This window comes from Leucobacter faecis (assembly GCF_054456695.2).
On record NZ_JBTJER020000004.1, the window covers coordinates 115,344 to 172,462 of the forward strand.

A 57,119-nucleotide genomic window follows, 5' to 3' on the forward strand; every position below is an offset into this window, starting at 1 on the left:
CATTCGATTTTCTCACCCTGGTCGGTAGACTCCGCATCCGCCACCACGATGGCGTACTGCGCAGTCTTTACACCGTCTTTGTCTGCGAGCGAGATGCTGTTCAGCGTCAGCTCGGTAAATCCAGTGGCGTTATCGACCGTGTACAGAGCTGGTTCGCCTGCCACGCCTGTGTAGAAGTTCTTAGTACCCAGCACAGCTTGGGGCCAAGTTGGAAACCCGTGCGAGGTAATCGCCTTGGACATGTTGTTCGCCGAGCCTGACGATGAGATCGTCGCAGAGAGTTTGTAGCCTCCGGGAAGTTCAACTTCAATGGGCCAGTTCGAAACCTCGCCATAGAACGGGCCCGTGTCGTTATTTGTGCCCGCACCTGATTTGAAGATTGATGCGTTTCGGCTATTTCGCATCGCTTCGACGCTGTTGTTATTTGCGGAGTTGCTGGTAGACCCGCGCCCGCAGCCAACAAATGTGATCTGACCATATGCTGCGCCGAGCAGACTGCGGTAGGTAGCGGTGGTCCGAGCATACGCCACGGAGCCAGACCCTACGCGCGTCGGGCAGGTAGCCGTGTTATTAAACTGGGTCGAGTTGATCGAAGTTGTAACCGGAGCAACGTCTTGCACCCACTCGGTGGTAAAACCGGTGAGGTCAAGCCAGCAAAGCGATTCCGCATATGCCCCCGTTCCTGCGTTGGCATAGTGGCACCCGTTTGTCCCCGCGAGCGGCATCACGCCGTCCGCGGCGAGCGGCGCCATCAGCAGGCGCATGAACGAGCTTGGGCCTGCGGCCGCAGCACCGCTCTGCTCACTCTTGGACAGCTCAGGAACCCGTACTTCTGCAGAATCATCGATCTCAGCCGCTGGCTGCTCGGCGGCCGGCATTCCGTCTACTTCCTCGACGTCGGGGGCCTGCTCATCGGCAGTACCATCGCCTTCAGCAGCGCCGCCACTTTCGACAGCAGCAGCGTCATCGGCAATCTCAACGCGCTGCCCGTACACCGTGCTGCCCGCCAGCGCGTAGACGCTGCCAGCACCGGCCGCCACGGCCGTGGCACCTGCGGTGTCGATGCCGTCAATCGCAACAATCTGCGGTGCGACGCCCGCGGCAAAGGTCGACACCGAAGTGCCCACACCGTCGCCAGACAGTGCCAGAGTGAACCCAGCACCGGCGGCGAGCGCGCGCACGCCGGTCAGCCCCTCAACTGGTACCAACGCCGAGCCAGCCACAGACATAAACACAGACCCGGCATCGGTGAGCACCGTCACCGTGGCGCTCGTCGCCTGCACCGCAACCGGTGCGCGCTGCAATAGAGAAGTATCGATAGGCGCGAGCGTCACGCCCGACGAGGCGATCTGGCCGCTTAGAACAGAGCCATCTTGCAGCAGTACGGCGAGCGATCCGCTCGGCGAAACCGCAATGTCAAGCGCAGCGACGTCAAGCGCCGAAGGCCCAGCAGCAATCAATGAAGGAGTAAGCCCGACGCCCCACGCGTAGACAGTACCCGCATCGGTGCGCACGGCGGCCACGTCACCCGCGGCCACAACCTGTTCCACGCGCGCACCGTCAAAAATTCCAGCGTCAACAGTGGCAGGCACCAATGCTCCAGCAGCGCCGTCAAGCGCCCCAACGCTCGCTGACCCAACAGCAGGCCCGTCACCAACCGCTTCATTGCCGTTCCACGCGAGCAGCGCCCCGTCGTTCGTGACGGCGTACGCCGACTGGCCACCGGCTGCCACCTGCACGAGTTCTACGCCCGCACCGGCATCAGAGCGCCACGCAGCCAGAGCATCATCGGCAGCCGTGCTGCCCGTGCTCGGCGCACCGGGAGCACTCTCGCTCCACCGCACCAGCGCACCTCCCGCAAGCCCCAGCGCGAATCCGTCACCCACGGCTACGTCGCCAAACTCGCGCCCGTCCTCCAGCGTGACGGTAGAAAACGACCCATCATCAGCGGCGCCAAACGTAAGCTCTTCGGCAGCTTTAGCAGTCTCGGCGAGCGCGGGTGCGAGGCCGCCCGCGGGCGCCAGCAGCCCCACTGCCACCGCAAACGCGCACCACAGCGCGATCGCGCGTCGCGACCTACCCCTGAATGATCGGCTAATCGTTCTCCCCTAACTCGCCAGACGCATCACGCGGCCCCAGCCCCGCAATACACCACTACGTGAGAATAAGCCGTATGCTTGCGCTACACCCCACCCGAAACCCCACATTCTCCCCTTTCTTCACCCACTGAGTAACCTTGGGCTCACCCACACAAAACCCAAACTAGGCACATAGGATCCGCTATGACCCCACTCACTTTGCAGCGCTCTCGCGCAATCGCGCCCAGCGGGCGAGGCTGCTCATGCTGAACCCCACCCCAGACGCCCACTACGCCGATCACGACGGAGCCCCCGACGCAGATCCGAGCGCCGCAGCATACCCCGGCGGACCCGCCCTCACACGCGCCGTCGTCGTCGGCTCGCTCAAGCGTCTTGTGCAGCCCATGTCAGACGCGGTTGCCCAGCACGCGCTGCTGCTCGTGTGCGCCCCCGAAGGCTACGACAAGCGCGCCCTCGTGCACGCCTGGCTCTCGGGAGCCGCCGCCCGGCCCGCCGCCTGGCTGCGCGTCACCCCCTGCAATCGCGGCGACCTGTGGTCGCTGATCGCGCGCGAGCTCGCGGGTACCGGCGCCGATCCGGCCCCCGATCTTGCTGCGCACGCACGTGGAGACGCCAGCTCCGGATCCCCCGATGCCGCCGCCCTCGCGGCCGCTCAGGCCGCGGCGTCTCGGCTGGCCGCGGCACTCACCGAGCCGGTGACGCTCGTGATCGAGGGGTACCACCACGTGACGGGCGCCGACACCGATCTGGCGCTCGCGCAGCTGCATCAGCAGGCGCCACAGCTCACACTCATTGTGATCGCGCACCGCGTGCAGCTGCTCGACGGACCGTTCATGGCGAGCCGAGCGCGCATTGTGACGCTTGGGCCGGGGCAGTTGGCGCTGCCGCTGCCCCAGATACGCGAGACCGCGAACGCATTTGGGGTGTCACAGCGGGTGCTCTCCGAGCAGCTGCTGGCGTATACCCGCGGGTGGCCGGCAGCCGTGCGCACAGTGATCGCGGGTGACCCGCGCAGCGCGCTGCAGCAGTTTGCGCTCGAGAACCTCGAGGTGCTCAGTGATTCGGCGCAGCGCATCGTGCTTGCGACCGCGCTCGTTGAGTCACTCAGCGTGCCGCTCGCCGCCGAGTTCAACGGAAGTGACCTCGAGATTGCACAGCAGGCGATGCGCGAGCTGCTCGAACAGGGGCTCATCGAGGCCTGCACGGCCGAGCGCACGGAGTTTCGATGCCACCCCGCGGTAGCAGACGCGCTGCGCGCGCGTGCAGAACGCACCTATGCTGTGTCCGAGCAGCGCGCGTTGTTGCGCGGTCGCGCCGACATGTACGCAGACACCGCGCCCGTCACAGCGTTCTTCAGTTACTGCGCGGCGGGTGACTTCGGGGCCGCCGAGCGGCTCCTCGTCACGCAGTTCACCAAGATCACCGACGAGGGCGAGAAGACGGCCAGGCTCGTGCGCAAGCTGCCCGATTCGGTGTTGCTAGCGCACCCTGCTTTTGCGACCGCACGGTTGTTTTTCGATTCGGGCGACCCGTCGGTGCCCTTCTCGTCGATCGAGCACACGACTGCATTGTTTGTCAGGTCGCTCAGCCAACCCGAGCAGTCGCCAGTACCAGGCACCGCGATGTACCTACCGCTCGTCGCCCAGCACATGGGGGCTGCCCGTTTGCAGCAGAACTATGCGCGCGCCGACGAGTACGCGCGCGTACTCGAGGCTCAGCTAACACCGGTGCTTTCAATCGCGCACGAGCAGGCTGGCGTTGCCCTGGCCGATGCCGCTGCGGCAGCCTTCGAACACCCGTCGCCCCGTGACCTCAACGATGCCGCACTCGGCGTTCTTGTTACCGATGAGCCACACGGCGCGCTTCTTATTGTGTGCCGCGAGCTGGCGCTCACGGTCATCGCCGCCGGCCACACTTCGCGCGCCCGCAGTGCTTGGCTTGCGCTTCACAGCTATGCGTGTGCCCTCGAAGAGCAGGAATGGCGCGGCTTTGCGTCGGGCTCCATTCGCACCGTTACCGACCCCGAGTCGGGCCTCAAGTGGCAGCAGGCTGCCCTCAGTGGCCTCGCCTTCACCGAACTGCTCGACGGCAACATGCTGGAGTGCGCACGCTACCTCGAACGCGCCGACGCCATCGCGTTCCAAGGCATCACCGCGCCGGGGTCGACATGGGTACTCGGAGAGATCGCGCGCGCGCACCTGAGCGTCGAACTGCAGCGTCCTGACCAGCTCACGGCCGCCCAAGCCAGACTTGAACCGCTCCAGGATCGCGTCGAGCCGTGGCCCGCACTGCTCATCGCTGAGGCTGAAGCGACCCGCCTGCAGCGCGGCGTGGATTGGGCTTCAGCCCAGCTCGAGGCAAACATCACCCACGCGCGTCTATCTATGAACGGCGCCGCGAGCTGGGACGGGTGGCTAGCGGCCTACCGGGTGCAACTCAACACGGTCGCGGGGCAGCTAGCGCACGCCAAGTCTTTGCTCGCGCAGCTTGACAACACCTGCGTGTCATCTCAACTCGGGCACGCGCGCTTCGCGCTGTTTAGCGGCGACAACATGCGCGTGCTGTTAATTGCGCAGGGCATTAGCAATGCCGGATCAACCGTGCGTGAACGACTCGTGCGCTGCCTGATGATCACGTGTGCGGCGTGGGCCGTGGGCCGACATGCAGAGGCCGCTGCGTCGGCTGCATCAGCCGCCGGGATCTTTGCGTCGGCCGGACTGTCATCGCCGCTGTGGAGCGTGCCGCACGACATGCTCAGCGATGCACTCGAGGGGGTCATTGCGGCGGGCGAAGCACGCGAAAACGACGATCTCGAGCGGCTCCTCGAAGCAGTCGCTGCGGTGCCGCCTGCGGCACGGGCCATTCGCTACGAGCGTCTCACCGAGATGGAGCTGCGCACACTCACCGAGACGGCCGTGCACGCGAGCATCAATCAGACCGCCGAGGCGATGTTCGTGACCCCCGCCACGGTCAAGAAACACCTCAACTCGGTGTACCGCAAGCTGCACGCGAAGGGCCGCGACGAGGCCATCTTGCGGGCCAAGAAAATGGGGCTACTGCCCGTCGACGACTAACGTCAACCGGCAGCACTCAGACACTGTTGCCAGGTAGCACTTGAGTTGACCGGCTTGCAGAAGCTTCAGAGATTTTGTTATGAAGTTTGTCTCGTCTACGCGGCTCTTAATTCATAGTCGTGGTCGCTGATTCGGTCAATCAGGTGGATTCTGTGAAATCCATGGCTCCAACCCCGTACCCAAAAATATGCGCGACTACTTCCGCTTAAGCCAGCCCCAAAAGCGGAACTTGTCGCGCATATTTTTCCTCCGCAGTGCGCGTGAGCCAACCGGCACATAAGGGACTCGTAGATTTACTATGAGGGTTGGTTGTTTACACCGCCCTTGTTCTGAGTGGTGGTCACTAGATCGGTCAGTTCAAGGGCCGCGATGATGCCATCTTGCGGACCAAGAAGATGGGGCTGCTGCCTGTCGACGCCTAGCGTCAACCGGCAGCAGCCCCACCCAGTGGCCGAGCTAAGCGGTTGCCCGCTCAGCCATCTCCACCACGTTCTTGAGCAGCAGTGCACGGGTCATGGGACCCACGCCGCCCGGGTTCGGTGACATCCAGCCGGCGACGTCTGCCACCGCCGGAGCAATATCGCCCACCACGCGGCTCTTGCCCGTGACGGGGTCGGTCTTGCGCGAGACACCTACGTCGAGCACGATCGCTCCCGGCTTCACATGCTCGGGCTGCACGATGCCCTCGACGCCGGCGGCGGCGACGATCACGTCGGCCCGGCGCAGCTCGGCGCCCAGGTCGGTCGTACCCGTGTGCGTAAGCGTCACGGTCGCGTTGTACTCGCGACGCGTGAGCAGCGGCCCGATCGGGCGCCCCACTGTCACACCGCGGCCCACGACGACCACGTGCTTGCCCGCCCACGACAGGCCGTTGCGCTCGACGAGCTCGATCACACCGCGCGGCGTGCACGGCAGCGGCGAGGTGATCTCGGTGTTTGCGTTGAGCACGAGCCGGCCGAGGTTCGTCGGGTGCAGCCCGTCGGCATCTTTCGCCGGGTCGATGCACTCGAGAATACGGTCGGTGTCGATGTGCTTCGGCAGCGGCAGCTGCACGATGTAGCCGGTGCACTCGGGGTTCGCATTGAGCTCGGCAATAACCGCCTCGAGCTCCTCCTGTGTCACCGTCTCGGGCAGCTCGCGCTTAATCGACGCGATACCGACCTCGGCACAGTCACGGTGCTTGCCCGCGACGTACCACTGAGATCCCGGATCGCTGCCCACCAGCACTGTCGCGAGCCCGGGAACGACGCCCCGTGCCGCGAGTGCCGCTACGCGCTCGGTGAGCTCTTGCTTGATTGCTTTAGCTGCGGCGGTGCCGTCGAGCTTTTGCGCGGTCTGTGTTTCGTCTGCCATGCGAATTACCAGGTCTCAAGGCCCGGGTAGAGCGGGAACGCCTCGGCCAGAGCGGTAACGCGAGCCTTGAGCGCTTCGATGTCGCCAGTCTGCTGCAGCGTCAGCGCGATGATGTCAGACACCTCAGCGAACTCTGCGTCGCCAAACCCGCGAGTTGCGAGAGCGGGCGTGCCGATCCGGAGCCCCGAGGTGACCATCGGCGGGCGGGGGTCGAACGGAACCGAGTTGCGGTTCACCGTGATGCCCACGTTGTGGAGCGCGTCTTCGGCCTGCTGGCCGTCGAGCGGCGAGTGGCGCAGGTCAGCGAGCACCAGGTGCACATCGGTGCCGCCGGTGAGCACGTCGACGCCCGCAGCCTTCGATGCGTCGGTGGTGAGGGCCTGCGCGAGCAGCTTCGCGCCTGAGAGGGTGCGTACCTGGCGCTCCTTGAACTCGTCGGTCGCGGCGAGCTTGAACGCGGTTGCCTTGGCAGCGATCACGTGCATCAGCGGGCCGCCCTGCTGGCCGGGGAACACGTTCGAGTTGAGCTTCTTGTAGAGGTCAAGGTCGTTCGTGAGGATGAAGCCCGAGCGGGGGCCACCGATCGTCTTGTGCACGGTCGATGAGACGACATGCGCGTGGGGCACCGGGTTGGGGTAGAGACCCGCAGCAACGAGACCAGCGAAGTGCGCCATGTCGACCCACAGGGTCGCGCCCACCTCGTCGGCGATCGCACGGAACGCCGCGAAGTCGAGCGTGCGGGGGTACGCCGACCAGCCGGCGATGATCACCTTGGGCTTGTGCTCGAGCGCCTTTTCGCGCACCACGTCCATGTCGACGAGCATCGTCTCGGGGTCGACGCCGTAGTGCACGACGTTGTAGAGCTTGCCCGAGAAGTTGAGCTTCATGCCGTGGGTGAGGTGGCCGCCGTGCGACAGCTCGAGGCCCAGGATCGTGTCGCCGGGCTCGGCGATCGAGCTGAGTACTGCGGCGTTCGCGCTCGCGCCCGAGTGGGGCTGCACGTTCGCGTACTTCGCGCCAAAGAGGCTCTTGGCGCGGTCGCGGGCCAGGTCTTCTGCGACGTCGACGTACTCGCAGCCGCCGTAGTAGCGGCGGCCGGGGTAGCCCTCGGCGTACTTGTTGGTGAGCACCGAGCCCTGCGACTCGAGCACTGCGCGCGGCACGAAGTTCTCGCTCGCGATCATCTCGAGCGTGCCACGCTGGCGGCCGAGCTCGTTCTTGAGCACCTCTGCGATCTCGGGGTCGACGACCTCGAGCGGCTCATTAAAGAATGCTGACTGGGTTGACATGTGTGCTCCTCGTAGCTCAACTTCACGCTTTGGGCGCGCGAAAATGGATTCGGATTCGGCCCAGGCGAGCGGCCATTCCATCAGTGGAAAGGGTTAAAGTCGTCGTTCCCCGATGGTGTCCCATCTGCACGCCAGTCACGACGCTCGCAAGTTTAGCAAGTCTCGCCTCGATGCACGTGGCATGTTTCGCAGCGTGTAGCGGGGGTATCGCTCAGCGCGCATCGACTACCCTAAAGCCGTGACCAGTAACGACGCGACTAGCTCAAACTCCCAGTGGGTGCTCACCCTGTCTTGCATCGATGGGCCGGGCATCGTGCACGCCATCAGCGGCGCAATCGTCGCCGCGGGCGGCAACATCGAAGAGAGCCAGCAGTTTGCGTCTGCCGATACCGGTCGTTTTTTCATGCGGCTGCAGGTGAGCGCGGTCGCGCAGCCTGACACGTTTGAGGCTCGCTTTGCGGGGGCGCTCGCGCCCGTGACCGAGCGCTACCACATGTCGTGGCGGCTCGACGAGGTGGGGCGGCCCGTGCGCACCCTGCTGCTCGCTTCGACCGCGACGCACTGCGTCAACGACCTGCTCTACCGCCGCCGTGGCGGCCAGCTTCCCATCGAAGTGCCGCTGATCCTCTCGAATCACGAGACAGTGCGCGACATCGCCGAGTTCTACGACGTGCCGTTTGAGCACCGCGCGATTGCTGGCAAGGAAGACAAGGCCGCGTTTGAGGCGCGCGTGCTCGAGGTCGTCGAAGAGCAAAACATCGAGCTCGTCGTGCTCGCCCGCTACATGCAGATCCTGTCGCCCGAGTTGTGCGAGGCGCTGGCCGGCAAGGCGATCAACATTCACCACTCATTTTTGCCCGGGTTCAAGGGCGCAAACCCCTACAAGCAGGCGCACGAGCGCGGCGTGAAGCTGATCGGCGCGACCGCGCACTTCGTCACGACCGATCTTGACGAGGGCCCCATTATTGAGCAAGACACAGTGCGGGTGGACCACTCATACTCGGTGCGCGAGCTCACGCAGCTCGGCCAGGACGTCGAGGCGCGGGCGCTGCGCCACGCTGTCGCCTGGTTCGCTGAAAACCGCGTGCTGCACGACGGCGACCGCACGATCATCTTCAAGTAGGGATCGCGCGGCGCGGGTTCGAGTTGAGGTTCCAGAAATATGCGCGACTAGTTCCGCTTATGCCTGTGTGATAGACGGAAGAAGTCGCGCACATTTTGCGGGACCCGTAACTTTCTAGGCAGCGCCCGCAGGAGTCACTACCGCGCGGCGTCGAATTCGGCCTTGAACCCCGCGACGAGCGCGCGCAGCCCGAGTTCGAACGAGGCATCGGCAGGGCGCTGCCCCACCGCGCCAAGCGCCCGCTCACGCGCCGCATATGCCGACGTGAACGCTGGCGCCGCCGCGCCCGCGTCTGGTTTCATCATGTCGTCGGGCGCCGACGAGTCGAGCGCCGACCCCAGTATGAATGACTCGAGCGCGACGATCGCGACGAGCACTTTGCGCTCGTCCCACCCCGCGCGCACCATCGCTTCCACCACCCGGTCATACATGAGAATTGTCGCGCCTGCCCCCTCAAGCGGAATCACCGCGAGCAGCGCAATCGTCGACGGGTGCGCCGCAAAGGCTACCCGGTAGTCGCGCGCCCACTGTTCGAGCGCTTCGTCCCACGGCAGCGTGTCAAAGGCCGCGGTCGATATGCGGTCACTCACGAGCTCCCGCATACCCGCGATCAGCTCGGCCTGCCCGCTGACGTGGTTGTACAGTGCCGACGGCCGCACGCCGAGCCGCTTCGCGATCGCACGCATGCCAGCGCCCTCTGCCCCGTGTTCGTCGATCAGCGCCAGCCCGGCCTCAAGAATTAACCGCCGCGACAGCACGCTCTGCTTTGGTCGCCCAACCCGACGCTTCGGCGCGGTCGCGGTCGCGGGCGCGGTCGCGGTCGCGGTCGCGGGCGCGGTCGCGGTCGCGGGCGCGGGCGCGGGCGCGGGCGCGATCTCACCAGCAGAAGCACCAGCACCGGGCTCCGTTTCAGCCGACACGCCCGCCCCACCTTTGCTCGTCATCGTCGACCCTCCCAGTGTGTCTGCGCGGGCACCGCGCGCTTGATCCGGCGCCTTTACAGTACCCCGCTTTCGCAGCGACCCGACGCCACGCGCACGCCACCCGCACGCAGCACGCACGCGAAACACCACCCGCAGGGTAGTTCGACATCGAGCAAACACTCTCTCGACATCGAACAAATTGCGCACCGCGCCAGATTGAGTTAGTGTCATCACGAACTTAAAAGAACATTGTTCATTTAAGTGAGTTTGACCCAGCATCAAAGGAGATACGCGTGAGCACCACCCCGGGCAAAGCCCACCTGAAACGAGAGCTCGGCCTCGGCGGCCTCGTGCTCTTTGGCCTCGCATACATGGCGATCGCGACGGTCTTCACGACGTACGGCATCGTCAACCAGATCACCGATGGCAAGCTGCCGCTCGCGTACGTCGTGGCACTGCTCACTATGCTCTTCACCGCCAACAGCTACGCGTCGATGGTGCGCCGCTACCCCGTCGCAGGGTCGGCGTACACCTACACACAGCAGGCGTTCGGCGGCGGCGCCGGGTTCTTGACCGGCTGGGTACTGCTGCTCGACTACCTATTCATCCCGATGATCAACTTCATCATCTTGGGTCTCTACGTCAGCACCCAGTTCCCCTCGATCCCCGCGAAGCTCGTCTCGTTCATCACGCTCGTGGCTGTGTTTGCGTTCAACGTGTTGGGCATCAACCTCGTCGCGAAGCTCAACATTGCGATCGTGAGCATCTCGGCCGCCGTCATCGCCGTCTTCGCCATCTTCGCGTTCAAGATGGCAGTCGCAGACCCCTCCGCTCCCAGCATGATCGAGCCGTTCATTCCCGGCGCCGAGGGATTCAGCCCCATCTTCACGGGCGCCGCCGTGCTCGCCCTGTCGTTTCTCGGTTTCGACGCGGTCTCGACGCTGTCTGAAGAGGCGAAGCACCCGCGTCGCGACATTCCCCGCGCCATCATTCTCACCGCCCTCATCGGCGGCGGCCTGTTCATCGCCGTCTCGTGGGTGGGCGCTATCGCATACCGCCCCACCGACTGGGCTCTCATTCCCCGCGAGATGATCGACGCCGCCGGCATCGTGCTCGCGCACCACGTCGCTGGTGAGTGGCTCGGCATGCTGTTCGTGCTGTTCTCGGTGGCGGGCTGCTTCGGATCGGGCCTCGCTGGCCAAGTGTCTGTCGCCCGCATTCTCTACTCGATGGGTCGCGACGGCACCCTCCCCAAGCCGCTCGGCACCCTGTGGTCACGGTTTGGCACCCCCGTCGTCGCCGCAAGCACCGTGTCGGTGTTCGCGCTCGCAAGCCTGTTCCTCACGCTCGAGCAGGCGGCCTACATGATCAGCTTCGGAGCGCTCGCGGCGTTCGCTATGGTCAACCTCTCGGTGATTCGCGTGTACCTGTTTCCGCGAGCTGGCGGGGCCGCTGGCGAAGCTACCGGCGGGACCGCGCCCCGCGATGCCCGTTCGTTCAAAAACATCGTTCTGCACGGCATTTTCCCCGCGATCGGCCTCGCGCTGACCCTGTGGCTGTGGACCTCACTCGAGACCATGACCTGGGTAGTGGGCGGCATCTGGTTCGCCATCGGCCTCGTGATTCTCATCGTCAAGACCCGCGGATTCAAGAAGCCTGTGCCACGCATGGACTTTGCTGAAGGCCCCGAAACCACCGCCATCGACGCGATGGTCGAAACCGCCAGCGCCAAGTAAGCAGCACGCAGTAACCTCACCCCAAGACCGTTTCGCGTTAGGAGCACACCATGACCCTCACCGTATTCACCGGCGGCACGATCATCACGGCCGCACGTCTCGACGGCAGCCACGCCACGACCGATGCCCTCGCAATCGAGGCGGGTCGGGTCGTCGCCCACGGCGACGAGGCGCGTGCGCTCGCGACGCCCACCGCGAGCACGCATGATGATCCGGATCATGCCGCGCCCCAGTCGCCCGTGGTGATCGACCTCGCAGGCGACACGGTCGCGCCCGCCTTCGGTGAGGGGCACGCGCACCCCGTGCTCGGCGGGCTCGAGGCGCAGGGGCCTGCGGTGCGCGAGGCGGCAGACCTCGCGGGGATCCTCGCGGCGGTCGCGCGGTGGAAGGCTGAGCATCCCGAGGCAGCGTGGATCGTCGGCGCGAGCTACGACGCTACGTTCGCGCCGGGCGGCCGGTTTGACGCGCGCTGGCTCGACGAGGTGACGGGCGACACCCCCACCGTGCTGCGCGCCTGGGACTACCACACCGCGTGGGTCAACACGGCAGCGCTTGAGGCCGCGGGCATCACGGCAGACACCCCCGACCCCGAGCTCGGCCGCATCTTGCGCCGCGAAGACGGCAGCCCGCTCGGCACACTGCAGGAGGCAGCTGCGAACGACCTGCTCGCACACGTCGTGCCCGCGTTTGCGCTCGAAGACCGCGTGCGCGCGCTCGAAGATGCGACGCGCATGTACGCCGAGCAGGGCACCACCTGGGTGCAAGACGCGTGGGTCGACGCCGCCGACATCGACGTGTACCGGGCTGCCGCGGCCGAAAACCGGTTGCACACCCGCGTAAACCTTGCCCTGCGCGCCGACCCCGCATCGTGGCGCGAGCAGCTCACCGAGTTTGCGTCGGTGCGTGAAGAGTTTCGCGCCCTCGATCACCCCCGGGTGAGCGCCGAGACGATCAAGTTCTTCGTCGACGGCGTGATCGAAAACCACACGGCAGCGCTCACCGAACCGTACGCAGACACCCCGGGCGACCGCGGCCTGCCCAACTGGAGCGAAGACGAACTCGTCGCCGCCGTCACCGCGCTCGATGCGGCCGGGTTTCAGCTGCACCTGCACGCGATCGGCGACCGCGCGGTGCGCATCGCCCTCGACGCGCTCGAAGCCGCGCAGGATGCCGAGCCGGGCCGCAGCCGCGCCCACGTCGTCGCACACGTCGCGATGCTCGCCCCCGAAGACGTGTCGCGGTTTGCAAAGCTCGGCATCATCGCTAACTTCGAACCGTACTGGGCGCAGTGCGACGCCGTGATGCGGGCGCTCACGATTCCGCACATCGGGCACGACCGCGAGTCGTGGCAGTACCTGATCGGCTCGGTCGTAGGCTCGGGCGCGACCGTCTCGTTCGGCAGCGACTGGCCCGTCACCACGAAGGACTGGCGGCCCGCTCTCGCCACGGCGATCGCGCGCCGCGACGTCTTTGACCCCGCCGACGCGTCATGGCTGCCCGAGGAGTGCGTGACCCCGGCGACCGGCCTCGCTGCCTACACGACCGGCATCGCGCGGCAGGCCCTCGCGCCGGATCGCGGCACCCTTGCGATGGGCTACATCGCCGACCTGGTGCAGTTGTCGGCGAACCCGCTCGAGGTCACGCCCGAGGAGATTCCCGCCATCGAGGTGCGGGGCACCTGGCTCGCAGGCGAGCGCACGTTCTAGGAGGCGAGTGAACGTTGTTCATTTAGGCCAGATTCGCGCTATGATTCTGGGCGCGGGGAGCTTACACTTCGAGTGACCGCCCCGCACCAGCATCAAAGGAGATACTGTGAGCGAATCAGCCAGCCCCCACCTGAAACGAACCCTCGGGCTCGTCGGCCTGACCCTGTTCGGCGTGACCTACATGACCGTGATCACGGTCTTCACGACCTACGGCATCGTGAACCAGGTCACCGACGGAAAGTTGCCCGCCGCGTACGTGATCGCCGTCGTCGCGATGCTGTTCACCGCGGCCTCGTACGGTGCGATGGTGCGCCGCTACCCCGTCGCAGGCTCGGCCTACACCTACACGCAGCAGTCGTTTGGCGGCGCGGCCGGATTCTTGACCGGCTGGGTGATGCTGCTCGACTACCTGTTCATTCCAATGATCAACTTCATGCTCATTGGCATTTACTTGAACACGCAGTTTCCGGCCGTACCGGTGTGGGCGTTTACGCTCGCCGCGCTGCTGCTCGTGCTGCTATTCAACATCTTGGGCATCAACCTGGTGAACAAGGTGAACTTCGCGATCATCGCCCTATCGGTGGTGCTCGTCGTGATGTTTATGGTGCTCGCATTCAAGAGCGCCTTTGGCGGCGACGCCTCGGTGAGCCTCATCGAACCGTTCACGTTTGGTGAGGGCGGCATCGGTGCGGTCGCGTCTGGTGCCGCGATTCTCGCGCTGTCGTTTCTCGGGTTCGACGCTGTCTCGACGCTGTCAGAAGAGGCAAAGCACCCGCGCCGCGACATTCCCCGCGCGATCATTCTGTCGACGCTCGTCGGCGGCCTGTTCTTCATTCTCGTCTCGTGGGCGGGCGCGGCAGCGTTCTCGCCCGACTGGTCGACACTGTCAGACACCGAAATCGACGCGGCCGGCGTCACCGTGATGAACAACATTGGCGGCGAAGCGTTCACCGCGTTCTTCGTGGCCGTGTACGTGGTCGGCGCGTTTGGCTCGGGCATGACCGGGCAGGTGTCGGTGTCGCGCATCCTCTACGCGATGGGCCGTGACGGCATGCTGCCCCGCCCCCTCGCACACCTACACCACCGCTTCGGCACCCCGATCATCGCGGCTTGCGTCGTGTCGTTCTTTGCGCTGTCGGCGCTGTTTCTGTCGCTCGACGTGGTCGCGTTTATGATCAGCTTCGGTGCGCTGGCGGCGTTTGCGATGGTCAACCTGTCGGTGGTTCGCACCTACATCTTTACGCGCGGCGGGCGGCGCGAGGCGTTGACAGTTCGTCTGGTGCTGACAAAGCTCGTCGCGCCGCTCATCGGGTTTGGCCTGACGATCTGGCTGTGGACCTCGCTGCAGCCCACCACCTGGATCGTGGGCGGAATCTGGATCGCGATTGGTGTGGTGATCATCGCGATCGTGACGGGCGGCTTCAAGCGCCCCGTGCCGAAGATGGACTTCTCGGAGGCCGACCCCACCACCGAGCAGATCGACGCGATGGGGGCAGAGTACCCGCTGCACGGCGAGCGGGGGTAGGTACGCGTTGCGGGTGCGGGCTGCGTTGGCCTAGCGGTCTGGCGGAGCGTCTAGCCTGCGCGTCTAGCCTGCGCGTCTAGCGCAGGTGCTCAACGTCGCCCGCACTCACTGTGAGCTCACCGCCCGTCGGCAGATCGACAACGAGGGAGCCGTCTGCGGCGAGCGCACGGGCGCGGCCGTCGACGAGTTCACCACCGGGCAAGTGCACACGCACCTCGGTGCCGAGCGTGAGTGAGCTGCGCAGCACCCGGTTACGCACCGCGTCGGGGTGGGTGCCGGCGAGCTCTGCCAGCTTCAACAGTTCGTGAGCGATCGTGGCGAGCAGGTGGTCGGCGAGCGCGGCGCCCGCATGATCCGCGAAACTCTCGGCACCGCCCACCGCGGCGCCCGCGGCCAGCAGTGAAGTGGCGCGGCCAGTGGGCAGTTCCCACTCGGGAATCAGCACGTTGAGCCCCATGCCCACGATCGCACTGCCGTCGGGCAACAGCTCACACAAAATGCCGCACAGCTTCTTGCCCGGGCGGCCAGCGATCGCGTCGTCTTCGTCACGTACGTGCACGTCGTTGGGCCACTTCACCCCCACGCGCAGCACTTCGCGCTGCTCAAAGCCGACGAGGTCGTCTGTGTAGCCGTCGGTCTCGCCGTCGCACGCGGCGGTGAAGAGGGGTTGCAGGGCCGCCTGCACCGCCGACCCGGCAATGAGTGGCAGCCAGGCGGGGCCGAACTCGCCCCACTGCGCGAACGCCACGTTCGGCGCGACGGAGCCGCTGCCTTGCTCGTGCTGGTGCTCGTGCTGGTGGTGGTGCTGCTCGTGTTCCCTGTGACCGTGTTGCGGGTGCAGCCCAAACCCGCGCACGAGCACCGACATCGCGAGCGCCGAGCCGGGCGGCGTCACCCAGCCGCGATCGAGCCTGCCTCTACCGGCGGTCTGGTTATCGGTCGCGAGCAGGGCGCCGTGCGGCAGCGGGGCGCCAGCGCGGGCGCGATCCTGCGCGAGATCACGCAGCTCGGCGTTCGTCGAGGCAGACGCCTCGCGCCACAGCACCTCGGGCAGCAGTTCGCGCGTTCGCTTCAATTCCATAGTTCACGAGCGTAGCCCTGTTGCCCGCGGCGTGGGGGCTGCGTGCCGGTTATGGGCGCCAGCCGCGCATGATCATGCGGGCTTTGACACGCTCGATGAGCTCGTAGCGTCGGCGATACTGCAGGTCAGCCGTGATGCGTAGCATGAACCACCCTCCCTCTTCATAGTCACTCCCTTTGTCGACATCACGGCTCCACTGTTTACTCTCGGTACGATGGTGGTCGCCTTCGTACTCGAGCGCAAACTTGATATCGGGGTACGCGCACTCACTCGTGCCGAGATATCGACCCGCAGTATTGTAGACGTCGACATCGAGGCTGGGTTCTGGCAACCCGGCTTCGACAAGCAGTAGCCGCAGGTGGCTCTCGGGCGCCGAGGCGCTGCCCGTGCGCAGAAGCGGCAGTGCCTCGCGCAGAAGCGGGCGGCCGCGCCGTTCGCGCTGCTGGGTCTCGGCCATGAGACGTGCCAGCGTTGCGTGGGCCAACCTAGGCCGTGGACCTAGGTTGCCCCCGACGCGCGGGGTATGAATAATGCCGTCACCCAGTGCGACGCGATCTGGCAACCGGAGGGCGGGGGCGTATGTGACCCAAATGCTCGACGGGTCAAGAGTGGGCAGTAGATCCTTTCGCACGACCGAGATAAGGCGTGCTACGAATCGTCTGCCCTTGACTCCCCGCCGACGAGGGAACGGCTGCCCCTCACAAACGCCCACCTCGACTAATTGTGGTGCTCGTGTATTGATAGGCACCGGCAGCTTCCAGATGATCGCGGCAGTGATGCCCGCGAAGAATTCACCAGGTTTCATCACTTTGGTGTACGCCAGTGCGCGCTGAATGTGTTCTTCACGCCATTGCTTCGCGGGGTGGGTGGGTTGTGGGCGCTGAGCTTCTTGTGTTGGGCTCCGGTCCACGGGGAATGTTCTGACACCATGAAACGGCCGCGCGAGGTTCGGGCTGCGCCACTGCCAATCGGTGAGGCCCTCGGCACGCGCACCCGCCCGGCTCAAGCTTGGGGCCTTGGGGGTATTGGGCTCTTCGTAGTATCGGTCACGCATGCTTCTACTATCGAGAGCGGTCGGGGCCATGTGTAGGGTCAGTTCACGGTTGTGCATAACTCTCGAATTTGCGTCTAATACGCGACCTGTGGACAACATGTCACGCTGTTGCCCCGCGCCGCAGGTCCCCGTCACGCTCCGCTGTGCCCTCGCATCGAATTTTGGTACAGAAGTGGTTGGTGAACAGGCCGCATCGCCGCAACATTTGCACCAAAGTTTCCACACCGCAGGAACGACTAGTTTGTTGGTACAAAAGTGGTCGGTAGACGGGCCAATTCACCACAACATTTGCACCAAGGTTATTGCGCTCCAAGCACAACCAATTTGTGAGCGAAAAGGAAGCTCGCACTCTCGCGTGCAGTTAGCTTAGGAGCCCGCCAACAACCCCACCCGTAGGGTTTCAACGAAGGAATCGCGATTCCATTGGAGCTTATATAAGGGATACGGGCAGCAGCCCGCGCTAGGCTGGCATGCGTGACTGGAGACATCAACGACCTCGCTACGACCGCAGGTCGCATCGCCGACCACCGCCAGAAGTACCAAGAGGCGGTGGGTGACCGCGACGCGGCCGCCGCCGCCAAGCAGCACGCCCGCGGCAAGATGACCGCGCGCGAGCGCATCACGGCACTGCTCGACCCCGGCTCGTTCGTCGAGTTCGACAAGTACGTGAAGCACCGCACACACGGCTTCGGCATGGAAAACTCACGCCCCTTCGGTGACTCGGTCGTCACCGGCGCCGGCACCATTCACGGCCGCCAGGTTGTCGTGTACTCGCAGGACTTCACCACGTTTGGCGGCTCGCTCGGCGAGGTCGCCGGCGAGAAAATCGTTAAGGCCATGGAGTTCGCGCTCAAGACGGGCGCCCCCTGCCTCGGCATCCTCGACTCGGGCGGAGCCCGCATCCAGGAGGGCGTCGTCGCCCTGTCAAAGTACGCCAACATCTTCAAGCTCAACACGATGTGCTCGGGCGTGATCCCCCAGATCTCCATCATCATGGGGCCCTCGGCTGGCGGCGCGGTCTACTCCCCCGCCCTCACCGACTTCGTGATCATGGTCGACCAGACGAGCCACATGTTCGTCACCGGCCCCGACGTGATCAAGACCGTCACCGGCGAAGACGTCGGCTTCGAGGAGCTCGGCGGCGCGCTCACCCACAACCAGAAGAGCGGCGTGAGCCACTACCTCGCGAGCGACGAGCACGACGCCCTCGACTACGCGCGCACCCTCATCGGCTACCTGCCCGACAACAACCTGGCAGAGGCGCCCGTCTACGACACCGACACGGCACTCGAGATCACCGATCTCGACCGCAAGCTCAACCAGGTGATCCCCGACAGCCCTAACCAGCCCTACGACATGAAGACGGTCATCGAGGCGATCCTCGACGGCGGCGACTTCCTCGAGGTGCAGCCGCTGTTCGCCCCCAACATGCTCATCGGCTTCGGCCGCGTCGAGGGCCGCACCGTCGGTATCGTCGCGAACCAGCCCAACCAGATGGCGGGCACGCTCAACATCGACGCGAGCGAAAAGGCGGCACGCTTCGTGCGCTTCTGCGACGCGTTCTCGATTCCCATCCTCACCCTCGTCGACGTGCCCGGCTACCTGCCCGGCACCGACCAGGAGCTGCAGGGCGTCATTCGCCGCGGCGCGAAGCTGCTCTACGCCTACGCTGAGGCGACCGTGCCGCTCGTGACGATCATCACGCGCAAGGCGTACGGCGGGGCCTACATCGTCATGGGATCGAAGCAGATGGGCGCCGACTTCAACATTGCGTGGCCCACCGCCGAAATCGCCGTGATGGGCGGATCCGGCGCCGTAAACATTCTCTACCGCAAGGAGCTGGCTGCCGCGGCCGCTGCGGGCGAGGACGTCGAGGCGCTGCGTGCCGAGCTCACCGCGAAGTACACGGCCGACGTGACGAGCCCGTTCCTCGCTGCCGAGCGCGGCGAGCTCGACAACGTGCTCGAGCCCGCGGGCACCCGCCTCGCGGTCATCAAGGCGCTGCGTGGCCTGCGCGGCAAGCGCGCCGAGATGCCGGCGCGCAAGCACGGCAACATTCCGCTCTAGGCGCGCACGATGACTGAGCAAAATCTAGTTCCGGATCACGGCACCGCCGACCTCCTTCCCCCCGACGCGTCGGCACGCGATGCGGCGCGGCGGGAGGAAATGGGTGACGCCGATGCGCACCTGACGGGTGACGATGTGCGCTTCATCACGAAGCAGGTGTCGGACGCTGAGCGTGCCGCGGTGATCGCGGTGCTCACGCAGGTGCGCGCCGAAGAGACCGAGCGTGTGAAGCGGGTGGAGCGCCGCGAGCGTGAGCCGTGGGCGCGGTCACAGCGTGTGCCCGAGGGCATCAGCGACCTGCTGATCGAGGGCAGCTAGCGCGCTAGGCTGGGCGTATGACCCCGAGTCCAGCTGATGCGCTGCGCGACCTGCGCGGGCTGATGCGGCGCGGGGTGAGCCTCGACTTTGACCCGCAAGGTCCGCTCGCTTCGCGCCCCATGCGGCGTTCAGCCGTGCTCATTCTGTTTGGGGCGCTCGACAGTGTGCCCGCGCGCGGTAGCGCGATGCCCGTGGCGGCTGAACTTGACGTGCTACTCACCAGGCGCGCCACGGGCATGCGGCATCACGCCGGTCAGATCGCGTTCCCCGGTGGCGGAGCGGACCCCGAAGACGCAGACTCCGTCGCAACCGCGCTACGCGAAGCGCACGAAGAGACCGGGCTCGACCCTGCAGGCGTCGAAGTACTCGGTGAGCTCCCCGAGATCCACCTGCCGGTGAGCAACAACCTCGTCACCCCTGTGATCGGGTGGTGGCACAACCCCAGTGAGGTCGCGGCAGATCACACCGAGTCGGTCGACGTGTTTCGGGCGCCGGTCGCCGAGCTGCTCGAACCGGCCGCCCGCGGCACGTCGGTGCTCACCCGCGCCACACAGGCTGGAACCACCATCACCCACCGCGGTGCCGCGTTCAAGTTAGCCCCGCGCCTCGGCGAGCACATCGTGTGGGGCTTCACCGGAATCGTGCTCGCGACCCTGTTCGACGAACTGGGTTGGGCGGCCCCGTGGGACGCGACGCAGGAGTTTGCGGTGCACCCCTGATCCGGAGCGAGAGCGAGCCGCGGTTACGCGTGCGTCGCGTCGCCCGCAGGGAACACCGTGTCGGTGTCGCCGAGCTGCAACGCGAGCGCGGTCGCCTGGGCCGCGTCTTCGAGGTTGAGCGCGCGACGGTACGCCATGTCGACCGAGTCGGCGACGACCGAGCAGCCGTGGTGCTGCATGATCACGCAGTTGTGCTCGCGTAGCGCCTCGGCCGCGGTGTCAGCGAGCTCGTCGGTGCCGTTGTGGAAGAAGGGCGTCACGCCGATCGAGCCGACGTAGTACGCGTGGTCGAGCGTGAGCAGCCGCACCGGCTTCTCGAGGCTCGCCATCACGACCGCGGTGCGCGGGTGCAGGTGCAGTACGCACGCGATGTCGGGGCGGGCGAGGTAGGCGCGGTGGTGCAGCTTCCACTCGCTTGAGGGTTTCGCGCCGCCCTCGCGCGCGGCCCCGGTTTCGCTCGGGTCCAGGGTGAGCGTCGCGAAGTCGGCGGGGGTGAGGCGGTCGAGCCAGGTTCCGCTGCCCGAGACGACAAACTCGGTGTCGCTCACGCGCGCAGACAGGTTGCCAGCGCTCGCCAGCACGAGCCCGCGTGCGACCGCGTCGCGGCCCACCTCAATGAGTTGCTCGATGAGGTGGGCGGCGTTTCGTTCGTTCTTCACCACACCAGGGTACCGCGCTGCCTGCGCGAGCAGCCTGCGTGAGCAGCCTGCATCCCCCGGCCTACCCGGTGAGTTCGCCGCCCATCAAACTGCGGTGCGTCGTGACCGCCTGCTGGTCGCTGAGAGATGCGACGTAGTCGAGAATCGCCCGCGCGCGGCCCTGCCGCCACAGCCCCGCGTCACTCGTGTCGCCGAGCAGCAGTTCGGGGCGGTTATCGCGCAGCGCGAACGTCGCCTCCGTCGACTCAGCCACCCACTCGAGCAGTCGCCTCGGGGCCCGCCCCGCGTCATCGGGATCGGTGAGCCAATCATCAAACCCGAGGGTCAGCTGCTCAACAATACGCGCCATGCCTCGCTGCGGGCCCGCGAGCTCGGGGCGTTCAAGCACAAAGTGGGCGTGCACAAACTTGAGCACCGCGACCTCGTGCCAAGCCTGCTGGCCCAGGCGCACCGGGCCGCTGCGTACATTCGGGTTTTCCTCGACCACGATCGAGGTGCGTAGGTGCTCGATCCAGCGTCGCGTGAACCCCGAGACGGCCCGCTCCGAGTCGATGCCGCCGTCATAGGGTACGGCGAGCAGGCCGTCACCGAGTTCTTCGCTGACCCTGCGCACCGCCGCCGCAAACGCCTCACGGTCGGCGATCCAGCCGTCTTTGTCGTGCAGCCGCAGCCACAGCAGTTCGAGCGAGTGGCCCGGAGTGCGCCAGCTCGCGGCCAGCTCGCCTCGGTGCATGGCGTCGAGCGCGGTTGATCCGGCCAGCCAGGCCCGCAGCTCCCCCGACACAGCCGCGTGCTGCAGTACCCCGGCCCGCGTGAAGTCGTCGAGGTCGTGCACGGCGTAAGCGATGTCGTCGGCGAGATCCATGACCGCGCATTCGACGGTCTGCATGCCCCGTTTGATGCGGGGAAAGGCGGCGAGCGCCGCATCCATCTCGTCGGCTTCGAGCGCGTAGGCCGAAAACTTTTCGGCGCCGTTCAGCGGGTCATCGCCGACGCCGCGGGGGCGCCCCGCAGCTGGCATTGCTGTGGCGGTGTCACCGAGCCAGGCGCCCCGCGTCCAGGGGTACTTGAGGGTTGCCGCCCGCGTCGCCGCGGTGAGATTGAGGCCGGGAAACTGGCGTCCCAGGGTGTCGAGCTTCGTCAGAATCCGCAGCGTTTGCGCGTTCCCTTCAAACCCCTCCGCCAGCCCAAACCGCTCACGGGCGACGCGATCGAGCACGCGTTCGCCCAGGTGGCCAAACGGCGGGTGCCCGAGGTCGTGCGCGTGCGCGGCGGCTTGCGCGACGATGGTGTCGCAGCCACCCAGCCGCGACAGCACTCGGCCTGTCTCGTCATCGAGCGGTGACTCGCCGCGGGTGTAGGCCTCGTGTCGCGCAACCTTGCCCGCCAGCTGCGAGGCGATGACTCGCGCAACCGCGCTCACCTTGAGCGAGTGGGTGAGCCGGTTGTGCATGACGGGGCCAACGCCCGACTGCGGCATCACCTGCGTCACGTCAGAAAGCCTGGCGAAGTACGACGAAAAGCGCACGCGTTCGAGGTCGATCCGATATTCGAGGGGGTCCTGGCGCGCTGTGCGAGCCCCGGTCTGCGCGTCGAGCCTCGGTTCGTCCTCGTACTCACTGGGCGCGCGATGCTGCGAGGTCTCATGCTCGACGTAGCGGCGTGCCTCACGCGCCGGGGCCGCCCCGGCACCGCCAGCGTGCTCGCGTTCGCTCGTCGCTTGCGCACGCGTTCGATCCGGATCATGGCCTTCGGCGCGCCTCTGCGCGGGGTCCTGCGTCAGCATGACCCCATTCAAGCATGTCAGAGGTGCGGGTTATGATGACCGGCATAACCGAAGGAGCTGATATGAGCACAGATGCGGCCGCCAACACCGGCACGCGCGCCACGAGCGTGCCGTCCATTGAGCGCGCGACGGGGCGCACTTGGGCTAGCTGGCTCGAGCTATTCGCCGCACAGGGCGCCGAGAAACTGGGTCACGCCGCGATCGCCAAGATCGCGCGGGCGGCGCTCCCCGACGACCTGCAGAGCGTGGATTGGTGGGCGCAGGGGGTCGCGATCGCCTTCGAACAACATACGGGGTTGCGGGTGCCCGGGCAGGGCTCAGACGGGTTGTTTCGTGTGAGCGCAAGTCGCACGCTTGTTCTCGACCGCGACGCTGCGATCGACGCCTGGGTAGCAGTGCATGGAGGCGCCGCCGAGCACCGCGGCTTCGCGGTGCAGAAGCCGCGCAGGTCGCGCACCGAGAAACGATCGTTCTGGCGATTCGACCTCGACGGGATGGGCCGTGTTGAGGTGTCAGCCACGCCCAAGGGTGATGATCGTGTCACGCTGAGCGTCAACCACGACGGCATGCCGAGCGGTGAAGAGGTCGAGCAGTGGCGTGTGTACTGGAAGGGGTTGCTCGCGGCGATCTGACAGTGCCACCCGGCTTTTCCCAGTCGCATCTCAAGTTTCTCGCGTGTCATGGGTGATGTACGACCCCATTCATTTTGCAGGCCCGTTTCAGCCAAGGGACCCCATGAAGAACGCAATCGGAATCGTTTGGAACCCGTCTAAGACCAGCAAAGAAGTGCTGAGCACCGCCCTCGACGAAGCCTTCACGCGCACGGCTGCCCGCGAGGTACTGTGGTTTGAGACCGCAGAAGATGACCCCGGGCGCGAGGCCGCGCGTGCCGCGGTCGCGCAGGGCTGTAGCTTGGTCATCGCGGCGGGCGGTGACGGTACTGTGCGCGCGGTCGCCGATTTTTTGGGCGAGTCCGGATCGCCGAAGGCTGCGCTCGGCATCGTGCCTATGGGCACGGGCAACCTACTGGCACGCAACCTGGGTATTACGCTGGGCAACCCCCGTGCAGCGCTTGAGCGCGCTTTGCAGAGTGACGGTGCACCGCTCGATCTGGGGCGGGTAACAGTCACTACGGCTGACGGAACTACCGTGAAGCTCGGCTTTGTTGTCATGGTGGGCTTCGGTCTCGACGCACAGATGATTGTTGAAACTGACGATGAGTTGAAGGCCAAGGCTGGCTGGCTCGCCTACGTCGAGTCGCTGGGGCGCGCGGCCACAGGCACCGAGATCGTCGAATTCGCGCTCGCACAAGACAGTGGAGAAGCCGTGCAAGAGCAGGCGCATACCCTCCTCGTCGCTAACTGCGGCAGCATCCAGGGCGGCATCACGCTACTCCCCGATGCGCAGCCCGATGACGGCGAACTCGATCTCCTTCTGCTGCGTGCCGACGGCGTCGCAGCCTGGCTGGACACCATGCGCAATCTTGTCTGGGACAACGGGCTCAAACAACTGTTCTCGGGAGCGACTGGGGCCGAGAGTTCTGACTCGACGGCGCACCTTCGCGCGCGCCGGGTGCATGTGTCATTGCCGGTACCGCTCGCGTTTGAGGTCGACGGTGACGATGTTGGAAAGGTGACATCGTTCGAGGTCACACTGCTACCGGGCGCATTGCAGGTGTGCGCGTAGACGAAGCCCCAGCCGCGGTCGTTAGCCCTCGGCGAGTTCTTGCGCGCCGGGCGGCAGCTTACGCACACGCGCGCGGCGGCGTTTCTTCTCGGGGATCATGCCGCGCATTTCGTCGAGTTTGCCGAAGCACAGCAGCCGATCTTCGGCCTCGAGCACCACGTGTTTGCGCGGATTGGGGATCACCTGCACGCCTCGGTGCAGGGTGAGCACCGTTACGTCCCGATCCCACAACCCCAGGTCGCCGAGGGTCTTACCGACGTGTTCTGAGCCGTGCATGGTGAGCTCGGCAACGCCGTAACCCGTCGAGACCGACAGCCGCTGGCGCACGTCGATCTCAGGGAAGTTCACCTGGCCTGCGATGTAGTCGATGATCGCGCCCGCAACGTCGAGCCCCGTCGCCGCTTCAATGCCCTGCAGCCCGGGCGACGAGTTGACTTCCATCACGAGCGGGCCTTCGTCGCCCTCGAGCATGTCGACGCCCGCGACGCGCAACCCCATGATCTGCGCGGCGCGCACGGCCGCCTGCTCATACTCAGCATCGAGCGTGACGGCCTCAACCGAGCCGCCGCGATGCACGTTCGAGCGAAACTCATCGCCCGCCGCGGTGCGGCGCATCGCTGCGACAACCCGGTCGCCCACCACGAGGGCGCGCACGTCGCGGCCGCGACTCTCTTTCACAAAACGTTGAATGAGCACGTTTTGGCGGGTCGAATGCAGTGTCTCGATGATCGCTTCGGCGACCTTCACTTCGGGGGCCAGAATCACGCCGATGCCCTGGGTGCCCTCGAGCAACTTAATGACGACGGGGGCGCCGCCGACGCTCTCGATCGCGGGGCGCACGTCGGCGCGGTTGCGCACAAACGCGGTCGCGGGCATCTCGATGTTGTGCCGCGACAGGATCTGAATGGCGCGCAGCTTGTCGCGCGAGTTCGAGATACCGTTCGCGGTGTTGGGCGTGTACACGTCCATCTGCTCGAACTGTCGCACGACCGCCGTGCCAAAGTAGGTGATCGAGTTGCCGATGCGCGGCAGAATCGCGTCGTAATCGCTCAACTGCTTGCCGCGGTATGCGAGGTCTGGCTCGTCGCCCGCGAGGTCAATCGAAAAGCGCAGCGTGTTGAGCACGCGTACCCTGTGCCCCCGTTCTTCGGCGGCCGCCACGAGGCGCTGCGTCGAATATGCCTGCGGGGCGCGCGAAAGAATCGCAAGTTTCACCGTGAATACCTGCCAAGATAGAAGCGTGAACGGACTCCCCTATTCAAGCACTCTTACGGGGTGGCGTGAATGGGTGCGCCTCGACGGAATCGGCGTGCCCTGGATAAAGGCCAAGATCGACACCGGCGCACAAACCTCTGCGCTACACGCGACCGAGATTGTTGAGTTTGAGCGCGACGGCGCGCCGTGGGTGCGGTTTCAGGTGCAGCCCTGGCAGGTCGACGATCGCGACGCCGTATCGGTTGAGCTGCCGGTGCACGATCACCGCATCGTGCGCAGCTCGTCGGGTCACGCCGAGTCGCGGCCCGTGGTGCTCACCACCCTCGGTCTCGTGGGTCGCGAGGTCGAGGTGCAGCTCACACTCACCGACCGCGAAGAAATGGTGTTTCGCATGCTGATTGGGCGCGAGGCGCTCGAGCAGGGGTTCATTGTCGACTCGAGCGAATCGTTCTTGGGCGGGCGGCCGCCGCGTGCGGTGCGCCAGCGCAACCGCGGCCAGGCGTAACACGCCCTCAGCCGTAACGTCAGTCTTCACACGCCGACAGCGCAGTGCGCCGCCCCTACACTGGTGAGCGTGAATGAGCGCATGAATGCAAGGTGGCGTGACGTTGCGGCCGCGACCGGTCTGCTGTCGGCCACCGGCCAACCCGCCCCCACGATTTTCGCCGAGATGACGGCGCTCGCGACCCGCACGGGCGCCGCGAACCTCGGCCAGGGGTTCCCCGACACAGGCGGCCCCGAATGGGTGCGAGAGGCTGCGATAGAGGCGATCCGGAGCGGACAGAACCAGTACCCGCCCGGTCGCGGCATCATCGAGCTGCGGCGTGCGATCGCGGCGCATCAGGCGCGGCACTATGGCCTCGCGTTCGATCCCGAGACCGAGGTGCTCGTGACCGCTGGCGCGACCGAGGCCCTCGCGGCCGCGATTACGGCGTTCGCGGGCCCGGGCGACGAGGTGGTGACGCTCGAACCGTTCTACGACGCGCACGCCGCGTCGATCGCCCTCGCGGGCGCGGCTCACGTGACCGTGCCGCTCGTGCCAGCTGCGGGCCTCGAAGCCGAGGGCGCCGAGGGCGCTGCGGGCGCTGCGGGCGCTGCGGGCGCTGCGGGCGCTTCGGCAAGTTCCGGATCGGGGTTTGCGGTCGATCTCGCCGCGCTGGAGCGCGCGGTCGGGCCGCGTACGCGGTTGATTCTCGTGAACACGCCGCATAACCCGACGGGCACTGTGCTGACCCGCGCCGAGCTCGAAGCGGTGGCAGCGGCGGCGAAGCGCGTAGGGGCCATCGTCGTTACTGACGAAGTGTACGAGCACCTCACGTTTGGGGCCGTGCACGTGCCGATCGCGACGCTGCCGGGCATGGCCGAGCGCACGCTCACGATCTCGTCGGCGGGCAAGACCTTCTCGCTGACGGGGTGGAAGATCGGCTGGGTGACGGGGCCCGCGCAGCTCATCGACGCGGTCGCCACCGTGAAGCAGTTCTTGACCTACTCGGGCGGGGCGCCGTTTCAGCCGGCGATCGCGCAGGCGCTCGCAGAGGCGGGCGCGGGCGATGGCGCGAGCACTGGCGCAAGCACTGGTGCAAGCTCTGGCGACGCTGCGATCTCCGAGCTGCGTGACAGCCTCGCCGCCCGCATGGAGCTGCTCATCGACGGGCTGCGCGCGGCGGGGCTTACGCCAGTGCGGCCTGGCGGCACCTACTTCGTGTGCGCAGATGCCGCGCCGTTGTTCGCGGCGGTGTCGGCGCTCGCTGGCGAACCTGTCATAGACGGGGCGTCGTTTGCGCGGGCTCTGCCCGAGGCGGTCGGCGTGGCGTGTGTGCCCGTGTCGGCGTTTTGTCGGGCGGGCTCACCGACGGCCGATGCCCTCAAGGACTGGGTGCGGTTCACGTTTGTGAAAGATGAAACAGTGTTGCGCACCGCGATCGAACGCCTGTCGAGCCTCACGTCGTAGCTCAGCGTACAACGCAAGTGGGGCCACAGGCGGTGGTTATACGTCTGTATAACCACCGCCTGTGGCCCCACTAGCAGTGCGAGAGCGAGGTAGTGTTCGCTACTTTAGTGTTCGCTACTTCAGTGTTGGCTACTTCAGTGTTCGCTACTTCTCTGCCGCCGCGCGTCCCAGGCGCACGAGCTCAGCCGTGTGCTGCGAAGTGCGAATCTGAGCGGTCACAAACTCGAGCCCCACGCGCAGCAGAATGACGTTGATGAAGCCGGGGATCCAGCCGAAGATCAGCGCGAGCACGCCGAAGATCATCATGCCGCCACCGCCGCTACCGCCAAACGCCGAGACCGCAGCGCTCGAGATACCGCCCATGATGAACAGCAGAAGGGCCGTGCCGATCCAGCTGAGCACGGCGATCACGATGCCGATCACGTAGATCACCTTCACGAAGCTCGTGGTGACCGATCGCTCGGCCGCAAAGCTCAGGTCAAACAGGCTGCGGAAGAAACCGGCCTGGCCCGAGTGCGCGTGCTGCTGCTTGCCATACTGCTGACCGTTGAACGGGGCCGCCGGCGTGCTCTGAGCGGCAGGTCCACCAGCCGCGCCCACACCCGCGAAACCCGCACCGTAGTTGGCGGTGCCACCGAGCACGGCAGTGTCTCCGGCCTGTGCCGTTTCGGGCGCAACGGGGGCAGGAGGAATGCTCGATGCAGAGTCTGCGCTTCCCGCGGCCTCGGCTACGGCGTCAGCCGACCGCAGCTGCTGGGTCCACTGCTCGCCGTCCCAGTAACGCAGCTGACCGGTGCCGCTCGGGTCGGGGTACCAGTCAGCGGCGGGCTTCTGCGGGGTCTCGTCAGTCATCTGCGTGTCCTTTAACAACTCATACGGGCGGGGCTTGTCGAGCGCTCACAAAACGACAAATATCGCTTGGACACCCTCCAAGCGACGGTACCAGAGCAGTCCACCCGAGCGCACTACTGCCCGAAACTTGGCCATGCTTCAGCACGCTGCGCTCAATAAGCTGCAAGCTCTCACGAAAAAGCCCCCGGCCCTGGCTCAAAGCGTCAGGTCGGGGGCTATTTCTTTACGGCGGAGGATAGGGGATTTGAACCCCTGAGGGCTTTAACACCCAACACGCGTTCCAGGCGTGCGCACTAGGCCGCTATGCGAATCCTCCTGAACTGGCAAAAGCCAGCGCTCGCAAGTCTAGCGTGTTCACTGCGCAGGCCCGAATCGACACACGCCGAGTGCACACAGCTCGCGCACAGAACCCGAAAATCTTCGCGAATAACTTGAAAGTAACAGAACGGTAACGCATACTAGGTGAGGCGCTCGGGCCACGGCCCGGCGCTTTTCAGTTGGAATCAAGGAGTTAAAGTACGTGAAGTTTTCTGCCAAGGCCAAAGCACTGGTCGTGGGGTTTGTAGCCTCCATTACCTTCGCGTTCGGCACGGCACCCTCGTACGCTGAGGTTCCCGTCACTGACTTTTCGAGTTCTGCGGCGCTGCCCGCGGCGGCCGTCGCACAGTCCCTCGCGACCGACGGCGACGCCCTTGCAGGCGTCGCGATCGACTCTGTTCTCGCTATCGAAGAGGTCGCCGAGGTCCCCTCGGGCTTCGACGTCGCGGCTTCGATCGCGCTCGCTGAAGAAGAGGTCGGCACGAGCCGTCCCACCGGCTGGAGCCAGCCCGGCGAGTGCATTATGTCTGCCCAGCGCTGGATCCGCGCGGGCGGCGGTGCCTGGACCGGCGGCGGCGACCCCGTCACCAACTACAACAATGCGACCCGCATGACCCTCGCGACTGCCGCTCCCGGCGACATCATTCAGTACGAGTTCATGGCCTCCCCCTCGTCATGGGTCACCGGTGTGCACACCGTCATGATCACCGAGGTCAACGGCGACGGCACGTTCACGATCATTCAGTCGAACAGCCCCGGCGGCTCGGGCCTCGTGAGCAAAGAGGAAAACTGGGTACCGCAGGCCCCCGCGGGCTTCGAAGCCGCCGTCTGGCGCTTCTAACCCCTGTACACGAAAAATATGCGCGACTAATTCCGCTTAAAGCTGGCCCAGAAGCGGAATTAGTCGCGCATATTTTACTTTCCTCGACCGGTGTCAGCTACGCACGGTCTTGAGGGCGATCTCGTAGGCCTCGAGCATCAACTCGATGCGCCGCGACTGCAAGAACGCGCTGCCCGCGTCGGGCGCGACCCTGTTCGGTGCGGAAGTGCCCTCTGCCGTGGCGTCGGGAACTGCGCCGTCGGGAGCTCCGAGGCCCGGCTCGATATCCCCCTTCGATCCGGATCCTGCCCCAGCGCCCAGAGCGAGCTGCGCGACCGCAGCGCGCAGCACATCTGCGAGGTCAGCGACCGTGCCGCCGCCAGCCACCCAGGCGGGAGCCACTGCGACATCGTGTGCGATCTCTGGGTCGCAGAAGATCGTGGGTGTGCCGAGGGCGGCCGCTTCGAACGGGGTGAGCCCCTGCGTCTCGAACCCGATCGACGTTTGCACGAGCGCGTCGGCGTCGTGCATCGCCGCGAGCGCGCCCGCGTAGGGCACCGGGCCGGCGAGGTGCACCCGATTCGTGAGCCCGAGCTCGGCGACCCGCTCTCGCACGCGCGGCAGCAGCAAGCCGGCCCCGTGCAGCGTGACGTCGGCGTCAATGCCCGACTGGGCGATAGCCTCAATAAACTCGAGCACGCGCTTTTCATGACTCATGCGCCCGAGCCACACGAGCTTGGGGCGTACGCGGGCCGTGCGCGGCACCGCGCGGGCGGCCTCGATTGCTTCATCGTCGACACCGCCCGGGGTGACGAGCACTCGGGAGCACACACCCCGTGCCTCAAGCAGCGCCGCGAAGTGCTGCGACGGCGCCGTGACGACGGCAGCCTCTGCCGCGAGCTCGGCGAGGTAGCGCCACGCCCCACGCGCCGCAGCAGCGCCAACAGCACCTGCACCACCACCGCGCACGCGACCGAGAGCGAGCGTGCGCCAACCTCGCAGCCCCGCGAACGCGAGCGCAGCGAGCCCCGGCACGGGCGTTACCGCACGGGTGCCCTCGTCAACGTGATTATGCATCGTGTGCACGACCGGTACACCCAGCCCGCGCGCTGCACGCAGCCCAATCATTGCACCCCAAAAGTCGCCCTGCACGTGCACGAGATCGACGGGCGGCAGGGCGCGCAGCGCCGTCGCAAGCGCACGGTCAGTGCGGGCGCTGGGCCACGACATGCCGTACTCGCGGTCACGCGTGATCGCCCGCGACGGCAGGTCGATGTAGGCGGCGCGATCCGGAGCCGACGTTTCGTACCCCGCCCGGTGCAGAGCCGGGGCCGCGACCGTGACGCGGTGCCCCAGACGCTCGAGGTACTTGCGCTGCAGCCGGATCGCCACCTGCACACCTCCGAGCGAATCGGGGTGCTGGTCGGTGACGATCAGCACGTGCATTAGCGTGTGACCTCTTGGCCCCGGTAGAGCGCTTCGAACGTGTCGAGCGTGCGGTCGATGTCGTGCACCTTGACGGCTTCGAGCGATGCGCGCTGCATCGCTTCGTACTCGGCGGGCTCGTACTCGAGCACGGTCGTGATGCGGTCTGCGAGCTCACGGTCGTTGCCGGGCTGAAACAGAAAGCCGTTCTCGCCCTCGTGCACCAGGTGTGGCAGGGCCATCGCGTTGGCAGCGATAATGGGAAGGCCCGACGCCATCGCTTCCATCGTGGCGATCGACTGCAGTTCGGCGATCGAGGCGATCACAAACACGCTCGCGCCCGTGAGGTGTGCGCGCAGCTCGGCGTCAGACACGCGGCCCGTAAATGTGACGCGGTCGGCAATCCCCAGCTCGGCGGTGAGCTTCTCGAGACTCTTACGTTGGTCACCGTCACCGACGATAGTGAACGTGGCCGCAAGGGCAGGGTCAAGGCGCGGCAGCGCGCGCAAGATCACGTCAATCTCTTTTTCGAGGGTGACGCGGCCCACAAACACGATCTTGTTCTCGGTGCGCTTGCCCACGACCGAATCGTAGTCAGAGGCGCGCAGCCCGCAGCTCACCGGCAGCACACCACGTCGGTGCGTGTTGCGCTCGAGAAAGTCGGCGGCGCGACGCGTGGGAGTCGTCACGGCAGACGCGAGGCGCAGCACGCGGTCGGCGGCGCGCCAGCCCCAGCGCACGAACACGCGCTTGGCGCGCTCGGGCAGCAGGGTGAAGTCGAGCACGTTCTCGGGCATCACGTGGTTGGTCGCCACGATACGAATGCCACGCTTGCGGCCCTCGATCGCGAGCGCGCGCCCAATGATCACGTGCGATTGAATGTGGATCACGTCGGGCCGCACCCGGTCGAGCAGCCTGCGCGCCTGCGGGCGCGCCCGCCACGGCAGCACGAATCGTAGCCAGTCGTGCGGGTACCAGCGCCAGCTCGCCCACCGGTGCACGGTCATCTGCTCGCCCTCGATCGTTTCGATGAACGTGCCCGCGGTGGCGTGCGTCTTCGAAGGCGCGGCGACGTGCACGTCGTGGCCGCGGCTCACGAGCCCCGCTGCGAGGCGCTCTGCGAACCTCGCCGCACCGTTGACGTCGGGCAAGAACGTGTCGCAGCCGAGCAGAATACGCATCGGTCGCTGAGGGGTAGCTTGGCTCACGAAGTTCTGGGTCCTTAATGTCTCGGTGCACGCAATTTCAGACAGGCTCCAGTGTATTGATGGGTCGCTTACAATCTGCGCAAAAGGTGGCAATCGGGTTTTGAGAGGCTCCGGATCGCCATCAGTGTGCGTAAACACTTTGGGTGCAAACATACTAGGTGCAAACCACCTGGGTGGTAACGGGCTGGTGGTGTTAGCTTGATCCCGTCAGTCTTATGTCATGCCCAAAACCAAGTCTGCTGCCGCGCTCAAAATCGGTGGCCGTGTTCGGGCTGTGCGCCGCAAGCTGGGTATCTCGCTCGAAGACCTTGGGCAGCTGTCTGAGATCAGCTGGACCAACATCGGCAAGATCGAACGCGGCGACTCGAGCCCCACCGCCGAATCACTCGTGCGGTTGGCGACGGCACTCGAAGTCGATCCCGGAATCTTCTTGAGCGGCATCACGGCCGACGATTACGGTCGGCGCTCGCACCGTTTCACGGTGGGCGACCTGATTCGCGGGCGCGACCGCGCCGCTCGTGCTGCTGGCGCTGATGTTGCTAGTGCTGGCGGTGGTCAGACCGACGATGTCGGCTCTGCCGACGGCGGCGCGCAAGCCGGTTAATCTGCAGCGCAGTAGCTGCTGAAGTCGTCCTGCACGCCCACGCGCCACAGCCCCACCTGTCGTCCTGCGCGCCCACGGGCACAGCCTCACCCGTCGTCCGGCACGCCCACGCGCCACAGCCTCACCTGTCGTCCTGCACGCCCACGCGCCACAGCCTCACCTGTCGTCCTGCGCGAGCGCAGCGAGTCGCAGGACCCACCCTGGATTCTGCGACTGCGCGCAGAATGACAAATGCTCAATCGGCGCAGAATGACAAATGCTCTATCGGCGCAGAATGACAAGTGCTCTATCGGCGCAACTCTAACAAGGAGCCCTCGATGCGAGCGCCTGCGTGGGTTAGCGTTTGACGGCTGAGAGCACCGTAAACGTGCGGTCGCGCGCGAGCTCTCTCGTTGCGCCGATCACTTGCTCGACGAGCGGTCGGTATCGCAAGTGTGAGTTAAATACGATGCGCAGTTCACCACCGGGCGCGAGCGCGCGCGTGCATGACCTGATGAGCCGGTGCGCGACGCCCGCGTGCACGGTTGCACCGGTGTGAAACGGCGGGTTGAGCAAGATCAGGTCGGCGGCGCCGGTTGGCACCGCTTCGAGTGCGTCGCCTCGGTGCACGGTGACGCGGTGCCCGACCCCTGCGGCTTCTGCCGTGAGCCGGGTCGCGTTCACTGCGGCGGCCGACTGGTCGGTCGCCGTCACCCGTGCGCCCGGCCAGGCGAGCGCCGCCGACACTGCGAGCACACCATTGCCGCACCCCAGGTCAACCACGCTGTACGGGGTCGCCGCGTCGGCAGGTGTGACGCCTGGCTTTTCGCTTCGCCCGCCCAGCTCGCCGCGCTCGCCCAGCTCAGCAGGGTCTGATGATTGCGCGGCGGGAGCGCCTAGTCCCCGCGGCGGGTCGCTGCGCAGCGTCTGCAACAGCAGCCGGCTGCCGTGATCGAGCGTGGGGCCGCCAAACGTCTGCCCGAACGCCGCAACCTGAAACTCGAGCGCGGGGTCGCTGCCCCACTTCGGAAAGGGGGCGGAGCCGTCGGTGCCAGCAGTAGCACCACCAGCACTAGCACCGCCAGTGTTAGCCCTACCGGCACCGCGCGACCCCGTCGCGGTGAGCACGCGCGACTTACGCCAGCCGAGGCCCGCTGTGACGTCGGTGAAGTGCTCGGCCAGGACCTCGTTCATGCGGCGACTCATGTGCTTATCTCGGCCACCAGCGAGCACCACCACGTTAGGGTCGGCGTAGCGCGCGATCGCCCACGCGATCTCGGTGAGCGCTTCGAGCCCGCGCGGCAACTGGACGAGCACCAGTTTTGCCCCGGTCAAGAGCTCCGCGCCCAACTCGTGCGACTGGTAGGCCTCAGTGAAGGTGGATTCTGCGACTCGCTGCGCTCCCGCAGAATGACCAGAACCTGAACGCTGCGCTCCCGCAGAATGACCAGAACCTGAACGTCGCGCTCCCGCAGAATGACCAGAATCTACACCTTGCGCTCCCGCGGCGTGATCGGAGTCTAAGCGCTGCGCGTTCGACGCGAGGGCGCGCTCGGCGAGCACGGGGTCTTGGTGAGTGCGGATCCGGAGCGACCCCAGAAGCGCCGCCGCCCCGAGCGTGAGCGCGCCGTGCCGGTCGCCGATGATCACGAGCTCGCCTGGGCCGCGTTGTGAACGCGCCGCGATGTCGCGCAGCACACCGGCAGCGTCCGACAGCAGCAGCAGATCGGTCGCGTCGTAGGCGCGCAGTTCGTCGGCGTCGAAGTCAGGGTCACGCGTGAGCTGCGCGCAGAACGCCTCGATGTCGGGCAGCGTAGGCTCTGGTGCCGCGGCCGCGCTCACGGCTTCCACACCACAACTTCGGCCGCGCGTCGCACGCGCGTGCCACGGTGCAGCGTGATGACTTCGCCGCCTGCGGATCCGGCGGCAAAGACCCGCCTGTCTGGGCGCCGAAGCTGCTCTTCGGTGAGCGCGCGTTCGAGATCGCGCACGCGCGTCTCAAGCTCGCGCACCTGCGCTTCGAGCTGAAACACGCGCCGGATCCCCTCGAGGCTGAGGCCCTCGGCCGACAGCCGGGCCACCTCGCGCAGCTGGGCAACGTCGTGCAGTGAATAGCGGCGGGTGTTGCCGCGGGTGCGCTGCGGTGACACGAGCCCGATGCGGTCGTACTGCCGCAGGGTTTGGGGGTGCATCTCGGCGAGGCCTGCGGCGGCGGCGATCGCAAAGACCGGGGTGTAGCGGTCGAGCTGCTCGTGCGCCATGTGCCTTCTCCGTTCGCTGTGCAGCGGGTGTTGCAGTAAAACTTGGGGGGGGCGGGCGGCGTGTGGCCGCCCGCCCGCGCCTACCCGTGTGAGCGGGCCAGCAGATCCTCGCGGGGGTTCTCGCTCGGTTCGACCGCGCGAAACGCCTCGAGGGCCTCACGCGCCGCGTCAGACAGGTGGCTGGGCACAACCACCTGAACCTCGGCGAGTAGGTCGCCGACGCCCTTCGAGCTGGTGACGCCTCGGCCCTTCACCCGCAGCACGCGGCCGCTCGGAGTCCCGGGCTGAATCTTCAGCTTGACCGGCGCGCCACCAAGAGTGGGCACCTCTACTGTTGCCCCGAGCGCCGCCTCCGAGAAGGTCACCGGCAGCTTGAGGCGCAGGTGCTGGCCATCACGCTCGAACACCGGGTGCTTGCGCACCGCGATGGTCAGGATCAGGTCGCCTGCCGGGCCACCATTGGGGCTCGGCTCACCCTTGCCACGCACCTTAATCTTCTGGCCATCTGCGACGCCCGCGGGAATCTTCACCTTGACGGTGCCCGTAGGAGCCTGCAGCGTGACAGTGTCGCCGCTGACTGCGGTCTCAAAGTCGAGCGTGGTCGACGCTTGCACGTCGCGGCCGGGCTGGGGGCCGCGTGCGCCGCCCCCAAACATGTTGAAGATGTCTTCGAACCCCTGGCCGCCGCCCTGTGCACCGTAGTGGCCGCCACGACCAGCGCCGCCGCCGAACATGCCGCCAAACATGTCGTCGAAGCCCTGACCACCGCCGCCACCCGAGGTGAACCTGGCGCCGCCCATGCCCATGGCACGAATCTGGTCGTACTCAGAGCGCTGTTCTGCGTCAGAGAGCACCGAGTATGCCTCGCTGATCTCCTTGAACTTCGCCTCGGCGGCGGCATCACCCGGGTTGGAGTCGGGGTGATACTTGCGGGCGAGCTTGCGATAGGTCTTCTTCAGCTCTGCATCGGTGACACCTTTTTGCACACCCAGCGTCTTGTAGAAGTCTTTCTCAAGCCAATCTTGACTAGCCATCAGCCCCCACCGCCACCGCGACCTTGGCGGGGCGCAGCTCGACTTCGCCGATCCGGTAGCCCCGTTCGATTACGTCAAGAACCGTGTGCTCTTCAGTGCCGGGCACCGGCACCTGGGCAATCGCCTCGTGGAACTGCGGGTCGAAGGCTTCACCCTTCTCGCCGTAGCTCTCGAGGCCGAGCTTTTCGAGCGTGCCGCGCAGCTTCTGCGCGATCGTCGCGAACGCCGATCCCTCGGGGAGGTCGCCGTGCTGCTCGGCGCGGTCGAGGTCGTCGAGCACCGACAGCATCGGCGAGACGGCCGCCGCGACTGCGCGCTGCTTCTCGACCGCGGCATTTGCCTCGGTGCGCTTGCGGTAGTTCGCGTACTCTGCGCTCAGACGGCGCAGGTCTTCGAGGTAGGGGTTCTCGGCGTCACTCGCAGATGACTCGTCGCCGCCGCCGTTCTCGCCCTGATCCGGCACCTGATCTGATGCGCCCGAAGCAGCATCGGCCGCGTCAGCGTTCTGCTCAGCGTTCAAGATGTCCTCTACCGTGAAGTCGCCCTCCTGCGGCACAGGGCCGGAGGCATTTGCCTCCGACCCTGCTGCAGGAACGTCACCGTTGTGCTGTTCCTCGTTCGTCATGCTTACTTCTTCTCCTCGTCGTCTTCAACGACCTCGGCGTCAACAACGTCGTCATCGTTCGACTCTTCGGCGCCAGCCTCGGGGGCTTCAGCCTGTGCGGCGGCGTAGATTGCCTCGCCCAGCTTGCCCTGGCTTTCACCGAGCTTGTCTGCAGCTGCCTTGAGCGCGTCGTCATCTTCGCCGGCCAGAGCCTGCTTCAGCGCGTCGAGGTCGCCCTGCACCTCGGTCTTGACGTCCTCGGGCAGCTTGTCCTCGTTCTCCGAGATCAGCTTCTCGACCGAGTACGCGAGCTGCTCAGCATTGTTGCGCTGCTCAGCCGACTCGCGGCGCTTCTTGTCTTCTGCAGCGTGCTCTTCAGCCTCGCGCACCATACGCTCGATGTCGTCCTTCGAGAGAGTCGAACCACCCGAAATCGTGATCGTCTGCTCCTTGCCGGTGCCCTTGTCCTTCGCCGACACCTGCACGATGCCGTTGGCGTCGATGTCGAACGTGACCTCAACCTGCGGCACGCCGCGGGGAGCGGGCGCGATGCCGGTCAGCTCGAACGTGCCCAGATTCTTGTTGTCGCGGGTGAACTCGCGCTCGCCCTGGAACACCTGGATTGCGACCGAAGGCTGGTTGTCCTCAGCCGTCGTGAAGGTCTCGCTGCGCTTGGTGGGAATAGCCGTGTTGCGGTCGATGAGCTTCGTCATGATGCCACCCTTGGTCTCGATACCGAGGCTCAGCGGGGTCACATCGATGAGCAGAACGTCCTTGCGCTCGCCCTTCAGTACGCCAGCCTGCAGCGCAGCACCAACGGCCACAACCTCGTCGGGGTTGACGCCCTTGTTGGGCTCCTGGCCACCGGTGAGGCTCTTCACGAGCTCGGTGACAGCAGGCATGCGGGTCGAGCCACCTACGAGCACGACGTGTGCGATCTCAGAGACCTTCACGCCCGCCTCCGAGATGACGTCCTGGAACGGCTTGCGGGTGCGCTCGAGGAGGTCCTTCGTGAGCTCTTCGAATTTGGCGCGGGTGAGCGTCTCGTCGAGGTTCGCGGGGCCGTTCTCGGTGAGCGAGAGGTACGGCAGCTGAATCTGGGCGCTCATCGAGTTCGAGAGCTCCTTCTTCGCCTGCTCTGCAGCCTCCTTGAGGCGCTGCAGTGCAATCTTGTCCTTCGACACGTCAACACCGGTCGAGCTCTTGAACTGCGTGATCAGCCAGTCCACAACGCGCTGATCCCAGTCGTCGCCGCCAAGACGGTTGTCACCCGAGGTCGAACGCACCTGAATGGTCGAGAAGTCGTCGTCCTTGCCCACCTCGAGCAGCGAGACGTCGAACGTGCCGCCACCGAGGTCGAACACGAGGATCAGCTCGTCCTCCTTGCCCTTGTCGAGGCCGTAGGCGAGGGCCGCGGCAGTGGGCTCGTTGATGATGCGCAGCACGTTGAGGCCCGCAATCTCACCGGCCTCCTTCGTTGCCTGGCGCTCGGCGTCGTTGAAGTACGCGGGCACGGTCACAACCGCGTCGGTGACCTTGTCGCCCAGGTAGGTCTCGGCGTCGCGCTTCAGCTTCATGAGCGTGCGCGCGCTGATCTCCTGTGCGGTGTAGCGCTTGCCGTCGATCTCGTCGGTCTTCCAGTCAGTGCCCATGTGGCGCTTCACCGAAGCGATCGTGCGGTCGACGTTGGTGACGGCCTGGCGCTTGGCGGTCTCGCCTACGAGCACCTCGCCGTCCTTCGTGAAGGCAACGATCGAGGGGGTGGTGCGAAAACCTTCGGCGTTCGCAATGACGGTGGGCTCGCCACCCTCAAGAACCGAAACAACCGAGTTCGTGGTGCCGAGGTCAATACCAACTGCACGTGACATACGTAGCTCCTTAATTTGTTTAACGCTGGGGCGCAGTGTGCGCCTGGTCTTGTGGTCACTCATCTCGGCATACTGGCCCCTGCTTGGACCGCTCACCGAGATTGAGCCCGATGGACTCAAGTTTAGTAAACGCTCAGCGAGAGTCAAGTCGAGTTGACAAAACTTGAGCGAGTCTCACTCAACTTTCAGACTCGCAACCCATTCTCCCCGAGGAACGACAGCCCAGGCCACAACGCACCCTCCTGCGCGACACCCGATACGCTTAGCCCCATGAGCGAGCACGCCCCCGCGAACCCCGCCCCACTGCCCGGTAGCCCCAGCGATCCTGGCGGCATCGGCACCCCGGCAGCGCACCCCATCAAGAAGCGTACGGTCTTCGCATGGTCACTGTGGGACTGGGGCTCGGCAGCGTTTAACGCCGTTGTCACCACGTTCGTCTTCAGCGTCTACATCACGCAAGAGGCGTTCGGCCCAGAGCACATCGTCTCAGCGAAACTCGGCACCGCACTCCTTATCGCGGGCATCGCAGTTGCTCTGCTCGCCCCCGTCACGGGGCAACTGTCTGACGCGGCTGGCAAGCGCAAGCTGTGGCTGGGCGTCAATACGGCCGTCGTCGTGGCCTGCACAGCCCTGCTGGTGCTCGTCGCGCCCGAGCAGCAGTTCCTCATGCTCGGACTCGTGCTCCTCGCGGTCGGCAACGTCGCCTTTGAGTTCGCGAGCGTCAGCTACAACGCGATGCTTTCACAGGTCTCCACCAACAAAAACGTGGGCCGCGTTTCGGGCTTCGGCTGGGGCATGGGCTACCTCGGCGGCATCGTACTGCTCGCGATATTGCTCGTCGGGTTCATTTTCCCCGAGCAGGGCTGGTTTGGCGTCACACCCGAGAACGGCTGGAACGTGCGCGTCGCCATGGTCGTGGCTGCGCTGTGGTTCGCCGTCAGCGCGATCCCCGTGTTCTTTGCGGTGCCCGAAATTCAGGCAGACCCCGCTCGTAAACCGGGCATGCGCGGCATTCTCACCGCCTACGGCACACTCTTTAGGCTCGTCGCCGACCTGTGGAAGAACGCTCGCGAGACCCTCGTGTTTCTCGTGGCGAGCGCCGTGTTTCGCGACGGGCTCGCTGGCGTCTTCACGTTCGGCGGCGTAATCGCGGCCCTGAGTTTTGGCTTCGACCCCACGACTGTGATCATCTTCGCGATCGCTGCCAACATCGTCGCGGGCCTCGCGACGATCATCGCGGGTTACGCAGAAGACCACATCGGAGCGAAGGCGATCATGGTGTGGTCGATCCTGCTCATGGTCGTGGCCGCGATGCTCGTGTTCGTGCTCGCCCCGCTCGGCTCCTGGGTGTTCTGGGTGTTCGGGCTCGTGCTGTGCATTTTTGTCGGCCCGGTGCAGTCGGCGAGCCGCTCGTTCCTGTCGCGCCTCATTCCCGCGGGCCGCGAGGGCAAGATCTTCGGCCTCTACGCCACGACGGGCCGCGCAGTCTCGTTCCTCGCACCCGGCGCGTTCACCGTCGCGGTCGCCCTCGGCGGCACCGCGCTCTACGGCATCCTCGGCATCGCCCTCGTGCTGCTCGCGGGCCTACTCCTGCTGCTGCCCGTCAAGGCACACCACACCAAGTTGCCTGCGGCATAATCTCGGCACGGGGTCTTCCAAAGCCCCGGATCGGGCCAAGCTCCGGATCAAGCCGTGCGCTCGCTGACACAAAATATGCGCGACAAGTTCCGCTTACGAGACGTTCAAAAGCGGAACTTGTCGCGCATATTTTTAGAACCGAGAGTCGACGGTACCCTTATGAGGTGGCCCGCCCCTCCCTCTCCCCCGAACAGCTCGACGTCTACGAACGCCTCGAGCTCACCCGCGAACACGTCTTCGTGACCGGGCGAGCCGGCACCGGCAAGTCGACCATTCTGAACCACCTTGCATGGAACACGAGCAAGTCGATCGCCGTGTGCGCGCCCACCGGCGTAGCCGCCCTCAACGTCGGCGGGCAAACGATCCACTCTCTGCTACGTCTACCGACCGGCGTGATCGCGGATCACACACTCGATCAGCCCGCCGAACTCAAGAAACTACTCGGCGCCATCGACACCCTCGTCATCGACGAAATCTCCATGGTGTCGGCCGACCTCATGGACGCGATCGACCGTTCGCTTCGCCAGGCCCGCGGCAAGCGACACGATCCCTTTGGTGGTGTGCAGATCATCATGTTTGGTGATCCCTTTCAGCTACCACCCGTGCCGCCGCGCGACCCCCACGAGCGCGCCTACTTTCACGATACGTACCGCTCCCTCTGGTTCTTCGACGCGAAGGTTTGGCAGCAAACCGAGCTCGCAGCTATCGAGCTCACCGAGGTACACAGGCAGAGCGACAATCGCTTCAAACAGATCCTCGGGGCCGTGCGCTTTGGTGTCGTCGACGTCGATCAGGCCGGCGAGCTGAACGCGGCGGGCGCACGCCCCGCCCCGCGCGACGTGATCACCCTCGCCACCACCAATGCAACCGTCAACCGCATCAATGCGGCTAGGCTCGCCGAAATTCGCGGCTCCGCGCTGAAGGCGGTGGCCGAGGTGACCGGCGAGTTCAAGGAGAACACATACCCCGCCGACGAGGTGCTCGAGCTGAAGCCCGGCGCTCAGGTCATGTTCTTGCGCAACGACCCCGACGGGCGCTGGGTCAACGGCACCATTGGCACCGTGTCACGGGTCAAAGGCACGGTGTGGGTTGAGGTTGACGGCGAAGAGTTCGAGGTCGAACCGACCACGTGGGAGCGGTTTCGTTACCGCTACGACGCTGAAACAAAGAAGCTCGAGAAAGAGGTTGTGGCCGAGTTTGAGCAGTTTCCGCTGCGCCTGGCCTGGGCAGTCACCGTGCACAAGTCCCAGGGGCACACGTACGACGCCGCCAACATTGACCTTGGCCCGCGCGCGTTCAGCGCGGGCCAAACCTACGTTGCGCTGAGTCGGGTGCGCTCACTCGACGGGCTCTACCTCGCACGCCCCCTGCAGCCACGCGACGTGATCGTTGACCCCAACGTGGTGCGGTTCATGCACGAGCGCGCCGCGCGCCCCTAGGTCGGTTAAGCACCGGCTAGGCGCTGATCCGGATCGACCCAAAACAAACAAGCCCCCGGGTGCAAGATTGCAGAGACTGCTTGCACCCGAGGGCCGTTGTGTTGTGTGGCGCCCGATGACGGGCGCTTAGACCGTTACGCGTTCGCGGCTGCCTTCGCCCTGCCCAGATCGACGAACACCGCAGTGTTAAAGCCGTATGCCGCGCGCACCTCGTCGAGCATGCGCTGCTGCTCATCGGCAGCGAGCGTCGCCCCGAGGGCGTCAAGCGCACCACGGTACTCGTTCTTAAACTCGTCGAGCGCGCCGAGCGCGGTGAAATCGTAGAACGAGACGCCCGCCTTCTCGAGGCCGTGCTGCTTCGACACGCGGCGGGCAATGATCTGGCCGCCCGACAGGTCACCGAGGTAGCGGGTGTAGTGGTGCGCGACGATGCCGGCGACCCAACCTTCAGCTGCGACCTCGCGAATACGAGCAGCGTAAGCGGCCGTAGCCGGGACGGGTGCGATCTTGTCTGCCCAGTCAGCACCGAGCAGGTGCTCGAGGTCGACCTTGAGCGTCTCGAGCCGCTCAAGCTCTGAGCGGTGGAACGAGGCCATCGTCGCGTTGTCTGCATACTGCGCCGTCGCAGCTTCGAGCGCCTCATACATGAAGTAGTGCTGCGCCGACAGGTCAATGTAGTCCTGCTTGGTCGCCTTGCCACGCATGATGTCTTCCATAAACGTGGCGCCCTCGCTGTCGGAGTGGTCACCCCACGAGCTCTCGCGCACCACGACCGAGAACGGCTTCTCGCCCTCTGCGTATTCCTCGGTGCTCGCGTGCGGGTTGCCGCCGCCGTGACCGCCGTGCGCGCCATGCCCGTGTCCGTGACCGCCGTGCGCGCCATGGCCGTGACCACCGTGTCCATGACCAGCCTGCGCATCATCGACGCCGTGCGAGCTGGCGATCTCACCCTCGTGCTCCTGACGCGCCTCGACGCCCAGCGTCTTACACGCCGCACGGTACACAAGCACCACTGCCTTGCGAATCTCGGGGCGCTCCGTGAGGGGCGCGTTGGGCCAGGGTACGGTCAGTTCGTGGTCGCCTGCGGCGTCAGTAACGCGCCAAACGCCCGCTTCACCCGTGACGCCCACCATCGTGCTTCCCGTCGCCTCGGGGTACCCGAAAGCGCGGGCGATCAGCAGGTTGTCCTCCGCATGGTCACCATTCATGTGTCCGGTCACCCCGGCAATTACGTCTTCAGCAAAGTTCGTCACACCTTGTATTCTAGGCACTCTGCAGGGCTCGGGGGCACTGTTCGCGCGAATCTCACCCCTCCGGCCGATTCTTCTCAGCCCCGCCCAGTAGAATCCCGTTGTTTTGTCTTTATTCACCTGGCGTGGATTCGAAGCGTTGATTGGCGGACGAATTTGATTTCGAACCTTGCACACCGAGGTCGTTTTGCAATGGTTGCAATGGTGGCTTCTGCTGCCCTGCTGCTGAGCGGCTGCTCTAGTGACACGACCGCCAAGGCAGTGCCAGACTCCTCAACCGTCTCTGACTCAGCGGCGACCCGTATTAACGATGCGGTAGCTCAAGCGATGACACTCAGCGGCTCAACCGAGGCCGTCGTTGGTGTGTGGGGCGAGGGCGATCAGTCGTTTGTGCGCGGTTACGGTGACGGGGTCAGCGCGAACACGAAGATTCGCGGCGCTCAGGCGACCCAGCCCGTCATGTGTGCGCTGCTGCTCGATCTGGCTGACACAGGCCGCATTGACCTCGATCGCCAGATCTCCAAGGATCTCACCCGCCAGTCGGGCATCGAAGACATCACGTACCGCGAACTCTGCGACATGCGCTCGGGGCTCGCGGACTTCAAAAAGGGTTTCGCCGACATCTATGCGAACAACCCCACGCGGTTCTGGCCAGCGCAAGAACTCCTGGCTCAGGGATTCGCTCACTCACCGATGTCGTGGCCGGGGCTCAACATGCACCAGTCAGACACCAACATTGTGTTGCTCGAGCGAGTGCTCAGGGTTGAGCTGGGCACCGAGCCCACCGACATTCTCAAGAATCGAGTCTTTGCCAAGGCCGGCATGGGCGCCTCGTACTATCCCAATCTTTCGAGCACGACGATAGCGGGCGATACGCTCGCGGGCCTCACCTATCCCGCGGCCGGCGGCAGCCCCGTCTGCGACGTCGAACCCGTTTCGGTACCCGAGGTTTCTCCCTCAATGCTGTCGGGGGCTGGCGCGACCGTGACCACGGTGACCGACCTCAAGAACTTCTACGAGCACTTCGTCGGTGGCACGTTTGGCGGCGAATACGCGTCGCTCGTCACCGAGACCATCCCCACGGACAACCCCAAGCGCGACAAGGAAGGCAACCCGACTGAGGAGCCGCCCGCCGACGGCCGCCAGTGGGCGTTCGGCGCCGAAAAGGTCGGCCCGCTGTACGGCCGCTCGGGCGCCATCACCGGCACCCTCACCGCCGCCTACCACGACCCTGGTACCGGCTTCTCGGTCGTTGTCGCGGTCAATAACTCGTCTGCGGGCGCGGCCTTCATCAAGGCTCTCGCGTTCGAGCTGGCCGCTATCGCCGCCGAAGAAGGTTTTGGCCCCGAGCTGACCTGGAGCGTCGAAGACCAGGCAGCCGAACTCACCAAAACCGCTGTCTGCCAGTAGCGACGCGCCCTAATTCACGTCGCGCGCGGCGTCGCCCCAAACTGCTATAGTTGGTGCGGCGCCAGCGCCAGTCTCGATATCGAGGCGAACTCTGGGATCGTCGTCTAGTGGTAAGACATTTGCTTCCCAAGCAAAGAATGCGGGTTCGATTCCCGTCGGTCCCTCTGAATCAGCAAAGCCCCCGCGCGAGCGGGGGCTTTGCTGTTTGATCCGGATCATTCCAGGCCGCGTACGCAGCTTGGCCGCTACGCGCCCTCGAGCTCCTCTGAGCGCTGCACGTTCGCAGCGAGCGCGCGATCGAACAGCGCCCCCCAGTCGTCGCCCTGCAGCACCTCGATGGCGCGCTCCGTCGTGCCTTTGGGGCTCGTCACGTTGCGGCGCAACTGCGCGGGCTCGTCATCGCTCTGGGCGAGCAGTTCGGCCGAGCCTACGAGCGTCTGCTGTACGAGCAGGCGCGCCTGCTCGGGCGTGAACCCGCGGTGCTCGGCCGCCGCGATCATGTGCTCGGCGTAAAGAAACAAGTAAGCCGGGCCCGAGCCCGAGACCGCGGCGACGTCGTTGATTTGTGCTTCGGCGACCTCGATCACCTCGCCCACCGTCGCAAAGAGGGCGCATGCGAGCGCCACGTCATCGGGCCGGGCGGTCACTCCGCCCGCGACGCCGGTCATGCCGCGGCCGATATGGGAGGGCGTGTTGGGCATGGCGCGCACGACCGCGACGCCCGCTGGCACGAGTGCCTCAATGCTCGCGCTCGTAACGCCCGCCGCGACGCTCACGAGCACGGTGCCAGGCGTGAGATCGCCCGCGATCTCACGCACCACATCATGAATCAGCCACGGTTTTACGCCCAGAATCACGAGGCCCGCCCCGCGCACCGCAGCGCGGTTCGCTTCTGGGTCGGTCTCGGCGGCGAGCGCTACGACACGGCCCGCTTCGGCGCGGGCTGCGGCGCTTGCTGCCGACTGGGTGGTGACGGTGATGGGCAGGGGGATCCGGATCCCGGGGGCGGTGAGCCCCGAGAGGATGGCGCCGCCCATTGAGCCGACCCCAATCATGGCGGTGCGGGGCAGCGTGCTGGCTGAATCTTGCGTTGTTGATGTGGTCACGGGCCCAGTCTAAGAGCGACGCGGCGATGGCAAGAGTCAGCATGCCGCCGCGCACGGTCTGTGCATCGTAGACTGGCTACACCGAGCCAGAATTCGAGGGAGCATCTGAACATGAGCGCGTCAGGCGGCAGTAAAGCGATCATCGCGGCGTTTCTTGCGAACATGGGTATTGCGATCACGAAGTTCATTGCGTGGGCGCTATCTGGTTCGTCTTCGATGCTGGCAGAGGGTGTGCACTCCCTCGCCGATTCGGGCAACCAGCTGCTCCTGCTGCTCGGCAATAAGCGTGCGAAGAAGGGTGCCGACGCCGCCCACCCGTTTGGGTATGGGCGTGTGCGCTACGTGTACGCGTTTGTGGTGGCGATCGTGCTGTTTTCGGTCGGCGGCGTGTTCTCGATCTACGAGGGTATTGCGAAGATTCGTGAGCCGCACCCGCTCGAGATGTGGTGGCTGCCGCTCGTCGTGCTTGCGATCGCGATTGTGCTCGAGAGTCTCTCGCTGCGCACCGCCGTGCGCGAGAGCCGCCCGCTGAAGGGATCGCGCACGTGGGGCCGTTTCATTAAGGAGTCGAAGGCGCCCGAGTTGCCCGTCGTTCTACTTGAAGATCTCGCCGCGCTCGTGGGTCTCGTGATCGCTTTTGCTGGTGTGGGGCTGACTGTGCTCACCGGCAACAGCGTGTTCGACGGCGCGGCGACCGTCGCGATCGGTGTGCTGCTGGTGATCGTCGCGTTCGTCGTTGGTATCGAGGTGAAGAGCCTGCTGGTGGGCGAGGGTGCGAGCGCAGAAGACGTCGCAAAGATTGAGGCGGCGCTGCTCGAGTCGAAAGACATTGGGCGCATCATCCACATGAAGACCCTCTACCTGAGCCCCGACGAGTTTATGGTGGGCGCGAAGATCGATGTGAACGCGTCGGCGACGATGCACGAGGTGTCGGCGATTGTGAACCTCGCCGAGCGGCGGGTGCGCAAGGCGGTGCCTGCGGCGAAGGTCATTTACCTTGAGCCCGACATCTACATGGATCCCAATGCCGACACCCCCTCAACGAGCTCGATCGTGATGCTGTCGAGCGACTAGCTTCGCGGCGAACACCGCGCTACACCCCGGTCCTCGGGCGCCTTACCGCGCCCGAGGACTTTTGTATGTAACCCACTCGTTACCATTTGATTCATTGCAGGTGTCGCGCTGGACACACGAGCTGGCTAGGCTCGAAGCGAACGCCCCGGCCGCGTTGTTGGCAGTGTCGCCGCGGGTATCTCCCATCTCTGAGAAAGGAATTCATCGTGAACTCACGTGCAATTCTCCGTTCTACCGCGCTTGTTGCGACCGCGCTCGTGTTGGGCGGATCGCTAGTCAGCTGTTCGAGCGACTCTGGGGGGTCAGGCGATGCCGGCGGCTCTGGTAGCAGCGTCGATGCCACCACCGCCACCAGTGCGGCAGACTTCGGCGGCCTCGACGGGCTGGTGAAGGCAGCCCAAGACGAGGGGCAGCTCAACGTCATCGCGCTGCCCGACACCTGGGCCAACTATGGCAAGATCATTGCCGCGTTTGAAGATAAGTACGACATCACCGTGAACTCGGCGTCGCCCGACGCCTCGAGCGCCGAAGAGATTCAGGCCGCACAAAACCTCAAGGGACAAGACACCGCTCCCGACGTGTTTGATCTGGGGACCGCCGTCGCACTCGAGAACCTCGATATGTTTGCCCCGTACAAGGTCGAGACATGGGACGACATTCCCGACAGCAATAAGGAATCGACCGGCCTCTGGGTGAACAACTACTCGGGCATCATGTCGCTCGGGTATGACGCCGACAAGCTGCCCGAGCCGAAGGAACTCAAAGACCTCACCGGCGCAGACTACAAGGGAGCCGTTGCGATCAACGGCGACCCGACACAAGCGGGCGCGGCCTTCGCCGCGGTCGGATGGCTCGCCCTACTGAACGGCGGCAGCATGGACGATTTCGGCCCCGGCGTCGACTTCGTGTCTGATTTGAAAGCCGCGGGTAATTTCTTGACTCTCGACCCGACCCCAGCCACGATCGCTTCGGGCGAGACCCCCGCGGTGTTCGATTGGTCGTTCAACAATGTCGCGGCAAAGGCCGACAAGCCCAGCTGGGAGACCATGGTGTTTGACGGCCCCGCCTACGTCTCGTTCTACAACGAGGCCATCAATAAAGATGCCCCGAACCCCGCAGCAGCACGTCTGTGGCAGGAGTTCATCTTCTCGGACGAGGCGCAGGCCCTCTACCTCGAAGCGAACGCAGTGCCCGTGCGCGTGGATGCGCTGAAGGAGGCGGGCGCCGCAGATGAGGCGCTCATCGAACAGGCCACATTCGGCACGAATAGCGCCGACTGGGTCTCCCCCACCGAGGCACAGACCGAAACCGCCAACGCGCTTCTTGCGGAGCGTTGGGCCGCGGTCGTCAAATAGCGTGACGTGCGGGTACGGGGCCTGCCCCGTACCCGCACACGCTTTGTGATTGTGAAACGGTTTTCTGCGGCACTCGGGCTCGCCCCCTTCGCCGTCTACATACTGCTCTTTCTCGCCGTCCCCACGCTGCTCGCGATTGGCAGCGGCTTTTTTAGTGACGGCGCCTTTTCCCTAACACAGCTGCGGGTGCTCATCGCGCCCGAAACCATTTCGGCGTTTACTGCCAGCATCTGGGTGAGCGCTCTCACCGCGGTGGTCGGTGCTGCCATCGGCGCTGTGCTCTGCTGGGCGCTGGCGGCGCTCCCCGAAACCTCAGTGCTACGCCGAGTCATCGACTCAGCGAGTTCTGTGCTCGCCCAGTTTGGCGGCGTCATGCTCGCATTCGCATTCATCGCCACGATCGGCATTCAGGGTCTCGTGACCGTGGTGTTGCGCGACCACTTCGGCATCGACATTTTCGCCGAGGGCGTGTGGCTGTACGAACTGCCCGGGTTGGTTCTTCCCTACCTGTACTTTCAGGTGCCTCTTATGGTGATCACGTTCCTGCCCGCGGTGACAGCACTCAAACCGCGGTGGGCTGAAGCCGTTGCGACGCTGGGCGGTTCGAGTCGCTCGTACTGGCTGCGCGTCGGCGTTCCTGTGCTCGCGCCCGCCTTTCTTGGCTCGCTGCTGCTGCTGTTTGCAAATGCGTTCTCGTCGTACGCGACAGCTGCGGCGCTGATCAGCCAGGGCTCGCAGATCGTGCCGCTGCAGATTCGTGCGGCCCTAATCGGCGAGACCGGCGCTTCGACGGCTTCGACGGCCGGTGTGCTCGCCCTCGGCATGATCATCGTCATGACGGTGGCGATGATCGTGTACGGTCGACTCATGGCACGAGCTGCGCGGTGGCAATCATGAGCGCCCGCGTTCCCGGCCGCCCGTCGCGCGGTGTCGCCTACACCGTCATTGCGATCATCGGTGGCATCTTTCTGATTCCGCTCCTCGCGATGCTCGAGTTCACGCTGCGACAGAACACCGGCGGTTACGGTCTCGAGCACTGGGCGGCACTCTTTGACCCCGAGCAGGCCCGCAAGTACCGGGTTTTGTTTCAGGGGCTCACGAACTCGTTCATTCTTGCGGCCGTCACCCTCGTGATCATGCTCGGGCTGTTCTTTCCGACTATCGTGTGGGTGCACCTGCGATTTCCTAAACTCCAGCGTGCCCTCGACCTGCTCACGGTGCTGCCCATCGCGATCCCGGCCATCGTGCTCGTCGTGGGTTTCGCTCCCATCTACCGCGTCATCGGCCAGACGATCGGCTCGGCTGTGTGGACCCTCGCGCTCGCGTACGGCGTGCTCGTGCTGCCGTTCGCGTACCGCGCGATCGTCGCCGACCTGCACGGCATGGACGCCCGCGTGCGCGCCGAAGCTGCCCGCTCACTCGGAGCGGGCTGGGGCACCGTGCTGGTGCGCGTCATTGCTCCCGGCGTGCGCCGTGGCCTGCTCGCGGCGTCCCTCCTCACGATTGCCATCGTGCTGGGCGAGTTCACGGTGTCGTCGCTACTCAACCGCACGACGCTGCAGACCGCGCTGCTGCAAATCTCAAAATCCGACCCGTTCGTTGCGGTGATCGTCTCTCTGCTTTCGCTCATTGGCGCGTTTGTCGTGCTGCTACTCGTGAGCGCAACCGGCTCTGCTGGAGGGGCCGGATCCAAGCGTCGCGCCCGGCGCGCACTCCCCGTCACCGACACCGCCGCCCTCACTCTGAAGGACCCGTCACGTGCCCAGTCATGAACTCACCCCCGCGACCGGATCAACGGTCCAACTACAGCAGGTATCCAAATCGTACGGCGCGACAACCGTGCTTGACGGGGTCGATCTTGCGCTCGAGCCGGGCGAGTTAGTCTGCTTACTCGGACCCTCCGGCTGCGGTAAGACCACGGCCCTGCGATGCATCGCCGGGCTCGAGGAAGTGTCGGGTGGGCGCATTCTCATCGGCGGTGAAGATGTCACGGGTGTGCCCGTGAACCGCCGTGACATTGGCATGGTGTTTCAGCAGTACTCGCTGTTTCCGCACCTCACCGTCACTCGCAATGTCGAGTTTGGGCTATCAATGCGCAAAATCGCGAAGGCCGAGCGCGCCCGCCGGGTCGGTGAGATCCTCGAGATCGTGGGCCTCGACGGCCTCGCCGGCCGCTACCCGCACGAGCTATCGGGAGGCCAGCAGCAGCGCGTCGCGCTCGCGCGCGCACTTGTGACCCGACCGCGCGCCCTGCTGCTCGACGAACCGCTGTCTGCGCTCGACGCAAAAGTGCGTGTGCGGCTGCGCGACCAGATTCGCGCGATCCAAACCGAGCTCGGCATTACGACCGTGTTTGTGACGCACGACCAAGAGGAGGCGCTCGCGATCTCCGACCGAGTCGCCGTCATGGAGGGCGGCCGCATCGCCCAACTCGGCACGCCTGAGGAGCTGTACCGCCGCCCCGTCTCGCCGTTCGTTGCTGACTTTGTGGGGCTTTCGAACCGGATCGCCGCGACCGTGGCCGGCACTGACGTGCTTGTGCACGGTTCACGGCTGCCCGCACTCGGTCTTGAAGCGGTGCGTTCACACGCGAGTGTGACCGCGTTTGTGCGCCCCGAACACGTAATTCTCGAGGCCACGCTCGGCGCCGGTGACGAGCTCGACGCGGTCGTCATTTCGAGCGGGTTTCTCGGGTCAATTCGTCGCACGGTCGTACAGCTGCCCGACGGCACTGAAATCGCATCGCAGCACGACTCGGGGCTGGTGTTTCGCCCCGGTGACACCGTGCGGGTAACGTTTACGCACACGCCCGTGACGGTGGCGGCGCTCGCGTAGGCAAGTGGCCCACCCACGTCACCCTGCGCGACGAAGGAGTCGCAGGGTCCACACCCCAACAACATCGATCACGCTTCAAGCAGCAGTTTTTGCAGAACTTTGATGCTTAAAACATGATTGATGATTGAAAAGCACGAGCCGAGCCCACCACGGATTCTGTCAACGCCATATTCCCAGCCCCATACAAAAAATATGCGCGACTACTTCCGCTTAACACCGTGCCAGAAGCGGAACTTATCGCGCATATTTTTTCTTGCGCCGTGCTGCGGTCGACGCTCGCGCAGAATGATACAAGCTGTCGAACCCCACGCAGAAGAGTGAGGGGGCATCTAGCGCAGCTGGGCGAAGAACTCCTCCAGCAGCGCCGCGCACTCGGCCTCGCGCACCCCTGCTGTCACCTGCGGCACGGGGTGCGGCAGCCGGCCATCACGCAGCAGGTCGTATACGCTCCCCGCCGCACCTGCCTTCGCATCCCACGCACCGAAGATCACCGTGGGCACCCGTGCGGCGAGAATCACGCCCGCGCACATGACGCACGGTTCGAGTGTGACGACAAGTGTGCAGTCATTCAACACTCGGTCACCCCGGGCGGCGCACGCCGCCCGGATCGCGAGTACCTCGGCGTGGCCGGTGGGATCCGGAACATGCTCGCGGGTGTTGCGGCCCAAGCCGAGCAGCTCGCCGTTTGGCCCCAGCACCGCGGCTCCGATGGGCACCTCGCCGCTCGCCGCGGCCTCGCGGGCGGCATCGAGCGCGAGGTTCATGGCAGCGAGCTCAAAATCTGATGGAGGGATTAAGGTCACACGAATAGAATAGGCCGCATGCGAGTTTTCGTGGCGGACCACCCGCTCATTACCCACAAGCTTTCCGTGCTGCGCAACGAGAACACCCCGCAGCCCACGTTTAGGCTGCTGATCGACGAGCTCATGACGCTGCTCGCGTACGAGGCAACGCGTGAAGTGCGCGTCGACCCCATCGAGATTCAGACGCCCGTCGCGAAGACGATGGGCGTGCACCTGAGCGAACCGTTGCCGCTCATCGTGCCGATTCTGCGTGCTGGCCTCGGCATGCTCGACGGCATGGTGCGCCTCGTGCCCACCGCCGAGGTCGGTTTTTTGGGGATGGTGCGCGACGAAGAAACACTTCTGCCCACCACATACGCCGAGCGGCTGCCCGAATCGCTCGCGGGCCGGCAGTGCTTCGTACTCGACCCGATGCTCGCGACCGGTGGCTCGCTCGCCGGAGCGATCAAGTACCTCTTTGATCGCGGCGCCGACGATGTGACCGCGATCTGCGTGCTCGGTACGCCCGAGGGCGTTGAAGTGATTCGTGAGGCCGCGGGCGACCGCAAGGTAACACTCGTGCTCGGGGCCGTCGACGAGGGGCTCGACGAGAATGCGTACATCGTGCCCGGCCTCGGTGACGCCGGCGACCGCCTCTACGGCACCGCAGGCGACTAGCAAGTTGAGGCTCGCTCGCATGGGAGCGAGCCTACTTGCGCGCGCTTGCGCGCACTTGCGCGCGCTCCGTTGCGAAGTGTTACGGCGTATGCCGAAATATTTGACATACGCCGCAACACTTTGATTTACTAAGCAACATGCATGAAATCACTCGTACCCTGCACACCATCGAGGTGACTATTGGGGCAACCGGCATGATGATGGCCGGGATGGGTGACATGCGATGCCGAATGTGCATGTAACGATCGACCAGTAACCAGGCAATTTCGTTTCTTCTGCGCACACCCTAAGGGTGTCGCTCTCGTGGGTTTCTAGAGCACACGCTCACCCACCTACACATTTCGCATACCCGCCAGTCGGGCGCAAAGCAGCACCTAAAGGACATCATCATGGCTACCATCGCTCAGCCCACCACCCAGACCATCGCTCGCCCCGACCTGTCGGCGAAGCTCCCCACCTCCCCTGCCCCCGAACGCAACGTGCCCGAGGGCACCGAGGTGCGCGGCTTCGCCCTCTACGTTGGTCTCGCCGAGGCGAAGCTTGACGAGAACGACCCCAAGCTGGGCGCCGTTGTCGCAAAGATCAAGCAGCTCGTTGCCCAGATCGCGCCGGCCGCCGAAACGTATGCCGCCGTAGCGCTCGCCCCCGAGGGCACCGGCGGCCGCGACGTCGACGTAGTGCGTTTGGCGCTCGGTGATCCGGCGGCACACGCCCGCCAGAAACAGCAGGCTGCTTCGGCCGATGACCGCGCCGAGAGCGGCGTGATTCTCGACCTGTCACGCAAGCGCGTGCTGCTCGATAACGTGGCCGCAGCCCTCACCTTTCGCGAGTTCGAGCTGCTGCAGTACCTGGTGCTGCGCGAAGGCCGCACTATTAGCCGCGAAGAGCTCATCACCGGCCTGTGGGCAGACGCACAGGGCGAGGAGATCCCGAGCGAGCGCACGATCGATGTGCACATTCGTCGCCTGCGCGTAAAGCTCGCGCAGTACCAAGACATCGTGCGCACCGTGCGCGGCACGGGCTACCGCTTCGACCGTCACGCCGACGTGCAGGTGCTGCAGACCTCGGCTCCCAGCCCCGACCTGTTCTAATCGCATGTGGGGCGCGCTGCCTCACAGCACTGCTGCCCAGCGCTTGAGCTTGCCTGGCGGTTTTCTCCGACCTAATTCTGGTCGCGGTACCAATGTGACCTGCACTCGGGTAACGTCTATCGCACAGGTAACTCAAAGGGGATTTCTATGACTTCGCTTCCGCCCAACGGACAGGGTCAACAACCGCACGATGCGCAGCAGCAGGCGTACTACGCGCAGCAACAACAACAGTATGCGCAGCAACAGGCGCAGTACGCCCATCAGCAGGCACAGGCACAGGCACAAGCGCAGGCACAGGCACAGGCACAGGCACAGGCACAGTACGCCCAGCAACAACAGCAAGCACACCAGCAGGCACAGTACGCACAGCAGCAGTACGCGCAGCAGCAGTACGCGCAGCAGCACCAAGCGCAGGCTCAGCAGCAACAGGCCCAGGCTCAGTACGCACAGCCACAGGCACAGTACGCACAGCCACAGGCACAGTACGCGCAGCCACAGGCACAGTACGCGCACCAGCAGTTCGTTCACGCAAACTACGCCACGAATCGTTCGCTGCTGAAGTTCGTTCTTCTCGGCATCATCACTTTCGGCATCTACATGATCTGGGTGACCGCGCGTTCTGGCGAAGACCTCAACGCTATCGCCGGCCGGTGGGATAACCGCCGCTCCATGAATTACTGGCTCATGGCACTGCTCGTGAGCCCGATCACCTGGGGTATTGGTGGGCTAGTGTGGTGGCACAAGACCTCTGACCGCATCGGTAACGAACAGCGTCGTCGCGGGCTCCAGCGCACGGTTGCGGCCTCTGACTACTGGCTATGGGGAGTACTCGGCATTCTTATCATCGTGGGCCCCTTCATCTTCGCGTACAAGTGGCTGCACGCCATGAATGACCTCTGCGCTGATTTCAACGTGCGCGGCTAAGCCGCGCACCTGGTTTGCGAACAGGTGTCCTTTCGCTCACTCGGCGCCTGCGGTAACGTCATAGTCAGCGCCTATCAAAGGAGATCAAAATGACTACGCTTCCCCCAGAGGGCCAAAACCCCGAGGTGCCCGGCGGCCAGCCGTTGGGTGATCCGGTAGCGCCCCAGGCACCGCAGGCACCTACACCGCCGCAGCAACCGCAGTACCAGCAGCCGCCGCAGTACCAGCAGCCGCAAGCCCCGCAGGCACCGCCCTATCAGCAGCCCGCAGGTGGCCAGGTACCGCCCGGCGGGGGCTACCAACAGGCCTACTCACAGCAGGCCGCCACGGACCCGCTGAGCAACATCACGCTGAACTACTGGCTCTCGGTATTCTTCTCGTGGATCCCCGCCCTCATCTTCTTCCTCATCGAAAAGGACAAGGGCAACCGTCAGTCCTACGACTACCACCGCGACAACCTCAACTTCTCGCTACTGCGGGTGGGCGCGGGGGTGGCCACCTACATCTTGTTTTTCATTGTGGTGTTTATCCCCTATGTCGGCGGGCTTCTCGCGACCGTGCTGTGGCTCGCAAATGTGGTGCTCTTCGTGTTCCACATCATTACGGCCGCGAAGGCGCCCGCAGCGTTCCGCACCGGGCAAAAGCCGCCGTTCATCTTCAACATTCCATTGATCAAGTAGGCTGCGGGCGCCGCAACATCAGCGGCACCGCACGAACAACACCGCCCCGGCTAGGCTATCGAGCTTCACACTCGGCAGCCCAGCTGGGGCGATGTTGCGTCAGCGTTCGCTTCGCTCCCGACGCTCGCGCTCACGTTCACGCTCAGCACGGCGCTCGCGACGGGCCGCACGCCACATGTTCCAGCGCTCCCAGAACCGGGCAAGCACGCGTCGCAACCATCCGAGTAGTCGCCTGGCCCAGTGATACTCGGTGCCCAGCAGAGTGAGTCCGATGAACACGATCAACCAACCGGGGCCCGGCAGCGGAACAAGAATCAGGCCGATAATCACCACGAGGCAGCCCAGCGTGGTTACTAACACTTTGTAGACGGTGTTGAGCCACGGGCGCCGCCGAATACGACCGCGCCAGCGCTCCATAAACTTGGCTACCCGACGACTGAGTCGGCGCGCACGTTCGGCGTCGTCGGCGTAGGGATCAACCATAAGCGCCAGAATAGGGGAGATCACTGAAACCTCACAGCTCAAAATCTCAGCTTGCGGTATTCAACAGCGCAAGATGACGCCGCTTTACTCGCGAGGTCGCGCGATCACGTCGCGCGCGCCACCATGGAGACATGAGCACAGGCGCAGGTATTACAGTCACTCCCGGCAGCGACGCCCAGGCCGTCGACCCCGGCGGAGTACCATTCGCACAGCTCGATCCTGCTCTGCTGCGCACGCAGCGCACGAGCATCAAGTGGACCCGCTTTGACGCCGATGTGCTGCCGCTGTTTGTCGCCGAGATGGATTTCGCGCTCGCCCCCGAGATCCGGGCCGCTCTGATCGAGCGCGTCGAGGCGTCTGATACCGGCTACCTCGATTCCCCCGGCCCGCTCGCCGAAGCCTTTTCTGGCTTCGCGCGCGATCGCTGGGGTTGGGAAGTGCCTACCGAGCACGTCTACCTCGCGACCGATGTCGCGACCGGCATCGTCGAGGCGCTGCGCGTCGGCCGCCCGGCCGGCGGCCGCATCGCGCTCACGACGCCCGTCTACCCCAGCTTCTTCGAGATGCTCGAGGAGGTGCCGTTCGAGGTCGTCGAGATCCCGCTCGCAATTTCTGCGCCGGATCGCGCGCCCGCCGCCCGCCTTGACCTGGTTGCTATCGAGCGGGAATTCGCCGACACTCAGGGCATCGACGCGTTCTTGCTGTGCAACCCGCACAACCCACACGGCATCGTGCACACGGAAGAGGAGTTGATGCAGCTCGCGCGGCTCGCCGCCAAGTACGACGTATTTGTTGTTTCTGACGAGATCCACGCGCCCCTCACCCACGCCGGTGAAACATTTGTACCGTTTGCGCCGATCGCCGCCGCCGCCGGGGCGCTTGCCGTCACCACGACGTCAGCGAGTAAGGGCTGGAACCTCGCGGGCGCGAAGTGCTCGGTGATCGTCGCGGCAGACGAGGCAGCCGATGACCTTCTCGCACTGCTGCCCCCCGAGGTCGCGGTGCGGGCAAGCATTCTTGGTCTGCACGCTGGCGTCGCCGCCTTCTCGCGGGGCCGCGAGTGGCTCGACCGCGCGATCGCACAGATTCAAGCGAACGACGTGCTGCTCGCTGATCTCGTCGAGTCGTCGCTGCCGGGTGTGCGGTACACCCGCCCCCGCGCGGGCTATCTCGCGTGGCTCGACTTCACCGCCGCTGGCCTAGGCCAAGACCCGCACGCCCGCATTCTCGTAGACGCCAGGGTTGCCCTCAACAACGGTGCCGCGTTTGGTGCGGGCGGTAGCGGGCATGTGCGTCTCAATCTCGCTTGCGCCCCGGCCACTCTCATCGAAGCCGTGCGGCGCATCGCCCAGATCCTTCCTCGCTCATGACTTCTCTCGCACCGCACCCCGATCTCCCCACCCATCCAGGTCACGCCGCTCCTGCCGACGCGCACCACCACTTCGAAAGGCTCGACGAAATGACCACGGTCACCTCACCCAACACTGCAGCTCCTGCCGCACAACCGATCACCGAGTGGCGTGATTTCGACTTCGACACCCGGCAGGTACACGCGGGCGAATATGCCGACCTCAACTCGGGGTTGCGTGTGCCGTCGATCGCGGTGTCGGCGGGCTACGTGTTTGATGACTTTGATGATCAGGTGGACCGCTTCGCGGGGCGCTCCACGAACCCGATCTACTCGCGTCAGGGCAACCCAACCAACTCGGTGGCCGAGGCCAGGCTCGCTTCGCTCGAGGGCGGCACCGCAGCCGTTGCGGTGTCGAGCGGGCAGGCCGCGATCTCGTCTGCACTGTTCACGCTCGCGGGCAACGGCGACCACATCGTCTCGACCGCCTCGGTGTACGGTGGCACCCGAATTCTCTTTGGCCGCAGCTTCAAGCGCTTCGGCATCGAGTTCGACTATGTGTGGGACACCGATAGTGATGAGGCGTGGGAGCGCGCAATTCGCCCGAACACGAAGGCGATCTACACCGAGACCATACCCAACCCGCGCAACGACGTCACCGACCTACGACGCGTCGCTGAGATCGCCGC

49 protein-coding genes, 2 tRNA genes and 1 riboswitch (2 of these 52 cut by a window edge) are annotated in these 57,119 nt (G+C 65.3%); of the genes, 29 read left to right on the forward strand and 22 right to left on the reverse strand.

What is annotated here, in order from left to right; all coding sequences use genetic code 11:
- Window positions 1-2,039 carry the 5' portion of a DUF7927 domain-containing protein gene (locus ACXR2W_RS05735; protein WP_458813100.1) on the reverse strand. It extends 3,226 nt beyond the left edge of the window, so only the first 2,039 of its 5,265 coding nucleotides appear in the window; the start codon lies at window positions 2,037-2,039; its stop codon lies beyond the left edge, outside the window.
- A gap of 302 nt (window positions 2,040-2,341) precedes the next feature.
- Here ACXR2W_RS05735 and ACXR2W_RS05740 point away from each other — a divergent pair, with 302 nt between their 5' ends.
- Window positions 2,342-5,173: a helix-turn-helix transcriptional regulator gene (locus ACXR2W_RS05740; RefSeq protein ID WP_458813102.1), complete on the forward strand. Its 2,832-nt coding sequence runs from the start codon at window positions 2,342-2,344 to the stop codon at window positions 5,171-5,173.
- Between the two features lie 456 nt (window positions 5,174-5,629).
- Here the strand turns inward: ACXR2W_RS05740 and ACXR2W_RS05745 are convergent, their stop codons facing one another.
- Together ACXR2W_RS05745 and glyA are read right to left on the reverse strand one after the other, a co-directional pair.
- The gene (locus ACXR2W_RS05745; protein WP_458813104.1) at window positions 5,630-6,526 is read right to left on the reverse strand and encodes a bifunctional methylenetetrahydrofolate dehydrogenase/methenyltetrahydrofolate cyclohydrolase; all 897 of its coding nucleotides are present in this window, start codon (window positions 6,524-6,526) and stop codon (window positions 5,630-5,632) included.
- Between the two features lie 5 nt (window positions 6,527-6,531).
- Window positions 6,532-7,815, reverse strand: coding sequence for a serine hydroxymethyltransferase (gene glyA / locus ACXR2W_RS05750; protein WP_458813106.1), 1,284 nt, complete (start codon window positions 7,813-7,815; stop codon window positions 6,532-6,534).
- Between the two features lie 51 nt (window positions 7,816-7,866).
- Window positions 7,867-7,964, reverse strand: a riboswitch (ZMP/ZTP riboswitch).
- Between the two features lie 89 nt (window positions 7,965-8,053).
- Here glyA and purU point away from each other — a divergent pair.
- Window positions 8,054-8,938, forward strand: coding sequence for a formyltetrahydrofolate deformylase (purU, locus tag ACXR2W_RS05755; protein WP_458813108.1), 885 nt, complete (start codon window positions 8,054-8,056; stop codon window positions 8,936-8,938).
- Window positions 8,939-9,075: 137 nt separating this feature from the next.
- On the opposite strand, the gene ACXR2W_RS05760 is transcribed toward purU, so the two are convergent.
- Window positions 9,076-9,882: a TetR/AcrR family transcriptional regulator gene (locus ACXR2W_RS05760; protein ID WP_458813110.1), complete on the reverse strand. Its 807-nt coding sequence runs from the start codon at window positions 9,880-9,882 to the stop codon at window positions 9,076-9,078.
- Window positions 9,883-10,154: 272 nt separating this feature from the next.
- On the opposite strand from ACXR2W_RS05760, the gene ACXR2W_RS05765 reads away from it, so the two are divergent.
- From ACXR2W_RS05765 to ACXR2W_RS05775, 3 genes are all read left to right on the forward strand, one after another.
- Window positions 10,155-11,597 carry an APC family permease gene (locus tag ACXR2W_RS05765; protein WP_458813112.1) on the forward strand — a complete coding sequence of 481 codons (1,443 nt, stop codon included), beginning with the start codon at window positions 10,155-10,157 and terminating at the stop codon, window positions 11,595-11,597.
- A gap of 50 nt (window positions 11,598-11,647) precedes the next feature.
- Window positions 11,648-13,303, forward strand: a complete 1,656-nt coding sequence (locus ACXR2W_RS05770) for an amidohydrolase (protein WP_458813114.1) — start codon at window positions 11,648-11,650, stop codon at window positions 13,301-13,303.
- Window positions 13,304-13,409: 106 nt separating this feature from the next.
- Window positions 13,410-14,828: an APC family permease gene (locus ACXR2W_RS05775; protein ID WP_458813116.1), complete on the forward strand. Its 1,419-nt coding sequence runs from the start codon at window positions 13,410-13,412 to the stop codon at window positions 14,826-14,828.
- A gap of 76 nt (window positions 14,829-14,904) precedes the next feature.
- Here the strand turns inward: ACXR2W_RS05775 and ACXR2W_RS05780 are convergent, their stop codons facing one another.
- Window positions 14,905-15,909, reverse strand: a complete 1,005-nt coding sequence (locus ACXR2W_RS05780) for a biotin--[acetyl-CoA-carboxylase] ligase (protein ID WP_458813118.1) — start codon at window positions 15,907-15,909, stop codon at window positions 14,905-14,907.
- A gap of 49 nt (window positions 15,910-15,958) precedes the next feature.
- On the reverse strand, window positions 15,959-16,366 hold the full coding sequence (locus ACXR2W_RS05785; RefSeq protein ID WP_458813120.1) for a hypothetical protein: 408 nt from the start codon (window positions 16,364-16,366) through the stop codon (window positions 15,959-15,961).
- Between the two features lie 1,071 nt (window positions 16,367-17,437).
- Between ACXR2W_RS05785 and ACXR2W_RS05790 the strand changes: the two genes are divergently transcribed.
- Genes ACXR2W_RS05790 through ACXR2W_RS05800 form a run of 3 tightly spaced genes read left to right on the forward strand, consistent with a single transcriptional unit; the run spans window position 17,438 to window position 20,067 of the window.
- The gene (locus ACXR2W_RS05790; RefSeq protein ID WP_458813122.1) at window positions 17,438-19,030 is read left to right on the forward strand and encodes an acyl-CoA carboxylase subunit beta; all 1,593 of its coding nucleotides are present in this window, start codon (window positions 17,438-17,440) and stop codon (window positions 19,028-19,030) included.
- Between the two features lie 9 nt (window positions 19,031-19,039).
- Complete coding sequence (locus tag ACXR2W_RS05795) at window positions 19,040-19,348, forward strand: hypothetical protein (RefSeq protein ID WP_458813124.1); 309 nt, start codon at window positions 19,040-19,042, stop codon at window positions 19,346-19,348.
- A 17-nt stretch (window positions 19,349-19,365) separates the two neighbouring features.
- Entirely contained in the window at window positions 19,366-20,067 is a 702-nt protein-coding gene (locus tag ACXR2W_RS05800; protein WP_458813126.1) for an NUDIX hydrolase, read from the forward strand.
- A 23-nt stretch (window positions 20,068-20,090) separates the two neighbouring features.
- Here the strand turns inward: ACXR2W_RS05800 and ACXR2W_RS05805 are convergent, their stop codons facing one another.
- Both ACXR2W_RS05805 and ACXR2W_RS05810 read right to left on the reverse strand, forming a co-directional pair.
- Window positions 20,091-20,726 carry a class II aldolase/adducin family protein gene (locus ACXR2W_RS05805; protein ID WP_458813128.1) on the reverse strand — a complete coding sequence of 212 codons (636 nt, stop codon included), beginning with the start codon at window positions 20,724-20,726 and terminating at the stop codon, window positions 20,091-20,093.
- Window positions 20,727-20,787: 61 nt separating this feature from the next.
- Window positions 20,788-22,512 carry a deoxyguanosinetriphosphate triphosphohydrolase family protein gene (locus ACXR2W_RS05810; protein WP_458813130.1) on the reverse strand — a complete coding sequence of 575 codons (1,725 nt, stop codon included), beginning with the start codon at window positions 22,510-22,512 and terminating at the stop codon, window positions 20,788-20,790.
- A 62-nt stretch (window positions 22,513-22,574) separates the two neighbouring features.
- Between ACXR2W_RS05810 and ACXR2W_RS05815 the strand changes: the two genes are divergently transcribed.
- Both ACXR2W_RS05815 and ACXR2W_RS05820 read left to right on the forward strand, forming a co-directional pair.
- Window positions 22,575-23,144, forward strand: coding sequence for a hypothetical protein (locus tag ACXR2W_RS05815; protein ID WP_458813132.1), 570 nt, complete (start codon window positions 22,575-22,577; stop codon window positions 23,142-23,144).
- A gap of 103 nt (window positions 23,145-23,247) precedes the next feature.
- Window positions 23,248-24,198, forward strand: coding sequence for a diacylglycerol/lipid kinase family protein (locus ACXR2W_RS05820; RefSeq protein ID WP_458813134.1), 951 nt, complete (start codon window positions 23,248-23,250; stop codon window positions 24,196-24,198).
- 21 nt (window positions 24,199-24,219) lie between these two features.
- On the opposite strand, the gene ACXR2W_RS05825 is transcribed toward ACXR2W_RS05820, so the two are convergent.
- Window positions 24,220-25,413 (reverse strand): RimK family alpha-L-glutamate ligase, encoded by a 1,194-nt coding sequence (locus ACXR2W_RS05825; protein WP_458813136.1) that lies wholly within the window; start codon window positions 25,411-25,413, stop codon window positions 24,220-24,222.
- A 25-nt stretch (window positions 25,414-25,438) separates the two neighbouring features.
- On the opposite strand from ACXR2W_RS05825, the gene ACXR2W_RS05830 reads away from it, so the two are divergent.
- Both ACXR2W_RS05830 and ACXR2W_RS05835 read left to right on the forward strand, forming a co-directional pair.
- Window positions 25,439-25,918, forward strand: a complete 480-nt coding sequence (locus ACXR2W_RS05830) for an ATP-dependent zinc protease family protein (RefSeq protein WP_458813138.1) — start codon at window positions 25,439-25,441, stop codon at window positions 25,916-25,918.
- Between the two features lie 81 nt (window positions 25,919-25,999).
- Complete coding sequence (locus ACXR2W_RS05835; RefSeq protein WP_458813148.1) at window positions 26,000-27,364, forward strand: aminotransferase class I/II-fold pyridoxal phosphate-dependent enzyme; 1,365 nt, start codon at window positions 26,000-26,002, stop codon at window positions 27,362-27,364.
- Window positions 27,365-27,508: 144 nt separating this feature from the next.
- On the opposite strand, the gene ACXR2W_RS05840 is transcribed toward ACXR2W_RS05835, so the two are convergent.
- Entirely contained in the window at window positions 27,509-28,216 is a 708-nt protein-coding gene (locus tag ACXR2W_RS05840; protein ID WP_458813151.1) for a DUF4282 domain-containing protein, read from the reverse strand.
- Window positions 28,217-28,445: 229 nt separating this feature from the next.
- Window positions 28,446-28,532, reverse strand: a tRNA-Ser gene (locus ACXR2W_RS05845).
- A gap of 204 nt (window positions 28,533-28,736) precedes the next feature.
- On the opposite strand from ACXR2W_RS05845, the gene ACXR2W_RS05850 reads away from it, so the two are divergent.
- Complete coding sequence (locus tag ACXR2W_RS05850) at window positions 28,737-29,375, forward strand: CHAP domain-containing protein (protein WP_458813153.1); 639 nt, start codon at window positions 28,737-28,739, stop codon at window positions 29,373-29,375.
- Window positions 29,376-29,468: 93 nt separating this feature from the next.
- Here the strand turns inward: ACXR2W_RS05850 and ACXR2W_RS05855 are convergent, their stop codons facing one another.
- Both ACXR2W_RS05855 and ACXR2W_RS05860 read right to left on the reverse strand, forming a co-directional pair.
- Window positions 29,469-30,800 carry a glycosyltransferase gene (locus tag ACXR2W_RS05855; RefSeq protein WP_458813155.1) on the reverse strand — a complete coding sequence of 444 codons (1,332 nt, stop codon included), beginning with the start codon at window positions 30,798-30,800 and terminating at the stop codon, window positions 29,469-29,471.
- Window positions 30,800-31,960, reverse strand: a complete 1,161-nt coding sequence (locus ACXR2W_RS05860; RefSeq protein WP_458813468.1) for a glycosyltransferase — start codon at window positions 31,958-31,960, stop codon at window positions 30,800-30,802. Before ACXR2W_RS05860 ends, ACXR2W_RS05855 begins: the two co-directional genes overlap by 1 nt.
- A 247-nt stretch (window positions 31,961-32,207) precedes the next feature.
- Between ACXR2W_RS05860 and ACXR2W_RS05865 the strand changes: the two genes are divergently transcribed.
- Window positions 32,208-32,591, forward strand: coding sequence for a helix-turn-helix domain-containing protein (locus ACXR2W_RS05865; protein WP_458813157.1), 384 nt, complete (start codon window positions 32,208-32,210; stop codon window positions 32,589-32,591).
- 336 nt (window positions 32,592-32,927) lie between these two features.
- On the opposite strand, the gene ACXR2W_RS05870 is transcribed toward ACXR2W_RS05865, so the two are convergent.
- From ACXR2W_RS05870 to dnaK, 5 genes are all read right to left on the reverse strand, one after another.
- The gene (locus ACXR2W_RS05870; RefSeq protein ID WP_458813159.1) at window positions 32,928-34,421 is read right to left on the reverse strand and encodes a class I SAM-dependent methyltransferase; all 1,494 of its coding nucleotides are present in this window, start codon (window positions 34,419-34,421) and stop codon (window positions 32,928-32,930) included.
- Window positions 34,409-34,831 carry a heat shock protein transcriptional repressor HspR gene (locus ACXR2W_RS05875; protein WP_458813161.1) on the reverse strand — a complete coding sequence of 141 codons (423 nt, stop codon included), beginning with the start codon at window positions 34,829-34,831 and terminating at the stop codon, window positions 34,409-34,411. The genes ACXR2W_RS05870 and ACXR2W_RS05875 overlap by 13 nt, the downstream gene beginning before the upstream one ends.
- An 80-nt stretch (window positions 34,832-34,911) precedes the next feature.
- Complete coding sequence (locus ACXR2W_RS05880) at window positions 34,912-35,865, reverse strand: DnaJ C-terminal domain-containing protein (RefSeq protein WP_458813163.1); 954 nt, start codon at window positions 35,863-35,865, stop codon at window positions 34,912-34,914.
- On the reverse strand, window positions 35,858-36,490 hold the full coding sequence (locus ACXR2W_RS05885) for a nucleotide exchange factor GrpE (protein ID WP_458813165.1): 633 nt from the start codon (window positions 36,488-36,490) through the stop codon (window positions 35,858-35,860). Before ACXR2W_RS05885 ends, ACXR2W_RS05880 begins: the two co-directional genes overlap by 8 nt.
- A gap of 2 nt (window positions 36,491-36,492) precedes the next feature.
- Entirely contained in the window at window positions 36,493-38,337 is a 1,845-nt protein-coding gene (gene dnaK, locus ACXR2W_RS05890) for a molecular chaperone DnaK (RefSeq protein WP_458813167.1), read from the reverse strand.
- 270 nt (window positions 38,338-38,607) lie between these two features.
- Here dnaK and ACXR2W_RS05895 point away from each other — a divergent pair, with 270 nt between their 5' ends.
- Window positions 38,608-39,975: an MFS transporter gene (locus ACXR2W_RS05895; protein WP_458813169.1), complete on the forward strand. Its 1,368-nt coding sequence runs from the start codon at window positions 38,608-38,610 to the stop codon at window positions 39,973-39,975.
- 164 nt (window positions 39,976-40,139) lie between these two features.
- Window positions 40,140-41,414 (forward strand): ATP-dependent DNA helicase, encoded by a 1,275-nt coding sequence (locus ACXR2W_RS05900; RefSeq protein ID WP_458813171.1) that lies wholly within the window; start codon window positions 40,140-40,142, stop codon window positions 41,412-41,414.
- Between the two features lie 134 nt (window positions 41,415-41,548).
- Here the strand turns inward: ACXR2W_RS05900 and ACXR2W_RS05905 are convergent, their stop codons facing one another.
- Window positions 41,549-42,667 (reverse strand): biliverdin-producing heme oxygenase, encoded by a 1,119-nt coding sequence (locus ACXR2W_RS05905; RefSeq protein WP_458813173.1) that lies wholly within the window; start codon window positions 42,665-42,667, stop codon window positions 41,549-41,551.
- A gap of 198 nt (window positions 42,668-42,865) precedes the next feature.
- Here ACXR2W_RS05905 and ACXR2W_RS05910 point away from each other — a divergent pair, with 198 nt between their 5' ends.
- Both ACXR2W_RS05910 and ACXR2W_RS05915 read left to right on the forward strand, forming a co-directional pair.
- Window positions 42,866-44,074 (forward strand): serine hydrolase domain-containing protein, encoded by a 1,209-nt coding sequence (locus tag ACXR2W_RS05910; protein ID WP_458813175.1) that lies wholly within the window; start codon window positions 42,866-42,868, stop codon window positions 44,072-44,074.
- A gap of 93 nt (window positions 44,075-44,167) precedes the next feature.
- Window positions 44,168-44,238, forward strand: a tRNA-Gly gene (locus tag ACXR2W_RS05915).
- A gap of 81 nt (window positions 44,239-44,319) precedes the next feature.
- Here the strand turns inward: ACXR2W_RS05915 and proC are convergent.
- Window positions 44,320-45,129, reverse strand: a complete 810-nt coding sequence (gene proC / locus ACXR2W_RS05920; protein ID WP_458813470.1) for a pyrroline-5-carboxylate reductase — start codon at window positions 45,127-45,129, stop codon at window positions 44,320-44,322.
- 162 nt (window positions 45,130-45,291) lie between these two features.
- Between proC and ACXR2W_RS05925 the strand changes: the two genes are divergently transcribed.
- The 5 genes from ACXR2W_RS05925 to ACXR2W_RS05945 all read left to right on the forward strand — a co-directional run bounded on the left by ACXR2W_RS05925 (window position 45,292) and on the right by ACXR2W_RS05945 (window position 50,444).
- Window positions 45,292-46,254: a cation diffusion facilitator family transporter gene (locus ACXR2W_RS05925; RefSeq protein WP_458813177.1), complete on the forward strand. Its 963-nt coding sequence runs from the start codon at window positions 45,292-45,294 to the stop codon at window positions 46,252-46,254.
- Between the two features lie 206 nt (window positions 46,255-46,460).
- Window positions 46,461-47,609, forward strand: a complete 1,149-nt coding sequence (locus tag ACXR2W_RS05930; protein ID WP_458813179.1) for an ABC transporter substrate-binding protein — start codon at window positions 46,461-46,463, stop codon at window positions 47,607-47,609.
- A 45-nt stretch (window positions 47,610-47,654) separates the two neighbouring features.
- Window positions 47,655-48,506: an ABC transporter permease gene (locus tag ACXR2W_RS05935; RefSeq protein ID WP_458813472.1), complete on the forward strand. Its 852-nt coding sequence runs from the start codon at window positions 47,655-47,657 to the stop codon at window positions 48,504-48,506.
- Window positions 48,503-49,381: an ABC transporter permease gene (locus tag ACXR2W_RS05940; protein WP_458813181.1), complete on the forward strand. Its 879-nt coding sequence runs from the start codon at window positions 48,503-48,505 to the stop codon at window positions 49,379-49,381. The genes ACXR2W_RS05935 and ACXR2W_RS05940 overlap by 4 nt, the downstream gene beginning before the upstream one ends.
- A complete protein-coding gene (locus ACXR2W_RS05945; RefSeq protein WP_458813183.1) occupies window positions 49,368-50,444 on the forward strand; it encodes an ABC transporter ATP-binding protein in 1,077 nt (358 codons plus the stop codon). Before ACXR2W_RS05940 ends, ACXR2W_RS05945 begins: the two co-directional genes overlap by 14 nt.
- A 329-nt stretch (window positions 50,445-50,773) precedes the next feature.
- Here the strand turns inward: ACXR2W_RS05945 and ACXR2W_RS05950 are convergent, their stop codons facing one another.
- The gene (locus ACXR2W_RS05950; protein WP_458813474.1) at window positions 50,774-51,208 is read right to left on the reverse strand and encodes a nucleoside deaminase; all 435 of its coding nucleotides are present in this window, start codon (window positions 51,206-51,208) and stop codon (window positions 50,774-50,776) included.
- 57 nt (window positions 51,209-51,265) lie between these two features.
- On the opposite strand from ACXR2W_RS05950, the gene upp reads away from it, so the two are divergent.
- From upp to ACXR2W_RS05970, 4 genes are all read left to right on the forward strand, one after another.
- On the forward strand, window positions 51,266-51,904 hold the full coding sequence (gene upp / locus ACXR2W_RS05955; RefSeq protein ID WP_458813185.1) for a uracil phosphoribosyltransferase: 639 nt from the start codon (window positions 51,266-51,268) through the stop codon (window positions 51,902-51,904).
- A gap of 389 nt (window positions 51,905-52,293) precedes the next feature.
- Window positions 52,294-52,995: a winged helix-turn-helix domain-containing protein gene (locus ACXR2W_RS05960; protein ID WP_458813187.1), complete on the forward strand. Its 702-nt coding sequence runs from the start codon at window positions 52,294-52,296 to the stop codon at window positions 52,993-52,995.
- Between the two features lie 147 nt (window positions 52,996-53,142).
- Window positions 53,143-53,919: a DUF4234 domain-containing protein gene (locus tag ACXR2W_RS05965; protein ID WP_458813189.1), complete on the forward strand. Its 777-nt coding sequence runs from the start codon at window positions 53,143-53,145 to the stop codon at window positions 53,917-53,919.
- A gap of 89 nt (window positions 53,920-54,008) precedes the next feature.
- Complete coding sequence (locus tag ACXR2W_RS05970; RefSeq protein WP_458813191.1) at window positions 54,009-54,599, forward strand: DUF4870 domain-containing protein; 591 nt, start codon at window positions 54,009-54,011, stop codon at window positions 54,597-54,599.
- Window positions 54,600-54,698: 99 nt separating this feature from the next.
- Here the strand turns inward: ACXR2W_RS05970 and ACXR2W_RS05975 are convergent, their stop codons facing one another.
- Window positions 54,699-55,082, reverse strand: coding sequence for a TIGR02611 family protein (locus ACXR2W_RS05975; RefSeq protein ID WP_458813193.1), 384 nt, complete (start codon window positions 55,080-55,082; stop codon window positions 54,699-54,701).
- A 131-nt stretch (window positions 55,083-55,213) separates the two neighbouring features.
- On the opposite strand from ACXR2W_RS05975, the gene ACXR2W_RS05980 reads away from it, so the two are divergent.
- The gene (locus tag ACXR2W_RS05980; RefSeq protein WP_458813195.1) at window positions 55,214-56,452 is read left to right on the forward strand and encodes a MalY/PatB family protein; all 1,239 of its coding nucleotides are present in this window, start codon (window positions 55,214-55,216) and stop codon (window positions 56,450-56,452) included.
- 89 nt (window positions 56,453-56,541) lie between these two features.
- Window positions 56,542-57,119, forward strand: partial view of an O-acetylhomoserine aminocarboxypropyltransferase/cysteine synthase family protein gene (locus ACXR2W_RS05985; RefSeq protein ID WP_458813476.1) — the start only. It continues 796 nt past the right edge of the window; 578 of the gene's 1,374 nt are visible here — the first part of the coding sequence; its start codon is at window positions 56,542-56,544; its stop codon lies off the right edge, out of view.

Bases quoted from the DNA above. Each gene is read 5' to 3' on its own strand.
- ACXR2W_RS05740 (WP_458813102.1), top strand. From the start codon at position 2,342: ATGCTGAACCCCACCCCAGACGCCCACTACGCCGATCACGACGGAGCC.
- ACXR2W_RS05745 (WP_458813104.1), bottom strand. From the start codon at position 6,526: ATGGCAGACGAAACACAGACCGCGCAAAAGCTCGACGGCACCGCCGCA.
- glyA (WP_458813106.1), bottom strand. From the start codon at position 7,815: ATGTCAACCCAGTCAGCATTCTTTAATGAGCCGCTCGAGGTCGTCGAC.
- ACXR2W_RS05760 (WP_458813110.1), bottom strand. From the start codon at position 9,882: ATGACGAGCAAAGGTGGGGCGGGCGTGTCGGCTGAAACGGAGCCCGGT.
- ACXR2W_RS05770 (WP_458813114.1), top strand. From the start codon at position 11,648: ATGACCCTCACCGTATTCACCGGCGGCACGATCATCACGGCCGCACGT.
- ACXR2W_RS05780 (WP_458813118.1), bottom strand. From the start codon at position 15,909: ATGGAATTGAAGCGAACGCGCGAACTGCTGCCCGAGGTGCTGTGGCGC.
- ACXR2W_RS05785 (WP_458813120.1), bottom strand. From the start codon at position 16,366: ATGGCCGAGACCCAGCAGCGCGAACGGCGCGGCCGCCCGCTTCTGCGC.
- ACXR2W_RS05795 (WP_458813124.1), top strand. From the start codon at position 19,040: ATGACTGAGCAAAATCTAGTTCCGGATCACGGCACCGCCGACCTCCTT.
- ACXR2W_RS05800 (WP_458813126.1), top strand. From the start codon at position 19,366: ATGACCCCGAGTCCAGCTGATGCGCTGCGCGACCTGCGCGGGCTGATG.
- ACXR2W_RS05810 (WP_458813130.1), bottom strand. From the start codon at position 22,512: ATGCTGACGCAGGACCCCGCGCAGAGGCGCGCCGAAGGCCATGATCCG.
- ACXR2W_RS05815 (WP_458813132.1), top strand. From the start codon at position 22,575: ATGAGCACAGATGCGGCCGCCAACACCGGCACGCGCGCCACGAGCGTG.
- ACXR2W_RS05820 (WP_458813134.1), top strand. From the start codon at position 23,248: ATGAAGAACGCAATCGGAATCGTTTGGAACCCGTCTAAGACCAGCAAA.
- ACXR2W_RS05835 (WP_458813148.1), top strand. From the start codon at position 26,000: ATGAATGCAAGGTGGCGTGACGTTGCGGCCGCGACCGGTCTGCTGTCG.
- ACXR2W_RS05840 (WP_458813151.1), bottom strand. From the start codon at position 28,216: ATGACTGACGAGACCCCGCAGAAGCCCGCCGCTGACTGGTACCCCGAC.
- ACXR2W_RS05855 (WP_458813155.1), bottom strand. From the start codon at position 30,800: ATGCACGTGCTGATCGTCACCGACCAGCACCCCGATTCGCTCGGAGGT.
- ACXR2W_RS05860 (WP_458813468.1), bottom strand. From the start codon at position 31,960: ATGCGTATTCTGCTCGGCTGCGACACGTTCTTGCCCGACGTCAACGGT.
- ACXR2W_RS05865 (WP_458813157.1), top strand. From the start codon at position 32,208: ATGCCCAAAACCAAGTCTGCTGCCGCGCTCAAAATCGGTGGCCGTGTT.
- ACXR2W_RS05875 (WP_458813161.1), bottom strand. From the start codon at position 34,831: ATGGCGCACGAGCAGCTCGACCGCTACACCCCGGTCTTTGCGATCGCC.
- ACXR2W_RS05880 (WP_458813163.1), bottom strand. From the start codon at position 35,865: ATGGCTAGTCAAGATTGGCTTGAGAAAGACTTCTACAAGACGCTGGGT.
- ACXR2W_RS05885 (WP_458813165.1), bottom strand. From the start codon at position 36,490: ATGACGAACGAGGAACAGCACAACGGTGACGTTCCTGCAGCAGGGTCG.
- dnaK (WP_458813167.1), bottom strand. From the start codon at position 38,337: ATGTCACGTGCAGTTGGTATTGACCTCGGCACCACGAACTCGGTTGTT.
- ACXR2W_RS05895 (WP_458813169.1), top strand. From the start codon at position 38,608: ATGAGCGAGCACGCCCCCGCGAACCCCGCCCCACTGCCCGGTAGCCCC.
- ACXR2W_RS05910 (WP_458813175.1), top strand. From the start codon at position 42,866: ATGGTGGCTTCTGCTGCCCTGCTGCTGAGCGGCTGCTCTAGTGACACG.
- proC (WP_458813470.1), bottom strand. From the start codon at position 45,129: ATGATTGGGGTCGGCTCAATGGGCGGCGCCATCCTCTCGGGGCTCACC.
- ACXR2W_RS05925 (WP_458813177.1), top strand. From the start codon at position 45,292: ATGAGCGCGTCAGGCGGCAGTAAAGCGATCATCGCGGCGTTTCTTGCG.
- ACXR2W_RS05940 (WP_458813181.1), top strand. From the start codon at position 48,503: ATGAGCGCCCGCGTTCCCGGCCGCCCGTCGCGCGGTGTCGCCTACACC.
- ACXR2W_RS05950 (WP_458813474.1), bottom strand. From the start codon at position 51,208: ATGAACCTCGCGCTCGATGCCGCCCGCGAGGCCGCGGCGAGCGGCGAG.
- upp (WP_458813185.1), top strand. From the start codon at position 51,266: ATGCGAGTTTTCGTGGCGGACCACCCGCTCATTACCCACAAGCTTTCC.
- ACXR2W_RS05960 (WP_458813187.1), top strand. From the start codon at position 52,294: ATGGCTACCATCGCTCAGCCCACCACCCAGACCATCGCTCGCCCCGAC.
- ACXR2W_RS05965 (WP_458813189.1), top strand. From the start codon at position 53,143: ATGACTTCGCTTCCGCCCAACGGACAGGGTCAACAACCGCACGATGCG.
- ACXR2W_RS05970 (WP_458813191.1), top strand. From the start codon at position 54,009: ATGACTACGCTTCCCCCAGAGGGCCAAAACCCCGAGGTGCCCGGCGGC.
- ACXR2W_RS05975 (WP_458813193.1), bottom strand. From the start codon at position 55,082: ATGGTTGATCCCTACGCCGACGACGCCGAACGTGCGCGCCGACTCAGT.
- ACXR2W_RS05980 (WP_458813195.1), top strand. From the start codon at position 55,214: ATGAGCACAGGCGCAGGTATTACAGTCACTCCCGGCAGCGACGCCCAG.